48 protein-coding genes (1 of these 48 cut by a window edge) are annotated in these 57,671 nt (G+C 71.8%); 37 read left to right on the top strand and 11 right to left on the bottom strand.

Annotated features, from left to right (window positions below; all coding sequences use genetic code 11):
* Positions 1–52: 52 nt before the first annotated feature.
* Complete coding sequence (locus ACGH7X_RS27325; RefSeq protein WP_399889309.1) at positions 53–679, bottom strand: TetR family transcriptional regulator; 627 nt, start codon at positions 677–679, stop codon at positions 53–55.
* A gap of 115 nt (positions 680–794) precedes the next feature.
* Between ACGH7X_RS27325 and ACGH7X_RS27330 the strand changes: the two genes are divergently transcribed.
* The 3 genes from ACGH7X_RS27330 (at position 795) to ACGH7X_RS27340 (ending at position 2,541) form a co-directional block, all read left to right on the top strand.
* Positions 795–962: a hypothetical protein gene (locus ACGH7X_RS27330; protein WP_399889313.1), complete on the top strand. Its 168-nt coding sequence runs from the start codon at positions 795–797 to the stop codon at positions 960–962.
* Between the two features lie 32 nt (positions 963–994).
* Complete coding sequence (locus ACGH7X_RS27335) at positions 995–1,279, top strand: DUF4190 domain-containing protein (protein WP_399889316.1); 285 nt, start codon at positions 995–997, stop codon at positions 1,277–1,279.
* A gap of 92 nt (positions 1,280–1,371) precedes the next feature.
* Positions 1,372–2,541: a cysteine desulfurase family protein gene (locus ACGH7X_RS27340; RefSeq protein ID WP_399889319.1), complete on the top strand. Its 1,170-nt coding sequence runs from the start codon at positions 1,372–1,374 to the stop codon at positions 2,539–2,541.
* Positions 2,542–2,551: 10 nt separating this feature from the next.
* On the opposite strand, the gene ACGH7X_RS27345 is transcribed toward ACGH7X_RS27340, so the two are convergent.
* Positions 2,552–3,319, bottom strand: a complete 768-nt coding sequence (locus ACGH7X_RS27345) for an N-acetylmuramoyl-L-alanine amidase (RefSeq protein WP_399889321.1) — start codon at positions 3,317–3,319, stop codon at positions 2,552–2,554.
* A gap of 60 nt (positions 3,320–3,379) precedes the next feature.
* On the opposite strand from ACGH7X_RS27345, the gene mnmA reads away from it, so the two are divergent.
* The gene (gene mnmA / locus ACGH7X_RS27350) at positions 3,380–4,510 is read left to right on the top strand and encodes a tRNA 2-thiouridine(34) synthase MnmA (protein WP_399889324.1); all 1,131 of its coding nucleotides are present in this window, start codon (positions 3,380–3,382) and stop codon (positions 4,508–4,510) included.
* Positions 4,511–4,532: 22 nt separating this feature from the next.
* On the opposite strand, the gene ACGH7X_RS27355 is transcribed toward mnmA, so the two are convergent.
* Positions 4,533–5,312: an alpha/beta fold hydrolase gene (locus tag ACGH7X_RS27355; protein ID WP_399889327.1), complete on the bottom strand. Its 780-nt coding sequence runs from the start codon at positions 5,310–5,312 to the stop codon at positions 4,533–4,535.
* Between the two features lie 37 nt (positions 5,313–5,349).
* A complete protein-coding gene (locus ACGH7X_RS27360) occupies positions 5,350–5,682 on the bottom strand; it encodes a DUF427 domain-containing protein (protein ID WP_399889330.1) in 333 nt (110 codons plus the stop codon).
* 92 nt (positions 5,683–5,774) lie between these two features.
* Between ACGH7X_RS27360 and ACGH7X_RS27365 the strand changes: the two genes are divergently transcribed.
* The 15 genes from ACGH7X_RS27365 to ACGH7X_RS27435 all read left to right on the top strand — a co-directional run bounded on the left by ACGH7X_RS27365 (position 5,775) and on the right by ACGH7X_RS27435 (position 24,254).
* Complete coding sequence (locus tag ACGH7X_RS27365; protein ID WP_055421834.1) at positions 5,775–6,314, top strand: TIGR00730 family Rossman fold protein; 540 nt, start codon at positions 5,775–5,777, stop codon at positions 6,312–6,314.
* 27 nt (positions 6,315–6,341) lie between these two features.
* The gene (locus ACGH7X_RS27370; protein ID WP_399889333.1) at positions 6,342–7,031 is read left to right on the top strand and encodes an SDR family oxidoreductase; all 690 of its coding nucleotides are present in this window, start codon (positions 6,342–6,344) and stop codon (positions 7,029–7,031) included.
* 167 nt (positions 7,032–7,198) lie between these two features.
* Complete coding sequence (locus tag ACGH7X_RS27375) at positions 7,199–8,194, top strand: methionine synthase (RefSeq protein WP_399889336.1); 996 nt, start codon at positions 7,199–7,201, stop codon at positions 8,192–8,194.
* Positions 8,195–8,209: 15 nt separating this feature from the next.
* Complete coding sequence (gene ligA, locus ACGH7X_RS27380) at positions 8,210–10,405, top strand: NAD-dependent DNA ligase LigA (protein ID WP_399889339.1); 2,196 nt, start codon at positions 8,210–8,212, stop codon at positions 10,403–10,405.
* Between the two features lie 258 nt (positions 10,406–10,663).
* Positions 10,664–12,886, top strand: a complete 2,223-nt coding sequence (gene rmdB, locus ACGH7X_RS27385) for a cyclic Di-GMP phosphodiesterase RmdB (protein WP_399889342.1) — start codon at positions 10,664–10,666, stop codon at positions 12,884–12,886.
* A 306-nt stretch (positions 12,887–13,192) separates the two neighbouring features.
* On the top strand, positions 13,193–13,489 hold the full coding sequence (gene gatC, locus ACGH7X_RS27390) for an Asp-tRNA(Asn)/Glu-tRNA(Gln) amidotransferase subunit GatC (protein ID WP_003973500.1): 297 nt from the start codon (positions 13,193–13,195) through the stop codon (positions 13,487–13,489).
* A 5-nt stretch (positions 13,490–13,494) separates the two neighbouring features.
* A complete protein-coding gene (gatA, locus tag ACGH7X_RS27395) occupies positions 13,495–14,988 on the top strand; it encodes an Asp-tRNA(Asn)/Glu-tRNA(Gln) amidotransferase subunit GatA (RefSeq protein WP_399889345.1) in 1,494 nt (497 codons plus the stop codon).
* Positions 14,985–15,224, top strand: a complete 240-nt coding sequence (locus tag ACGH7X_RS27400) for a hypothetical protein (protein ID WP_217162355.1) — start codon at positions 14,985–14,987, stop codon at positions 15,222–15,224. Before gatA ends, ACGH7X_RS27400 begins: the two co-directional genes overlap by 4 nt.
* A gap of 15 nt (positions 15,225–15,239) precedes the next feature.
* On the top strand, positions 15,240–16,754 hold the full coding sequence (gene gatB / locus ACGH7X_RS27405; RefSeq protein WP_399889348.1) for an Asp-tRNA(Asn)/Glu-tRNA(Gln) amidotransferase subunit GatB: 1,515 nt from the start codon (positions 15,240–15,242) through the stop codon (positions 16,752–16,754).
* A gap of 223 nt (positions 16,755–16,977) precedes the next feature.
* Complete coding sequence (locus tag ACGH7X_RS27410) at positions 16,978–19,224, top strand: MMPL family transporter (RefSeq protein WP_399889351.1); 2,247 nt, start codon at positions 16,978–16,980, stop codon at positions 19,222–19,224.
* A complete protein-coding gene (locus tag ACGH7X_RS27415) occupies positions 19,202–19,786 on the top strand; it encodes a GNAT family N-acetyltransferase (protein ID WP_399889353.1) in 585 nt (194 codons plus the stop codon). Before ACGH7X_RS27410 ends, ACGH7X_RS27415 begins: the two co-directional genes overlap by 23 nt.
* A gap of 35 nt (positions 19,787–19,821) precedes the next feature.
* Positions 19,822–20,409: a hypothetical protein gene (locus ACGH7X_RS27420; RefSeq protein WP_399889356.1), complete on the top strand. Its 588-nt coding sequence runs from the start codon at positions 19,822–19,824 to the stop codon at positions 20,407–20,409.
* Between the two features lie 193 nt (positions 20,410–20,602).
* Entirely contained in the window at positions 20,603–20,788 is a 186-nt protein-coding gene (locus ACGH7X_RS27425) for a hypothetical protein (RefSeq protein ID WP_399889359.1), read from the top strand.
* A 104-nt stretch (positions 20,789–20,892) separates the two neighbouring features.
* Positions 20,893–24,018 carry an AAA family ATPase gene (locus ACGH7X_RS27430; protein WP_399889361.1) on the top strand — a complete coding sequence of 1,042 codons (3,126 nt, stop codon included), beginning with the start codon at positions 20,893–20,895 and terminating at the stop codon, positions 24,016–24,018.
* Positions 24,019–24,056: 38 nt separating this feature from the next.
* Positions 24,057–24,254, top strand: coding sequence for a DUF6191 domain-containing protein (locus tag ACGH7X_RS27435; protein WP_399889364.1), 198 nt, complete (start codon positions 24,057–24,059; stop codon positions 24,252–24,254).
* Between the two features lie 8 nt (positions 24,255–24,262).
* Here the strand turns inward: ACGH7X_RS27435 and ACGH7X_RS27440 are convergent, their stop codons facing one another.
* On the bottom strand, positions 24,263–25,438 hold the full coding sequence (locus ACGH7X_RS27440; protein ID WP_399889367.1) for a PQQ-dependent sugar dehydrogenase: 1,176 nt from the start codon (positions 25,436–25,438) through the stop codon (positions 24,263–24,265).
* Between the two features lie 384 nt (positions 25,439–25,822).
* A complete protein-coding gene (locus tag ACGH7X_RS27445) occupies positions 25,823–26,821 on the bottom strand; it encodes an aldo/keto reductase (protein ID WP_399889370.1) in 999 nt (332 codons plus the stop codon).
* A gap of 75 nt (positions 26,822–26,896) precedes the next feature.
* Between ACGH7X_RS27445 and ACGH7X_RS27450 the strand changes: the two genes are divergently transcribed.
* The 6 genes from ACGH7X_RS27450 to serA all read left to right on the top strand — a co-directional run bounded on the left by ACGH7X_RS27450 (position 26,897) and on the right by serA (position 36,912).
* Entirely contained in the window at positions 26,897–27,838 is a 942-nt protein-coding gene (locus ACGH7X_RS27450; RefSeq protein WP_399889373.1) for a 2-hydroxyacid dehydrogenase, read from the top strand.
* 299 nt (positions 27,839–28,137) lie between these two features.
* Positions 28,138–31,290 carry a putative bifunctional diguanylate cyclase/phosphodiesterase gene (locus ACGH7X_RS27455; protein WP_399897383.1) on the top strand — a complete coding sequence of 1,051 codons (3,153 nt, stop codon included), beginning with the start codon at positions 28,138–28,140 and terminating at the stop codon, positions 31,288–31,290.
* A 237-nt stretch (positions 31,291–31,527) separates the two neighbouring features.
* Positions 31,528–33,393 carry an acetolactate synthase large subunit gene (locus ACGH7X_RS27460; protein WP_399889375.1) on the top strand — a complete coding sequence of 622 codons (1,866 nt, stop codon included), beginning with the start codon at positions 31,528–31,530 and terminating at the stop codon, positions 33,391–33,393.
* 21 nt (positions 33,394–33,414) lie between these two features.
* Positions 33,415–33,939: an acetolactate synthase small subunit gene (gene ilvN, locus ACGH7X_RS27465; protein ID WP_217162329.1), complete on the top strand. Its 525-nt coding sequence runs from the start codon at positions 33,415–33,417 to the stop codon at positions 33,937–33,939.
* Between the two features lie 118 nt (positions 33,940–34,057).
* On the top strand, positions 34,058–35,056 hold the full coding sequence (gene ilvC / locus ACGH7X_RS27470) for a ketol-acid reductoisomerase (RefSeq protein ID WP_399889378.1): 999 nt from the start codon (positions 34,058–34,060) through the stop codon (positions 35,054–35,056).
* A 266-nt stretch (positions 35,057–35,322) separates the two neighbouring features.
* Positions 35,323–36,912 carry a phosphoglycerate dehydrogenase gene (gene serA / locus ACGH7X_RS27475; protein ID WP_399889381.1) on the top strand — a complete coding sequence of 530 codons (1,590 nt, stop codon included), beginning with the start codon at positions 35,323–35,325 and terminating at the stop codon, positions 36,910–36,912.
* Positions 36,913–36,969: 57 nt separating this feature from the next.
* Here serA and ACGH7X_RS27480 read toward each other — a convergent pair whose 3' ends face one another.
* A complete protein-coding gene (locus ACGH7X_RS27480) occupies positions 36,970–38,526 on the bottom strand; it encodes an MFS transporter (RefSeq protein ID WP_399889384.1) in 1,557 nt (518 codons plus the stop codon).
* A gap of 146 nt (positions 38,527–38,672) precedes the next feature.
* Entirely contained in the window at positions 38,673–39,881 is a 1,209-nt protein-coding gene (locus ACGH7X_RS27485) for a PucR family transcriptional regulator (protein WP_399889387.1), read from the bottom strand.
* A gap of 165 nt (positions 39,882–40,046) precedes the next feature.
* On the opposite strand from ACGH7X_RS27485, the gene ACGH7X_RS27490 reads away from it, so the two are divergent.
* From ACGH7X_RS27490 to ACGH7X_RS27510, 5 genes are all read left to right on the top strand, one after another.
* Positions 40,047–40,973 (top strand): proline dehydrogenase family protein, encoded by a 927-nt coding sequence (locus ACGH7X_RS27490; protein ID WP_399889390.1) that lies wholly within the window; start codon positions 40,047–40,049, stop codon positions 40,971–40,973.
* 182 nt (positions 40,974–41,155) lie between these two features.
* Positions 41,156–42,796 carry an L-glutamate gamma-semialdehyde dehydrogenase gene (gene pruA / locus ACGH7X_RS27495; protein WP_399889393.1) on the top strand — a complete coding sequence of 547 codons (1,641 nt, stop codon included), beginning with the start codon at positions 41,156–41,158 and terminating at the stop codon, positions 42,794–42,796.
* Between the two features lie 306 nt (positions 42,797–43,102).
* A complete protein-coding gene (locus ACGH7X_RS27500) occupies positions 43,103–43,234 on the top strand; it encodes a hypothetical protein (RefSeq protein WP_399889396.1) in 132 nt (43 codons plus the stop codon).
* Between the two features lie 93 nt (positions 43,235–43,327).
* Positions 43,328–44,380: a 3-isopropylmalate dehydrogenase gene (locus tag ACGH7X_RS27505; RefSeq protein WP_399889399.1), complete on the top strand. Its 1,053-nt coding sequence runs from the start codon at positions 43,328–43,330 to the stop codon at positions 44,378–44,380.
* A gap of 256 nt (positions 44,381–44,636) precedes the next feature.
* Complete coding sequence (locus tag ACGH7X_RS27510; RefSeq protein WP_399889402.1) at positions 44,637–45,743, top strand: branched-chain amino acid aminotransferase; 1,107 nt, start codon at positions 44,637–44,639, stop codon at positions 45,741–45,743.
* A gap of 62 nt (positions 45,744–45,805) precedes the next feature.
* Here ACGH7X_RS27510 and ACGH7X_RS27515 read toward each other — a convergent pair whose 3' ends face one another.
* On the bottom strand, positions 45,806–46,954 hold the full coding sequence (locus tag ACGH7X_RS27515; protein ID WP_399889405.1) for a serine hydrolase domain-containing protein: 1,149 nt from the start codon (positions 46,952–46,954) through the stop codon (positions 45,806–45,808).
* A 98-nt stretch (positions 46,955–47,052) separates the two neighbouring features.
* Here ACGH7X_RS27515 and ACGH7X_RS27520 point away from each other — a divergent pair, with 98 nt between their 5' ends.
* From ACGH7X_RS27520 to ACGH7X_RS27530, 3 genes are all read left to right on the top strand, one after another.
* The gene (locus ACGH7X_RS27520; protein ID WP_399889408.1) at positions 47,053–47,550 is read left to right on the top strand and encodes a hypothetical protein; all 498 of its coding nucleotides are present in this window, start codon (positions 47,053–47,055) and stop codon (positions 47,548–47,550) included.
* Between the two features lie 309 nt (positions 47,551–47,859).
* Entirely contained in the window at positions 47,860–49,464 is a 1,605-nt protein-coding gene (gene cimA, locus ACGH7X_RS27525) for a citramalate synthase (protein ID WP_399889411.1), read from the top strand.
* 72 nt (positions 49,465–49,536) lie between these two features.
* Positions 49,537–50,889, top strand: coding sequence for a hypothetical protein (locus tag ACGH7X_RS27530; protein ID WP_399889414.1), 1,353 nt, complete (start codon positions 49,537–49,539; stop codon positions 50,887–50,889).
* Between the two features lie 13 nt (positions 50,890–50,902).
* Here the strand turns inward: ACGH7X_RS27530 and ACGH7X_RS27535 are convergent, their stop codons facing one another.
* The gene (locus ACGH7X_RS27535) at positions 50,903–51,850 is read right to left on the bottom strand and encodes a DMT family transporter (RefSeq protein WP_399889416.1); all 948 of its coding nucleotides are present in this window, start codon (positions 51,848–51,850) and stop codon (positions 50,903–50,905) included.
* A gap of 74 nt (positions 51,851–51,924) precedes the next feature.
* Between ACGH7X_RS27535 and ACGH7X_RS27540 the strand changes: the two genes are divergently transcribed.
* Both ACGH7X_RS27540 and ACGH7X_RS27545 read left to right on the top strand, forming a co-directional pair.
* A complete protein-coding gene (locus tag ACGH7X_RS27540; RefSeq protein WP_399889419.1) occupies positions 51,925–52,578 on the top strand; it encodes a TetR/AcrR family transcriptional regulator in 654 nt (217 codons plus the stop codon).
* 4 nt (positions 52,579–52,582) lie between these two features.
* On the top strand, positions 52,583–53,161 hold the full coding sequence (locus tag ACGH7X_RS27545; protein ID WP_399889422.1) for a cysteine hydrolase family protein: 579 nt from the start codon (positions 52,583–52,585) through the stop codon (positions 53,159–53,161).
* Here the strand turns inward: ACGH7X_RS27545 and ACGH7X_RS27550 are convergent.
* The gene (locus tag ACGH7X_RS27550) at positions 53,148–53,705 is read right to left on the bottom strand and encodes a YceI family protein (protein WP_399889425.1); all 558 of its coding nucleotides are present in this window, start codon (positions 53,703–53,705) and stop codon (positions 53,148–53,150) included. The genes ACGH7X_RS27545 and ACGH7X_RS27550 overlap by 14 nt on opposite strands.
* Positions 53,706–53,855: 150 nt before the next feature.
* Between ACGH7X_RS27550 and ACGH7X_RS27555 the strand changes: the two genes are divergently transcribed.
* Both ACGH7X_RS27555 and ACGH7X_RS27560 read left to right on the top strand, forming a co-directional pair.
* Positions 53,856–56,201 carry a polysaccharide lyase 8 family protein gene (locus ACGH7X_RS27555; protein ID WP_399897386.1) on the top strand — a complete coding sequence of 782 codons (2,346 nt, stop codon included), beginning with the start codon at positions 53,856–53,858 and terminating at the stop codon, positions 56,199–56,201.
* A 154-nt stretch (positions 56,202–56,355) separates the two neighbouring features.
* Positions 56,356–57,671 carry the 5' portion of an acyl-CoA carboxylase subunit beta gene (locus tag ACGH7X_RS27560; RefSeq protein ID WP_399889428.1) on the top strand. 268 nt of this gene lie beyond the right edge of the window, so 1,316 of the gene's 1,584 nt are visible here — the first part of the coding sequence; the start codon lies at positions 56,356–56,358; its stop codon lies off the right edge, out of view.

The following is a 57,671-nucleotide window of genomic DNA, read 5'->3' on the forward strand; positions in this document are numbered from 1 at the left end:
CACGTCCGTCCGGCCGCCGGGACCGAGCCGTACCCCGGCGGCCGACCACGCGTCAGTCCAGCCAGTGCGCGCGGCCGATGCTGATCAGCCGCAGCTGCCGGGCCGCCGTTTCCGCCGCTCGCCGACGCTCCTCCTGCGGAGCCTCCAGCGCCTCCAGGAACAGCGAGGCCGTGATCAGCATCTGGTCGACGTAGAGGCCCGCGACCATCCGCAGGTCGGCATCGCTCCAGCCCGCCGACGCCGCGTCCTTGGCCAGCTCGGCCTTCACCTCCTCGGCGAACCGCGCCAGTTGCTCCCGTATGGCCTCGCGCACCGGCTGCACCCCGCCGTGCCGCTCCCGGGCGATGAAACGCACGTGTGCCGGATGCGCGGCCACATGGCCGGCGATCAACTCCACCGCGCGGGCGATGCGTTCGTCGCTGTCCTCGGCCGGTGACACCGTGGTCCGGATCATCGGGTGCAGGCTGCCCAGCGCCTCCTCGACCAGTGCCACACCGAGGTCGGCCGTGGAGCGGAAGTGCCGGTAGAAGGCGGTCGGGGCGACGCCCACGGCGCGCGTGACCTCGCGCAGTCCCAGGCTGCTCAGGCTCTGCTCCTCCAGCAGGCCGAGCGCTGCGTCCAGGAGCGCCTGCCGGGTCTTCTGCTTCTGCGCCTGCCGAACGCCGGAGGTGTGACTCATGCCATGCAGTTAACAACTGTTCTCTGGAATTGAAAAGCCGTGCGGCGCGCTAGACTGAGGAGTCAGTGAACAACTGTAACCGCAATCGTTCGCCGAAGGCTGGGGGATCCGAACCATGCTGTTTCTCGTCGTCGCACTCCTGCTCCTCGGTGTGGTCCTGGGCACCGTCGCCCACGCACCGCTCACCCTCTCCGTCGCCGCCGGCCTGGTCATCGCCGTCTGGCTCGGCATCTTCGCGATCCGCGAGCGGCACGGCCGCCGACGGAGCACCTCCGCCCACTGACGCACGAACCGTCGCACAGCAGGGAGAACCTCATGCAGCTCACCGCACCGGCCACCCGCAGTGCCGGCACCACCCGCCGGACCGGCATCCGGGACACCGACGGCATGGCCGTCGCCTCCTTCGTCCTCGGCCTGCTCGGCCTGCTCGTCCTCAACGTCTTCCTGGGGCCGATCGCCATCGTCCTCGCGGCCGTCGCCCTGTGGCGCGGCACCGCCCGCCGCGGCCGGGCCCTGCTCGGACTCGGTCTGGGCGTCGCCGACCTGCTGGTCCTGGTGGCGGTCATGTCCGCGGACAGCACGATGTCCTGGAGTCTGTGAGCCGGCCCACCGGCCGCGCGGCCACCCGCGGGCGGACGAGGCCAACCTTGGTCCGATGCCGGGCACAAGCGCCCCGTAGAATCGGCCGCACCATGGCTTACCTCGACCACGCCGCGACCACCCCGATGCTTCCCGAGGCGGTCGAGGCACTCACCGCGCACCTGAGCGTCACCGGCAACGCCTCCTCCCTCCACGCGTCCGGCCGCCGGGCGCGGCGCACCGTCGAGGAGGCCCGTGAGACCCTCGCCGAGGCGCTCGGCGCCCGCCCCAGCGAGGTGGTCCTCACCTCCGGCGGCACCGAGGCCGACAACCTCGCCGTCAAGGGCCTGTACTGGGCCCGCCGGGACGCCGACCCGGCCCGTACCCGCGTCCTGGCCAGCCCCGTCGAGCACCACGCGGTCCTCGACGCCGTCCACTGGCTCGGCGAACACGAGGGCGCCACCGTCGAGTACCTGGCCGTCGACGCCCACGGCCGCGTCCACCCCGAGACACTGCGCGAGGCCGTCGCCCGCAACCCCGGCGACGTCGCCCTCGCCACCGTCATGTGGGCCAACAACGAGATCGGCACGATCATGCCGGTCCGTGAACTCGCCGACGTGGCGGCCGAGTTCGACGTGCCGCTGCACGCCGACGCGGTCCAGGCCTTCGGCCAGCTGCCGGTCGACTTCGCCGCCTCCGGGCTCGCCGCCATGACCGTCTCCGGCCACAAGATCGGCGGCCCCTACGGCATCGGCGCGCTGCTGCTGGGCCGGGAGTACACCCCGGTACCCGTCCTGCACGGCGGCGGCCAGGAACGCCACGTGCGCTCCGGCACCCTCGACGTCCCCGCGGTCGCCTCCTTCGCGGTCGCCGGCCGCGTCGCCGCCGAACAGCACGCGTGGTTCGCCCGCGAGATCGGCGCCCTGCGCGACGACCTGGTCGACGCCGTGCGCACGGCGGTGCCGGACGCGATCCTCGGCGGCGACCCGTCGCCGGGAGGCCGGCTGCCGGCCAACGCCCACTTCACCTTCCCCGGCTGCGAGGGCGACTCCCTGCTGCTCCTGCTCGACGCCCAGGGCATCGAGTGCTCCACCGGCTCCGCCTGCACCGCGGGCGTCGCGCAGCCCAGCCACGTCCTGCTGGCCACCGGCACCGACCCCGACCTGGCCCGCGGCACCCTGCGCTTCTCGCTGGGCCACACCTCCACCCCGGACGACGTGGAGGCGCTCGCCAAGGCGATCGGGCCCGCGGTGGAACGGGCCCGGGCGGCGGGCCTGACCTGACGCGGGATTCCTAGACGCCGGAGCGCGAGGGGCTGCTGGAAGGACTGCTCGACGGACTGCCGGACGGGGCGCTCGTGGCCGCGCGTCGCACCAGCTTCAGGTACCGCTCCCAGTCCCAGTGCGGCCCCGGATCGGTGTGGTCGGTGCCCGGCACCTCCACGTGGCCGATGATGTGCTCGCGGTCCAGGGGTATCTCGTACCGCGCGCAGATCGCCGCCGTCAGCCGCGCGGAGGCGGCGTACATCGCGTCCGTGAAGTCCTGCGGGCGGTCCACGAAGCCCTCGTGCTCGATGCCGACACTGCGCTCGTTGTAGTCGCGGTTGCCCGCGTGGTACGCCACGTCCAGCTCGCGGATCATCTGGGTCACGCGCCCGTCCTGCCCGACGATGTAGTGCGCGGCCGCCTTGTGCCCCGGATCCTGGAAGGCCCGCACGGCGCTGTCGAAGCTGCCCTGCGTGACATGGACGATCACCATGTCGATGCCGAAGTCGTCCGGCCGGTCCGCCCGCCGCCAGTTCGCGTCCGACGCGGACACCCAGCGCGCGCCCGAGTAGTCGACCGCGCCCTCCTCACGGGGCCGCTCTACGCCCGGCACCCGCCACCACAGGCGGGCCAGCTCGTCGCGCGCCAGCACGGCCGTGCCCACCGCCGCCGCCGTACCGCCGACGAGCAGCGCCCGGCGGCCGATGCGCCGGTCGCCGTCCTTGGACCCGCTCGTGGAACCGCCGTTCGCGGACCCTCCGGTGGATCCGCTCGTGGATCCCTGCTTCGCCCCCATACGATCTTCAACGCATATGCGCGCGTTCCGGTTCCCGGCTCCCCGTACTCTGGAGGGGTTATGACTGAGACCCCGCAGCGCACCCGCCCCCTCCGCGTCCTCGCCGCCATGTCGGGCGGAGTCGACTCCGCCGTCGCCGCCGCCCGCGCGGCCGAGGCGGGGCACGACGTGACCGGCGTCCACCTCGCGCTCTCCGCGAACCCGCAGTCCTTCCGCACGGGCGCGCGGGGCTGTTGCACCATCGAGGACTCCCGCGACGCCCGCCGCGCCGCCGACGTCATCGGCATCCCGTTCTACGTGTGGGACCTCGCCGACCGCTTCCGGGAGGACGTGGTCGAGGACTTCGTCGCCGAGTACGAGGCCGGCCGCACCCCGAACCCGTGCCTGCGCTGCAACGAGAAGATCAAGTTCGCCGCGCTGCTCGACAAGGCGCTGGCCCTCGGCTTCGACGCCGTCTGCACCGGCCACTACGCCAAGGTGATCCTGCGCGAGGACGGCGTCCGCGAGCTGCACCGCGCCTCCGACATGGCCAAGGACCAGAGCTACGTCCTCGGGGTGCTGGACGACCGGCAGCTCGCGCACGCCATGTTCCCGCTCGGCGACACCCTCACCACCAAGGACGAGATCCGCGCGGAGGCCGAGCGCAGGGGCCTCGCGGTCGCCAAGAAGCCCGACTCGCACGACATCTGCTTCATCGCCGACGGCGACACCCAGGGCTTCCTGGCGAACCGGCTGGGCAAGGCGGAGGGCGACATCGTCGACGAGGCGGGCAACCGGCTCGGCACCCACGAGGGCGCCTACGGCTACACCATCGGCCAGCGCAAGGGCCTGAGGATCGGCACCCCGGCCCCCGACGGCAAGCCGCGCTACGTCCTGGACATCTCGCCCGTGGACAACACCGTGACGGTGGGCCCGGCGGACGCGCTGGACGTCGGCGCCCTCACCGCGATCAAGCCCCGCTGGTGCGGCGCCGCCCCCACCGGCCCCGGCACCTACACGGCCCAGCTCCGCGCCCACGGCGGCGAGACCGAGGTGCGGGCCGAGCTGGTCGACGGCGCCCTGGACGTGTCCTTCACCGAGCCCGTGCGCGGCGTCGCCCCCGGCCAGGCGATCGTCCTGTACGACGGCACCCGCGTGGTGGGCTCGGCGACGATCGCGTCCACGACCCGCGTGACGGCCGGCGCGGCCTGACCCCGAGCCTCCGGGCGCCGGTTCACCGCGTGAGGAACTCCACCAGCACCGGCGCCAGCACGCCCGGCTCCACCATGTGGGTCTGCCCGTCCACGGTGCCGTAGGCGCCGTCGGGAGCCGCCCCGGCGATCGCGCGGGCCGCCTCGTGCCACCAGGCGTCGCTCGCGCCGCCCGCCAGGGCCAGCAGGGGAGCGGTGACCGACGCCAGCTCGGACTTTGGGACCCGGCTGTCGCCCATCGCGGCGTCGTCGTACGCCAGACTCGGCGCCACCGACTCCATGCCCGCCCACATGGGAGACTGCCGGGCCCCCTGGATCATCTCCTCGCCCAGGCCGGTGTGGCGCAGGAACTCCTCCACCGCGTCCCCGAGCCGGCCCTGCCCGAGCGCCTCGGTCAGCCGTTCCGTGTAGGACGCCGCGGCCCGTACCGCGGCGTCGTCCATGGCGTACGGCACCTCGTACACGGCGACCCGGCGCACCGGCAGCCCGCTCGCCGCGGCCCGCAGCACCAGCGCGCCGCCCGACGACATGCCGTACAGCGACACCTCGCCGCCCAGCGTCTCGATCAGCGCCGCCAGGTCCTCGATCTCGCGCTCGACGGCGTAGGGCGCCGTGTCGCCGCTCTCGCCGCGGCCCCGGCGGTCGTACACGGTCACGTCGAGACGGTCCGACAGCTCCGCGGCCAGCGGCGCGACCGTCGAGCCCGTCGACATGGCGCCGCTGACGAGGACGACGGCCGGGCCCCGCCCGGTGCGTTCGTAGGCGATGGGCGTGCCGTCTCGCGAAAGGGTCTTCTTCTCCATGCCTGTGCAGACTGCCTTACGGCACGCGATTCATCGCTCAGGACACCTCGACGTCGTAGAAGCAGAGGTGGTCCTTGATCTCCGCCACCTCCGGCTTCGGGTCCGGGTACGCCCACACCAGGTCGGCCGCGTCCGGCAGCGACCAGTACGACGCGTCTCCCTTGAAGGGGCAGTGCGTGCGCGTTTCGGAGGCGGTCAGGAGGTCGAGGCGTACGTCCTGGGGCGGGATGTAGTACCGCTCCGGAAGGCCGGTCTCCCGCAGCACCAGCGCCTTGTCGCTCTCCGCCAGCACCTGCTCGCCGCGCACCACGCGCACGTGCCGGTCGCTCGGCTCGACAGTGATGCGGTGTCCCTTGAGTCCCTTGGTCACGATCGTCCTCCTCGGTGTGGTCGGCTCTCCTGGTCTCAGCACGGCGGGAAGCCGGGTTCTTCCCCGCCGGACGGGAACGTACCGTTGCCCCCATGAACATCTGCGTCTTCCTCTCCGCCGCCGACCTCGACGAGCGCTACACGCGCCCCGCGAAGGAGTTCGCCGAACTGCTCGGCAAGGGCGGTCACACCCTGGTCTGGGGCGGCTCGGACGTCGGTCTGATGAAGGTGGTCGCCGACGGCGTGCAGGAGTCCGGAGGGCGGCTGCTGGGGGTCTCGGTGGACTTCCTGGCGGCCAAGGCACGCGAGGGCGCCGACGAGATGGTCATCGCGCGGGACCTGGCCGAGCGCAAGCGGCTGCTGCTGGAGAAGGCCGACGCCGTGGTGATCATGGTGGGCGGCACCGGCACCCTCGACGAGGCCACCGAGATCCTGGAACTGAAGAAGCACGGGCACACCGACAAGCCGGTCGTCCTGCTCAACACCGCGGGCTTCTACGACGGCCTCAAGGAGCAGTTCCGCCGGATGGAGGACGAGGGCTTCCTGCCCCGCCCCCTCACCGAGCTGGTGTTCTTCGCGGAGGAGCCGGTCGGCGCGCTGGCCTACCTGGAGGAGAGCCAGGGCATCGAGTAGAACCGCCGTGATGCGAGCATGACGGGCATGGCTACACATGTGATCACCGGAGCGGGCTCCGGCATCGGCGCGGCCGTCGCCCGCCGCCTGCACGAACGCGGCGACGAGATCGTGCTGCACGCGCGCGACGCCGGCCGCGCGAAGGAACTGGCCGCCGCGTTCCCCGGCGCGAAGACGCTGGTCGGCGACCTTTCCGATCCGGGCAAGCTGTCCTGGGCCCTGTCCCACCAGAGCCTGCCCGACCGGGTGGACTCGCTGCTGCACATCGCCGGGGTCGTCGACCTGGGCCCGGTCGGTGATCTCACCCCGAAGACCTGGCACAACCAGCTGAACGTCAACCTGGTCGCCCCAGCCGAGCTGACCCGCCTCCTCCTGCCCCAACTCCGGGTCGCTCAGGGCCACGTGCTCTTCGTCAACTCCGGCTCGGGCCTCAACGCTCACGCCGGTTGGGCCGCGTACGGCGCGTCCAAGCACGGCCTGAAGGCCCTCGCCGACGCCCTGCGCCAGGAGGAGCACACGAACGGCGTCCGCGTCACCTCGGTCTACCCCGGCCGCACCGCCAGCCCCATGCAGGCCAAGGTCCACCAGCAGGAGGGCAAGGAGTACGACCCGTCGAAGTGGATCGACCCCGAGTCCGTCGCCACGACGATCCTGATGGCCCTGGACCTCCCGAGGGACGCGGAGATCAACGACCTGACGGTGCGCCCAGGACGGTGAGCTCCCTCTCATAACGCCGGCCGGGACAATCCAGCCTGTCCGGCGCTTGCGGACGAGGCCCGTTCAGGGCCGAAAGCGGGGGTCCGGGGGCGGCAGCCCCCGGGGTCGGGACGGGAAGGGGCGGCAGGGGCGAATCCAGGTCCCACACCCCTGCGTACGCTTCTCACGTGAACGACACCTTCGCCCCCGCCACCGGCATCGGCTCCCTCCCCGGGGACGACGCCCGCGAGGCCGCCAAAACCGCCACCGGCACCTTCGAGGACTTCCCCTTCCTCCCCGAACTGCCCGCCCGCGGCCCCGGCGCCGACATGATCGGCCGCACCGCCGGCATGCTCGTCGAGCTGTACGCGCGCGTGGAGCCCAGTGGCTGGCGGCTCGGCGACCGGCCGGGGCGGGACACCAAGCGGGCCCGCGCCTGGCTCGGGGAGGACCTCGACGCGCTGGAGGAGTTCACCCAGGGCTACGAGGGGCCGCTCAAGATCCAGGCCGTCGGCCCCTGGACGCTCGCCGCCGCCCTGGAGCTGAGGAACGGCGAGGCCGTCCTCTCCGACCCCGGCGCGAGCCGCGACCTCGCCGCCTCCCTCGCCGAAGGACTGCGCCTGCACCTGGCGGAGGTCCGGCGCCGCGTGCCCGGCGCCCGGCCCGTGCTCCAGCTCGACGAACCGTCCCTCACCGCCGTCCTGCGCGGCCAGGTGCGCAGCGCCAGCGGCTACCGCACCCACCGCGCCGTCGACCGCCAGGTGGTCGAGGCGGCCCTGCGCGACATCGCGGGGGTGCACGAAGGCGGACCGGTCGTGGTCCACTCCTGCGCACCGGACGTGCCGTTCGCCCTGCTGCGCCGCGCGGGCGTCGCGGGCGTCTCCTTCGACTTCGCGCTCCTCACCGAGCGTGACGACGACGCGATCGGCGAGGCGGTCGAGGGCGGCACCCGGCTGCTCGCCGGTGTCGTGCCCGGCACGGACGCCGCGTTGTCAGACCCTGCGGGTAGCGTCATGGGTGTCAGGACGCTGTGGCGCAGGCTGGGGCTGCGCCCGGAGCTGCTCGCGGAGGCGGTCACCGTCACTCCGGCGTGCGGACTCGCGGGCGCCTCCCCGGAGTATGCCCGCCGCGCGCTCGCCCACTGCGTCCAGGCGGCGAGATCCCTCGCGGACAACCCAGAGTAACGGGAGGACCATACGGTGGCCGGCGACAAGCAAGCGGAGACGACAAGCGTGCCCGCCGAGGCGCGGGAGAAGCACGCGCAGCTCGCTGAGCAGATCGAGGAGCACCGCTTCCGGTACTACGTGAAGGACGCCCCCGTCGTCAGCGACGCGGAGTTCGACCGGCTGCTGCGCACCCTGGAGGAGCTGGAGGAGCGGCATCCGGAGCTGCGCACCCCCGAATCCCCGACCCAGAAGGTCGCCGGCTCCTACGAGACGGAGTTCACGGCCGTAGCGCACCCCTCACGCATGCTCTCCCTCGACAACACCTTCAACGACGACGAACTCGGCGCCTGGACCGAGCGCATCGCCAAGGAGCTGGGCGAGCAGGAGTACCACTTCCTGTGCGAGCTGAAGGTCGACGGCCTCGCTGTCAACCTCACCTACGAGCGCGGCCGTCTCGTCCGCGCGGCCACCCGCGGCGACGGCCGCACCGGCGAGGACATCACGCCCAACGTCCGCACCATCGCCGAGATCCCCGAGCGCCTGGCGGGCGACGAGGTCCCCGACCGCGTGGAGATCCGCGGCGAGGTCTACTTCCCGATGGAGAAGTTCCAGGAACTCAACGCCCGGTTGAACGAGGCGGGGGACAAGCCCTTCGCCAACGCGCGCAACGCGGCGGCCGGTTCGCTGCGCCAGAAGGATCCGCGCGTCACCGCCTCCCGCCCGCTGCACATGGTGGTCCACGGCATCGGCATCCTGGAGGGCTTCTCCGGCCTGACCCGCCTCTCCCAGGCCTACGACCTGCTGAAGACCTGGGGCCTGCCCACCTCCCCGCACAACAGGGTGGTCGACGGCCTGGACGGCGTACGGGACTTCATCGCGTACTACGGCGAGAACCGGCACTCCGTGGCGCACGAGATCGACGGTGTCGTCGTCAAGCTCGACGAGATCCGCCTCCAGGGCCGGCTCGGCTCCACGGCCCGCGCACCCCGCTGGGCCATCGCGTACAAGTACGCGCCCGAAGAGGTCAACACCAAGCTCGTCGACATCAAGGTGGGCGTCGGCCGCACCGGCCGCGTCACGCCGTACGCGCAGGTCGAGCCGGTCACGGTGGCCGGCAGCGAGGTGGAGTTCGCCACCCTGCACAACCAGGAGGTCGTCAAGGCCAAGGGCGTCCTCATCGGCGACACCGTGGTGCTGCGCAAGGCCGGTGACGTCATCCCGGAGATCCTCGGGCCGGTCGCCGACCTCAGGGACGGCAGCGAGCGGGAGTTCGTGATGCCGCAGAAGTGCCCCGAGTGCGGGACGCCGCTGAAGGCGATGAAGGAGGGCGACATCGACCTGAGGTGCCCCAACGCCCGCGCCTGCCCGGCCCAGTTGCGCGAGCGTGTCGCCTACCTCGCCGGCCGGGAGTGCCTGGACATCGAGCACTTCGGCGGGGTCGTGGCGGCCGCGCTGACGGGCCCGCTGGAGCCGTCCGAGCCGCCGCTGGTGGACGAGGGCGACGTCTTCGACCTCACCGTCGAGAAGCTGCTGCCCATCAGGGCCTACGTCCTCGACCCGGACAGCGGGCTGCCCAAGCGCGACCCCAAGACCGGTGAGGAGAAGATCGCCACGGTCTTCGCCAACAAGGAGGGCGAGCCGAAGAAGAACACCCTCGCGCTGCTGAAGCACATCGAGGAGGCCAAGGCCCGCCCGCTCGCCCGCTTCATCAACGGTCTCTCCATCCGGTACGTCGGACCGGTCGCCGCCCAGGCCCTCGCCCGGGAGTTCCGCTCCATCGACCGCATCGAACAGGCCACCGAGGAGGAGCTGGCGAGCACGGACGGGGTGGGCGGCACCATCGCCACCGCCGTCAAGGAATGGTTCGCGGTGGACTGGCACCGCGAGATCGTCCGCAAGTGGAAGGCGGCCGGCGTTCCCCTGGAGGACCGCTCGACGGGGGAGGACGAGGGGCCGCGCCCGCTGGAGGGGCTCACCGTCGTCGTCACCGGCACCCTGGAGAACTTCACCCGGGACGGAGCCAAGGACGCCCTCCAGAGCAGGGGCGCCAAGGTGACCGGATCGGTGTCCAAGAAGACGTCGTTCGTCGTGGTCGGTGACAATCCGGGGTCGAAGTACGACAAGGCGATGCAGCTGAAAGTGCCGGTTCTGAACGAGGACGGTTTCGTCGTCCTGCTCGAACAGGGAGCCGAAGCGGCGGCGGGTGTCGCGCTTTCGGCTGAGGAATAGCGGTTGAAGGCCCCCCGATCGGCGCATATCAGATGCATACGGGTGGCCGGGTCGCATTCGGGCAACCGTCGACGACCAGTGCCCCTGGAAGCCTTCCGCGGCCTACTGTTGAGGTGTGCGCCTGCCGTGCCCAGCCGCGGTCGGGGGCATCCCCCTGTCCCCAGTGACAGGGGAAGGGGTCTCCAACGCGGAGCCGTTGAAGGTGGTCGAGGCGGCGCCCGCGTGGCGTGGGCACCGCCGGCTGTGAGAGGGACGGGAATGGAACCGACCGAGAGCGCCGCCGCGGGCTCACGGCTGCGCCTGCGTCGCATGGTGGGCGCGTGGCACGTGAGCCGGTGGCTCGGGCAACGCGATGGCGGCGTCCCGCGTCCCGCGCCGGTCGTGCGCGGCCCCGTGCAGCAGGCCGCGGGCCACACCCCCGGCCTGCCCGACCCCGACGGCGAACGGCACCTGTCCTGGCCCGCGTTGCCCGCGACGGTCGTCGCGGCCGCCGCCTTCGTCCTGGGCGCGGGCTTCTACCGGGCGTTCACCGACGGTCACGCCCTCTTCCCGTCCGGCACCGTCGGCTGGTCCCTGGCCGTGCTGGCCGGCATCGTCGTCGGCCACCTGGTCATGCTCGGCCGCTCCCGCTGGTGGGGCGGCACCGGCTCCGGCGCCGCCCTCACCCTCGCCGTCCTGCTGCTGTACGGCTGGGTTCCGGCCGGCATGGTCAGCCTCACCGTCGTCGTCCTGGTCGGCATAGCCCGCCGGGGCCGCTGGCGGCAGGGGGTCCTGCACGGCGCGGTGGACATCCTCGGCATCGCCGCGGGCGCCCTGGTGCTGGGCGTCTGCGGCTCCGTACCGTCCGTGGAGCACCCGTGGGACCCCAACACCTGGGGCGTGTACGCGGCGCCCAAGGTGGTGCTCGTCGCCGTCGCCTACCTCGCCGTCACCCGCGCCCTGTTGTGGTACCTGCAGACGCCGCGCCCCGGCCTGCCGACCGTCGCCCGCACCGCCCTGGTCAGACAGGGCCTGGTCGCCGTCGCGCTGCTCGGCATCGCCCCGCTGGTCTGCGTCGTCGCCGTCGCCAAGCCGCTGCTGCTGCCGCTGTTCGCCATCCCGCTCATCGCCCTCGACTCCACCCTGTGGATCGCCCGCGCCCGGGCCGAGGAGCAGCTGCGCGACCCGCTCACCGGGCTGCCCAACCGGCAGTGGCTCCTCGAGCGGACCTGGACCGCGCTGGACGACGCCGAGCGGATCGGTGCCCGCGCCGCCCTGATGCTGATCGACCTCGACCGTTTCCGGTCGGTCAACGACACACTCGGCCACCTCGCCGGCGACCGGCTGCTGCTGCAGACCGCCGACCGGCTGCGGCAGGCCCTGCCGCGCGGGGCGGAGGCCGCGCGGCTCGGCGGCGACGAGTTCGCCGTCTTACTGCCCGTCGCCGACTCCACCACGTCGGCGACCCGGATGGCCCGGGGCCTGGTGGCCGCGCTCAGCTCCCCGATGGACCTGGACGGGCTGACCCTGGTCCTGGAGGCCAGCGCCGGCGTCGCCGTCTTCCCCGACCACGCGCTGGACGCCGAGGGGCTGCTGCGCCGCGCGGACGTGGCGATGTACCAGGCGAAGCGCGACCGTACGGGCGTGGAGGTCTACGAGTCCAAGCGGGACTCCAACACCCCGGACCGGCTCGGTCTGCTGGGCGACCTGCGCCGGGCGCTGGACGCCCACGAGGTCCAGCTGCACTACCAGCCCAAGGTCCGCTTCGACGGACAGGTCGCGGGCCTGGAGGCCCTGGTGCGCTGGGTGCACCCCGAGCGCGGCAAGGTGCCGCCGGACGAGTTCATAGCGATCGCCGAGTCCTCCGGGCTGATGCCCCACCTCACCGAGTACGTGCTGGAGACGGCGCTCGAACAGGTCGCCCGGTGGCGTTCCCAGGGCCTGTTCGTGCCCGTCGCGGTCAACGTCTCCCCGCGCGACGTGCACACCCCCGGGTTCGCGGGCTCGGTGGCCGCCCGGCTCGCCCGGCACGGGGTTCCCGCGGGAGCGCTCCAACTCGAGATCACGGAGCACGTCCTCCTGGAGGACCCGCAGCGCGCGGCCGACACGCTCAACGCGCTGACCGGGCACGGCGTGAAGATGTCCCTGGACGACTTCGGGACCGGCTACTCCTCCCTCGTCCACCTGCGCAGGCTCCCCGTCAGCGAGCTGAAGATCGACCGCTCGTTCGTGGCCCGGCTGGCCATCGACAACGAGGACGCCGAGATCGTGCGCTGCACCGTCGACCTCGCCCACTCGCTCGGACTGCTCGTCGTCGCCGAGGGCGTGGAGGACGACGAGACCTGGGAGCGCCTGCGCGACCTGGGCTGCGACGCCGTACAGGGCTGGCTGGTGGCCGCCGCCATGCCGCCCGACGAGACCACCGCCTGGCTGCTCGCCCGGGGCTCGCGGGGCTGGGTGCGGGCCGCCGCCGCCCTGCCCGCGGTGGCGACCGACGAGTGAGCCGGCCCGCGGTGTTCCGCGGCGCGAAGCACCCGAGCGGCGGGACGAGCCGTCCGTCGCGGGTCTCCTGAGGCTGCCGGCCGCCCCGCACCAGGGGCGCCGGCCCGCTCTTCGCGGGCTGAGCCCGTCCACAGCATCGCCAGGGGGCCGAAGATGTCGCCGTTCGTTCCGTAGCGGAGCGGCCCTCGGGGAAACCGTTTAACGGCCACGCGGCCCGGCGCCATAGGATTGGGCCAAACCGTCCGGGACAAGCGACTGGTACCGGCCGATTTGCCCCGACCACACACTCACCCAGAGGAACGCTGCATGCCTGGCATCACGCGCGAGGAGGTCGCCCACCTCGCCCGGCTGGCGCGTCTGGAGCTGAAGCCCGAAGAGCTCGAGCACTTCGCGGGACAGCTGGACGACATCATCGGCGCGGTCGCCCGCGTCAGCGAGGTCGCCGACCAAGACGTACCGCCGACCTCGCACCCGCTGCCGCTGACGAACGTCATGCGGCCGGACGAGGTCCGTCCGTCGCTCACGCCCGAGCAGGCGCTCTCCGGCGCCCCGGCCCAGGAGCAGCAGCGTTTCAAGGTGCCGCAGATCCTGGGGGAGGAGTAATCGCCATGAGCGACATCATCAAGCTCACCGCGGCCGAGATCGCCGCGAAGATCGCCTCCGGCGAGCTGACCGCCGTCCAGGTCACCGAGGCCCACCTGGCCCGCATCGACGCCGTCGACGAGAAGGTGCACGCCTTCCTGCACGTCGACCGCGAGGGCGCGCTCGCGCAGGCCCGCGAGGTCGACGCCAAGCGCGAGCGCGGCGAGAAGCTCGGCCCGCTGGCCGGCGTCCCCCTCGCGCTCAAGGACATCTTCACCACCGAGGGCATCCCCACCACCGTCGGCTCGAAGATCCTCGAGGGCTGGATCCCGCCCTACGACGCGACCGTCACCCAGCGGCTCAAGGCCGCCGACGTCGTCATCCTCGGCAAGACCAACATGGACGAGTTCGCCATGGGGTCGAGCACCGAGAACAGCGCCTACGGCCCCACCGGCAACCCCTGGGACCTCACCAGGATCCCCGGCGGCTCCGGCGGCGGCTCCTCCGCGGCCCTCGCCGCCTTCCAGGCCCCGCTCGCCATCGGCACCGACACCGGCGGCTCCATCCGCCAGCCCGCGTCCGTCACCGGCACGGTCGGCGTCAAGCCGACGTACGGCGGCGTCTCCCGCTACGGCATGGTGGCGTTCTCCTCCTCCCTCGACCAGGGCGGCCCCTGCGCCCGCACGGTCCTGGACGCGGCGCTGCTGCACGAGGTGATCGCCGGGCACGACCCGATGGACTCCACCTCCATCGACGCCCCGGTCCCCGCCGTCGTCGAGGCCGCCCGCAACGGCAGCGTCGAGGGCATGCGCGTCGGCGTCGTCAAGCAGTTCCGCGGCGAGGGCTACCAGGCCGGTGTCATCCAGCGCTTCGACGAGTCCGTCGAACTGCTGAAGTCGCTGGGCGCCGAGGTCGTCGAGCTGGACTGCCCGTCCTTCGACCTGGCGCTGTCGGCGTACTACCTGATCGCGCCGTCCGAGTGCTCCTCCAACCTCGCCCGCTTCGACGGCCTGCGCTACGGCGCGCGCGTCGGCGACGACGGCACGCACTCCGCCGAGGAGGTCACCTCCCTGACCCGCGAGGCCGGCTTCGGCCCCGAGGTCAAGCGCCGCATCATGCTCGGCACGTACGCCCTGTCGAGCGGGTACTACGACGCGTACTACGGCAGCGCCCAGAAGGTCCGCACCCTCATCAAGCAGGAGTTCGAGCGGGCCTTCGAGCAGGTCGACGTGATCGTCTCCCCGACGACCCCGACCACCGCCTTCGCGATCGGCGAGCGCGCCGACGACCCGATGGCGATGTACCTGGCCGACCTGTGCACCATCCCCACCAACCTGGCGGGCAACGCGGCCATGTCGCTGCCCTGCGGCCTCGCTCCCGAGGACAACCTGCCGGTGGGTCTGCAGATCATCGCCCCCGCCATGAAGGACGACCGGCTCTACAAGGTCGGCGCCGCGGTCGAGGCCGCCTTCGTGGAAAGGTGGGGCCACCCGCTGATCGAGGAGGCACCGTCGCTGTGAGCGCACTGACCAAGGCCAAGGGCTTCAAGAAGTCCCGGTCCGGCCTGTACGTCTCGATGGCCACGTCGGCGTTCGGCGCCGTCGGGGTCTACAAGCAGATCAAGAAGGCGCGTGGCGAGAGCGACACGCTGCGGCTGCTCGACGCCGTCGTGACCGGCGCCGCGGTCGTCACCAACCTCGCCATCCTCTACCGCGAGCTGAAGCGCCTCGGCGACGACGACGTCCTGCTGGGCTGAGAGGGAAGTTTCACCGTGACCACCACGACCGACCTGGTGTCGTACGAGGACGCACTCGCGTCGTACGACCCCGTCATGGGCCTCGAGGTCCATGTCGAACTCGGCACCCACACCAAGATGTTCTGCGGCTGTTCGACCGCACTGGGCGCCGATCCCAACACCCAGACCTGCCCCGTCTGCCTCGGCATGCCCGGCGCGCTCCCGGTCGTCAACGCGATCGGCGTCGAGTCGGCCATCAGGATCGGTCTCGCGCTGAACTGCGAGATCGCCGAGTGGTGCCGCTTCGCCCGGAAGAACTACTTCTATCCGGACATGCCGAAGAACTTCCAGACCTCCCAGTACGACGAGCCGATCGCCTTCGACGGCTACCTCGACGTGCAGCTGGAGGACGGGGAGACCTTCCGTGTCCAGATCGAGCGCGCCCACATGGAGGAGGACACCGGCAAGTCGCTGCACGTCGGTGGCGCGACGGGCCGTATCCACGGCGCCTCGCACTCCCTCCTCGACTACAACCGCGCCGGCATCCCGCTCATCGAGATCGTCACCAAGCCGATCGAGGGAGCGGGCGAGCGCGCCCCCGAGGTCGCCCGCGCCTACGTCCGTGAGCTGCGCGAACTCATCCGTGCCCTCGGCGTGTCCGAGGCCCGCATGGAGATGGGCCAGATGCGCTGCGACGTCAACCTGTCGCTGCGTCCGCACGGCCGGGAGAAGTTCGGCACCCGCAGCGAGACGAAGAACGTCAACTCGCTGCGCTCCGTGGAGCGTGCCGCCCGCTTCGAGATCCAGCGGCACGCCGCCGTACTGAACGACGGCGGCACGATCATCCAGGAGACCCGCCACTTCCACGAGGACACGGGGTCCACCACCTCGGGCCGCGTGAAGGAGGAGGCCGAGGACTACCGGTACTTCCCGGAGCCCGACCTGGTGCCCGTGGCCCCCTCGCGCGAGTGGGTCGAGGAGATCCGGTCCGCCCTGCCCGAGCTGCCGCTGGTGCGCCGCAACCGGCTCCGCGAGGAGTGGGGCATCTCGGGCAACGACATGCAGTCCATCCTCAACGCCGGAGCGCTGGACCCGATCGTCGCCACGATCGACGCCGGCGCCGACGCGACCTCCGCCCGCAAGTGGTGGATGGGCGAGCTGGCCCGCAGCGCCAACGAGTCGGGCAAGGCGCTCGACGAGCTGGCCATCACGCCGGTCCAGGTCGCACGCGTCGCCGAACTGGTCACCAAGGGCGAGCTGAACGACAAGCTGGCCCGCCAGGTCATCCTGGGCGTCCTCGCCGGTGAGGGCACGCCGGACGAGGTCGTCGACAAGCGCGGCCTGAAGGTCGTCTCCGACGAGGGCGCGCTGACCGCCGCCGTCGACGAGGCCATCGCCGGCAACCCGGGCGTCGCGGACAAGATCCGCGGCGGCAAGGTGGCCGCGGCCGGCGCCCTGGTCGGCGCGGTCATGAAGGCGACCCGGGGCCAGGCGGACGCGGCCCGCGTCAAGGAGCTGATCCTGGAAAAGCTGGGCGTCACCGAGGGCTGAGGCCCCGCTACACCGCGAGCCCTGGGGGGACGCGTCGATCTCGACGCGTCCCCCCAGGGCCGTTGTTGTGAAGAAGCCCACTAAGTCCGCAAAGGATCATTTCTGCCTGCAAGAGTGACACCGCATTGCTCATGCGTTCTTTGCGGGTCGTACACGCCATGGACGACTGTTTCCGGTGTTCCCGGTCAAAGATCCACAATCAGACACCCCTGGGAGCACGTTCGTGGCAGCCCTCGCACGCTGGTGTGTACGACGTCGCCTCGTAGCCGTCCTGCTCTGGCTGCTCGCCTTCGGCGTCGTCGCCGCGGCCGCCACGGTCACCGGCTCCGCGTACTCCAACGACTACGGGATCCCCGGCACCGGCTCCGACCGCGCCTCCCAGCTGCTCGACTCCGGCTTCCCCGGCCTCGGCGGTGACAGCGACACCATCGTCTGGCACACCACGACCGACACCGTCCGCGCCGCCGACGTCGAACAGGCCATGAACCGCACCCTGGACCGCATCGCGGAACTGCCCGGGGTGGCCTCGGTGACCAACCCGTACGACGACCCCGACTCGCCCCTGATCACCGAGAACGCCCACACCGCCTACGCCCCGGTCACCCTCGGGGACGCCTCCCGGGACATCGGTGCGGACGAGGCACGGGCCGTCGTCGACACCGCCAAGGCGGCCGAGACCGACGGGCTCCGGGTGGAACTGGGCGGCAGCGCCATAGCGCTCACCGAATCCACCGGCAGTCACCTCGCCGAGGCCGTCGGCGTGGCCGTGGCCGCGGTCGTGCTCTTCCTCGCCTTCGGCACCGTCGCCGCGGCCCTGCTGCCCATCGCCATCGCGCTGGTCTCCGTCGGCACCGCCTACGCCGGCATCACCCTCCTCGGTCACGCCATGACCGTCGCGGACTTCGCGCCCATGCTGGGCACCCTCATCGGACTCGGCGTCGGCATCGACTACGCCCTGTTCATCGTCACCAGACACCGGCGCGGACTGAAACGGGGCCTGCCCGTGGCCCAGGCCGCCGCCGAGGCCGTGGCGACCACCGGACGTGCCGTCGTGTTCGCGGGTGCCACCGTTTGCATCGCCCTGCTGGGCATGCTGATCCTCCGGCTGAGCTTCCTCAACGGTGTCGCCGTCGCCGCCTCGCTGACCGTGATCCTCACCGTCGCGGCCTCCGTGACGCTGCTGCCGGCCCTGCTGTCGTACATCGGCCCACGCGCCCTGAGCCGGCGCGAGCGACGCCGGCTCGCCGAGCACGGGCCCGAACCCGAGGTGCCCACCGGGTTCGCCGCCCGCTGGTCGTCCTTCGTCGAGCGCCACCCCAAGCTGCTCGGCGCCCTCGCCCTCGTCGTCATCACCCTGATCGCGCTGCCCACCCTCGGCCTGCGCCTCGGCACCTCCGACCAGGGCAACGACCCCAGGGGCACGACCACCCGCCAGGCCTACGACCTCCTCGCCGACGGCTTCGGCCCCGGCGTCAACGGCCCGCTCACCCTGGTCACCGAGGTCCGCGGCGCCGAGGACCGCCTCGCCCTCGACAACCTCGACGTCACCCTGCGCACCACCGAGGGCGTCTCGTCGGTGACACCGGTGATGTACAACTCCGGCGGCGACGCCGCGTACCTCACCGTCGTACCCGAGTCGGCACCGCAGTCCCAGCAGACCAGCGACCTGGTCGAGCGGCTGCGCTCCGAGGTGCTGCCCCGCGCCGAGGCCGGTACCGCGCTCGACGTGCACGTGGGCGGCGTGACGGCCGGCTACGACGACTTCGCCGACGTCATCGTCGGCAAGCTGCCCCTCTTCGTCGGTGTCGTCGTCGGCCTGGGCTGCCTGCTGCTCCTGCTGGCCTTCCGCTCCGTCGGCATCCCCCTCAAGGCCGCCGCCATGAACGTCGCCGCCGTGGCCGCCGCCTTCGGAGTCGTCGTCGCGATCTTCCAGTGGGGCTGGGGCAGCGAACTGCTCGGCCTCGGCAGCGCCGGGCCGATCGAGCCCTTCCTGCCCGTGATCATGGTCTCGGTACTCTTCGGGCTCTCCATGGACTACCAGGTCTTCCTCGTCAGCCGGATGTACGAGGAATGGCTGGAGACCGGCGACAACCGCCGCGCCGTCCGGGTCGGACTCGCCGAGACCGGCCGCGTGATCAACTCCGCCGCCGTCATCATGATCTCGGTCTTCCTCGCCTTCGTCCTCAGCGGCGACCGGGTGATCGCCATGTTCGGCATCGCGCTCGCCGCCGCAGTCGCTCTGGACGCCTTCGTGCTGCGCACCCTCCTGGTGCCCGCCCTGATGCACCTGCTCGGCCGCGCCAACTGGTGGCTGCCGCGCCGCCTGGACGCCCTGCTGCCGCGCATCAGCATCGAGCCGCCCGAGTGCCGGGCCGCACATGAGAGGCTGGCCGCCGTGACGGACGCCGGAGTGGCGGACGTCCTCGCGGAGGAGGAACGGCAGCGGGATGTACGCGATATCACTGGGTGACGACGGAGCCGAACTGCGCCCCCTGGAGACCTGGCACGCCGAGGAGTTCCTGGCCCACCTGGACCGCGGCAGGGACTTCATCACCGAGCACATTCCCTTCGGGGCGAAGGCCACCGACGTCGACTCCGCACGTGAGGTGCTCCAGGCCTACGCCGACCGGCACGCGACCGACAGCGGCTTCCTGCACGGGCTGTGGCTGGACGGCAGGCTCGTCGGCGGCCTGCTCTACCGCGTCTTCGACGCCGCCACCGGCGTCTGCGAGATCGGCTGCTGGCTGGAACCCGCCGGCACCGGGCGCGGCCTGGTCACCCGGGGCGCCCGCGTGCTGATCGACTGGGCCTTCGACGAGCGCGGCATGCACCGCGTGGAGTGGCACGCCTCGTCGGCGAACACCCCGAGTGTCAACGCCGCCCGGCGACTCGGCATGATGCGTGAGGGCGTGTTGCGCGAGAGCTTCCCCTACCGGGGTGCCCGCCAGGACATGGAGGTGTGGGCGGTGCTCGCACCCGAGTGGCGTGCGGCACGCGAGGCACGCGCGCGTGCCGTCCAAAAGGATCATTAAGGGACCTCTCAGACAGCGTCCGTACGGTGCGAGGCATGGGAACGAAGACAGTGGACGAGACCGGCGTGAAGACCGACGAGCACAAGACGGACGAGGCGACCGAGGCCACTGAGGCCACTGAGGCCACCGAGGCCGCTACGAAGGACGCGGAGGCCACCGACGCGGACGTCGCGGACGGGGCCGACGAGACCGAGAAGACCGACGGCACCGACGGGGCCGAGGGCGGCCCCACCGGCGTGGGCCAGGGCGCCGGGGCCGTCGTCTCCGCCGGTCTCGGCATCGTCTCGCTGACCGGCAGCTGGGTCGGCACCGTGGCCTCCGCGCGCGAGTCGCTGATCGGCCAGCTGGAGACGTCCTCGACCTCCGACGTCGGCACCCTCATCGAGAAGGGCTACGGCAACGCCTGGCACGCCACCGCGATGTGGGGCGGCATCTTCGCCCTGGTCGCGTTGATCGTCGGCGCCGTCGTACTGGCCCGCCCCGCGTTCGGCGCGCCCGGCCGCCCGCAGGCCCCGTGGATCAAGTCGGTCGCCTGGTCGGGCGTCGCCCTCGGCGTCATCGGCCTGCTGCTGGCCGTCCTGAAGTACACGGACGTTCTGCTCGGGCTGCCCGCCACCGGCTGACCAGGGCTTCTGAGGGGTCTTAGGGCATCCGCGCGCCACCGGCACGCGCCCTAAGACCCCTCACGCACGTCTAAGGCCCCGACCGGCGCCGAAGATGCGGAACTTACCCGATGTGGCCCACCCCCCTGGGAGACGAAGGTTGAGGCATCGCAAAGAGCGAAGCCGAAACCGAACTCTCACCGAGGTGCACACCATGTACGAGTACGAGATCCAGCAGTACCGCACCGCCGAGCTGATCCGCCGCGCCGACGAGGCCCGGCTGGCCCGCGAGGTGGTCCGGGCCCGCCGCGCCGCCCGCCGGGAGGCCCGGCACGGCGGTGCCGCGGCGGAGAGCCATACGCCGCGACAGCGCCGACCCCGGTCCGCCCGGGTCGCGTGAACGGGGGAGCCGGGGAGGGAGGCCGCACGGCCCCCCTCCCCGTCGTCGTTCCGGCGGGCGGCCGCCCGCCGAAAACCGGTGCCCCGTTGTCGGACCCGCGTGCGATGCTCGGGTCCGTGGAGACCAGGTCCGTCAGCCCCGTGTTCGTCGGCCGCACCGGCGAACTGAGTACGTTGAACGAAGCACTCGCCCGCGCCGACGGCGCGGACGCCGGGCCGTCCGCCACGGGGCCGTCCGCCACCGGGGGAGAGCCGCAGGCTCTGCTGCTCGGCGGCGAGGCGGGCGTCGGCAAGACCCGCCTCGTCGAGGAGTTCGCCGCCGCCGCGGCCCGCCGGGGAGCCGTCGTCGCGCTGGGCGGCTGCGTCGAGATCGGCGCCGACGGGCTGCCCTTCGCACCGTTCTCCACCGCACTGCGCGCACTGCGCCGCCTGCTGCCCGCAGAGTTGGCCGACGCGGCCGCCGGGCAGGAGGAGGAGCTGGCCCGGCTGCTGCCCGAACTGGGCGAGAGCGTGCAGGCCACCGGCGGCGGCCGGCACGACGAGGAGAGCATGGCCCGCCTCTTCGAGCTCACCGCCCGCCTGCTGGAGCGCGTCGCCGCCCGGCACACCGTCGTCCTGGTCCTGGAGGACCTGCACTGGGCCGACGCCTCCACCCGCCATCTGATCGCCTACCTCTTCCGCACCCTGCGCACCGGCCGCCTCGTCGTCCTCGCCACGTACCGCTCCGACGACATCCACCGCCGCCACCCGCTGCGCCCCCTGCTCGCCGAACTCGACCGGCTGCGCACCGTCCGCCGCCTCGAACTCGGCCGCTTCACCCGGGACGAGGTGTGCCGCCAGATCGCCGGGATCCTCGCCCACGAGCCCGACCCGCTCCAGGTCGACGAGATCTTCGAACGCTCCGACGGCAACGCCTTCTTCGTCGAGGAACTCGCCGTCGCCGCCCACGAGGGCAGCTGCGCCGGCCTCACCGACTCCCTGCGCGACCTGCTCCTGGTCCGCGTCGAGGCCCTGCCCGAGAGCGCCCAGCGGGTCGCGCGGATCGTCGCCGAGGGCGGCTCCACCGTCGAGTACCCGCTGCTCGCCGCCGTCGCCCGGCTCGCCGAGGACGACCTCATCGAGGCGCTGCGCTCCGCCGTCAACGCCAACATCCTGCTCCCCGCGCCCGACGGCGACGGCTACCGCTTCCGCCACTCCCTGGTCCGCGAGGCCGTCGGCGACGACCTGCTCCCCGGCGAGCGCTCCCGCCTCAACCGCCGCTACGCCGAAGCCCTGGACGCCGATCCCGCCCTGGTGCCCGCCGCCGAGCGAGTGATGCGCCTGGCCAGCTACTGGTACCACGCCCACGACCCCGCCAAGGCCCTGCCCGCCGTCCTGGACGCCTCCGTCGAGGCCCGCCGCAGGCACGCCTACTCCGAGCAGCTCCGGCTGCTGGAGCGCGCGATGGAACTGTGGGACTCCACCCCCGACGACGTACGCGCCACCCTGCGCCCCGTCGACTACACCGAGGTCTACCCTCCCTGCGGCTGCGACCCCGCCACCACGCCCCTGCGCTACCTCGATCTGATGGCCGAGGCCGCCGTCGCCGGACGGCTGTGCGGGGAACGCGAGCGCGCCATGAAGATCACCAAGCGGGCGCTGCGCCTGCTGGAGGACGACCAGGACGCGGGTGCCGGCGCGGGCGACCGGGACCCGCAACGGGCGGCCTGGTTCTGGACGCAGCGCTCGCTGCTGGTCCAGGCGCAGGGCCGCGGCGACGGCTGGCGGGAGCTGGGCATCGCCCAGGAACTGGTCCGCGGCCTGCCACCCTCCCAGGTGCACGCCGAGGTGCTGGCCATGTCCGCGAACTGGTCGATGCTCCACTGCCCCGGCCCCGGCGCGGTGACCGCCGCGGAACGCGCCGTCGAGTACGCGCGCATGGTGGGCGCCGACGACATCGAGCTCAACGCACGGCTCACCCTCGGCGGCCTGATGGTGGACGCGGGGCACATCGACGCGGGACTCGCGGAGATGTTCCAGGTCAGGGACCTGGTCGTGGCACAGGACCGGTCCGCCGTGGTGGCCCGTAGCCACGTCAACCTGCCCTCGACCCTGGAGAGCGTCGGCCGCTCCGAGGAGGCGCTCACCATCCTGCGCGAGGGCGTCGACCTCACCCGGCGGATGGGCCTGCTGGAGTCCGAGGCCTGGGTCTGGGGCAACCTCGCCGATTCGCTCATCTCCCTGGGCCGCTGGGACGAGGCCCTGGAGGCGGCGGACATGGCCGGAGCGCCGGGCCGCAGCCCCGCACCACGCGGCGGCGCCGCACTCAAACGGGCCGTCGTCACCCTCGCCCGCGGCGATCGGTCCGAGGCCGCCCGGCTGCTCGCCGAGGCCCGCGCCGCCTACGGCACGCACGACCCCATGCCGCAGCACCGCCTGCCGCTGGCGGCCCTCACCGTCGGCATCGCCGCCGCCGAGGGCCGCCTCCCGGACGCGCGCGCCGAACTCGGCCGGGTCCTGGACGCGGGCTTCCCGCCCGGCACCCAGCGCTACGGCTGGCCGCTGCTGCTGTCCGCCGCCGAGGCGGAGGCCGACGCGCGCGCCCTCCCTGCCGCCGAAGAGGGCCGCGCCGAGATCCTCGAACGCCTCGCCAAGGCCGCGAAGTCCCTGACGACGGGCGCCCCGATCTGGGTCGCCCACGACAGGTGGGTCCGCGCCGAGCTCCACCGCGCCCGCGACCTGGACACCCCGCAGACCTGGTCGGAGGCGGTCACCGCCTTCGAATGCCTGGAGCGCCCCTACGAACTCGCCCGGGTCCGCCGCCGCCTGGCCGGCGCCCTCCTCGCGACGGGCGGCGAGGACGAACGCGCCCGCGCCACCGAGCTGCTGCGCCTGGCCCGTACCGTCGCCGACCACCTCGGCGCACGCCCGCTGTCCGACGCCGTCGGCCTGCTCGGCCGGCGCGCCCGCCTCACGCTCGGCCACAGCGCCGGGCCGGCCACCGAGCCCACCGACCCGGCCGACGCCCTGGGACTCACCGGCCGGGAGCGCGACGTCCTGCGGCTGGTCTCCGACGGCCGCACCAACCGCCAGATAGCCGAGGAGCTCTTCATCTCGCCCAAGACGGCCAGCGTCCACGTGTCCAACATCCTGGCCAAGCTCGGCGTCTCCGGCCGCGGCGAGGCGGCCGCGGTGGCCCACCGGCTGGCGCTGTTCCCCGCCGAACGGCTCACCTCCCGTCCGACGGAGTGAGGCTTACGCTGTAAGGGACGCCGAGCGACGGAGGCACCGTGTTCAACGCATTCGAGGAACTGTTCTCCCCCGGCCGCAAACACACCCGCGACGAGCAGAACCGCCTGGAACTGACCCGCGAGGACGTCGGCGACGGCGACCCCGGCCACGGCCCGATAGACCTCGGCTCGGGCAAGGTCGTCATCCAGCGGCCGCGCTCCGACGAGGCGGAGGACGCGCCCCCGCGGGACGAGTAGGCCGCCGCCTACGTCACCTTCAGCTCCAGGATCCGGTCGTCGTCGCCCTTCGCGTCGCCCCGGCCGTCCGTGTTGCTGGTCACCAGCCACAGCTTGTCGCCGCCCGCCGGCGCCACCGTGCGCAGCCGGCCGTACCCGCCCTCCAGGAAGGCCTGCGGATCGGCCGAGGCGTCCGTGCCCTTCAGCGGGATCCGCCACAGCCGCTCACCGCCCAGCCCCGCCATCCACACCGAACCCTCGGCGTAGGCGACGCCGCTGGGGGAGGCCTCGTCGGTACTCCACTGGGCGACCGGGTCGTGGAAGCCGGAGCCGCCGCCCTTGCCCTCCGCCTCGGGCCAGCCGTAGTTGTCACCCGGCTTGATCGCGTTCAGCTCGTCCCAGGTGTCCTGACCGAACTCCGAGGCGAACAGCCGCTGCTTGTCGTCCCAGGCCAGCCCCTGCACGTTCCGGTGGCCGTACGAGTAGACGGGGGAGTCGGGGAAGGGGTTGCCGGGCGCCGGTTCGCCGTCCGGCGTCATCCGCAGGATCTTGCCGCCGAGGGACTTCTTGTCCTGCGACAGGCCCGTGTCACCGCTCTCGCCCGTGCCCGCGTAGAGCATCTTGTCGGGGCCGAACGCGATCCGCCCGCCGTTGTGGATGACGCCCTTGGGAATGCCCCGGAAGACCGTGTCCGGCGCGCCCAGCTGCTCTCCGGACGGCTTCTTCTCGTCGTACAGCATGCGCACGATGCGGTTGTCCGAGGCGGAGGTGAAGTACGCGTAGATCATGTGGTCCGAGGCGTAGTCGGGGGAGAGCGCGATGCCGAGCAGGCCGCCCTCGCCGGACGGGGACACCCCGGGCACCTCGCCCAGCTCCGTCTTCTCGCCGGTCTTGTCGTCGACCCGCGTGAGCGTGGCCTCGTCGCGGGAGGAGACCAGCAGGTCACCGCCCGGCAGCGGAGCCAGACCCCAGGGGCTCTTCAACCCCGTGGCGACCGTCCGGAGCACCTTCACGGAGCCCTTCGCGGGCGGTGTCGGCTCGGCGGGAGATCCGGCGGGCGAGGACGGCGCCGCCGTACTGGTCGGGGAGGTGCTGCCGTCCGCGCCCGACGGGTCCGCGCCGTCGGAGGAGTCGGAGGAGCAGCCGGCCGTCAGCAGGAGAGCGGCGGCCAGTACGGCCGGCACGGCTCGACGTTGCACGATCATGGTCCCTTCGACGCGGCGGGTTCTCCTTGTCATACACCGCACGGCCTCTCCAAGTTCCCGATCGCCCAATCCCGAACCCGGCGGCGAACCGCGCGGCGGATCCGCCAGGGGGTCCGGCGGTGGACCAGCGGTAGATCCGGTGGTGGACCGGCAGTGGACTCCGCGGTGGACCGGGTGGCTGACCGGCAGCGGACCCGGCGGTGGATCCGGCAGGGGTTCCGGCAGCGGACTCCGGGGTGGACCGGGTGGCTGACCGGCAACGGAACCCTGCGGGGGACCGGTAGCGAATCCGGCAGCGGACCGGGTGGCTGACCGGCAGTGGAACCCGGCAGCGGACCCGGCGGTGGACCGGGCGGCGGCTCCCGCGGCGGACGGTCGCGTCCGTCACTCCCACGAACCCTGCGCCGGCGGCAGCCCCCGCACCTCCGTCAGGTCCCGCTCGGTCAGCCGCAGCCGGGCCGCTCCCGCGTTCTCCGTCACCCAGCGCTCCTGCTTGGCGCCCGGCACCGGCACCACGTGCCGTCCCTGCGCCAGCACCCAGGCCAGCGCCACCTGCGCCGCGGTGACCCCGTCGCCGTGCCGGGCCGCGATCCGGCGCAGCGCGGCCACGATCGGCTGGTTGGCGGCCATCATCTCGGCGGTGAAGCGGGGATGCCGGGCGCGCAGGTCCTCCGGTTCGAAACCCTGGCCCGGCGTCAGCGTGCCGGTCAGGTAGCCGTTGCCCAGCGGCATCGCGGCGAGGAAGCCGACGCCGCGCGAGACGCACCAGGGCAGCAGCGTCCGCAGCGCCTCCGGCGACCACACCGACAACTCGGCCTCGACCGCGCTCACCGGGAAGACCTGCTGCACCCGCTCCAGCTGCCGGATCGTCGCGTCGTGCAGCCGCGCCCCGGGCCGCCGGGCCGACCGCGCGCCGACCGCGCAGAGTCCGAGCGCCCGCACCTTCCCGGCCCGCACCAGCTCGGCCATCGCGCCCCAGGTCTCCTCGACGGGTATCTCCGGGTCGGCGCGGTGCAGTTGGTAGAGGTCGATGACGTCCGTCTGGAGCCGGCGCAGCGAGGCGTCGCAGGCGCGCTTCACATAGCCGGGGCGGCCGTTGGCCACGATGTGCTGCTCGCCCACCAGCAGACCGACCTTGGTCGACACGAAGGCGTCGGACCGCCGCTCCCTCAACACCCGCCCCAGCAAAAGCTCGTTGGTGAACGGGCCGTACATGTCCGCCGTGTCCAGCAGGGAAGCACCCAGGTCGAGGGCCCGGTGCACCGCCCTGACCGACTCGTCGCCCCGCTGCCGCGAGGCGCTGTACGCCCAGTTCATCGGCATGCACCCCAGTCCGACGGCCCCCACCGCGAGTGCCGTCGCGCCGATCGTCCTGCGCTCCACCTGGTCGTGACCCTCCCTCGTCAGGCCACCCAACCTAACCTCTGCCTTCTCGCCCCCTGACATAGCCTCCTGACCATGACTGCTGACGTGTGGCTGCCCATCCCGCCGGACGAGATCGAGGGCCTCCCCGAGGGCCCCGCTTACCGCTTCTGGAACGGAGAGGAGACCTTCCCCGCCGACCCGGCCGACTGCGCGTACTACGTCGTCCCCTACATGAAGCCCAGCGGGATCGGCGTACGCCCGCTGCCGGAAATGCGCTCCGTCCAGGTCGTCCAGACCCTCTCCGCGGGCATCGACCACGTGGAGCCCGGCCTCAGGCACCTGCCCGCGGGTGTACGCCTGTGCAACGCGCGCGGCGTGCACGAGGCCAGCACCGCGGAGCTGACCCTGGCCCTGATCCTGGCGTCGCTGCGCGGCATCCCCGACTTCGTGCGGGCGCAGGACCGCGGCGAGTGGGTCGGCGGGTTCCGGCCCGCGCTCGCCGACCGGACCGTCCTCATCGTCGGGTACGGGTCGATCGGCGCCGCGATCGAGGACCGGCTCGTGCCGTTCGAGGTCGCGCCGGTGGTGCGCGTCGCGCGCTCCGCCCGCACCACGGAGCGCGGCCCCGTGCACCCGCTCACCGAACTGCCCGCCCTGCTCCCGCGGGCCGACGTCGTCATCCTCTCCACACCGCTCACCGAGGCCACCCGCGGCCTGGCCGACGCGGAGTTCCTGGCCCGGATGAAGGACGGTGCCCTGCTCGTCAACGTCGCGCGCGGACCGGTGGTGGACACGAAAGCGTTGCTCGCCGAACTGGAAAGCGGACGCCTCACCGCGGCCCTCGACGTGACCGACCCCGAACCGCTGCCGCCGGGCCACCCCCTGTGGCATGCTCCCGGCATAGTCGTCAGCCCGCACGCGGGCGGGCCGACCTCCGCCTTCCTGCCGCGCGCCAAGCGGCTGCTGGTGGCCCAGTTGAACCGTTTCGTGAACCAGGAGCCGCTGCGCAACGTGATCCTGACGACGGGCGCGTAATCCGTTTCGGGCACCCTCCGCGACTCCCCGGATGCGGTGGGTACCCGCATATCCGCTGGTCGTCACGGAGCGTAGAGAACCTATGTCCCTGAGTGACGAGACTGGTGTATCGTCCGACAGGGGACGCGCCGCGCACCGTACGGCGCCGGGGATGGACATCTCAGACTGTGAGGGGGGCGACGGGCGATGCACGGCCTATGGACCAACGATCCGACGCGGCGGAGCCGCCGCCGGCGACCCTGGCGCACGACCACGAGCGCGACCACGACCGCGCGCGGGCGGGGCCGGCCGGCCCGCCGATGTCCGCGGGGCGCGGGAGCGGTGCGGACCGGGAGGCCGCGGTGAGTCCGCCCCCCGTGCCCACGCTGGACGGAGTGCTGCGCACCCAGCCCTCGCCCGGACCGCTGCTGTCCCGGCCCTCGGCAGCCGCCGCCGGCGGATCGCCCCTCGTCCGCCAGCTCGTGCTGGCCCTGGTCTGCGCGGCCTACGCCGTCGGTGCCGCGCTCGGCTGGGGTTCGCACTACGTCGCCAAGATCATGGGCGACTTCGGGCTGAGCGCCGCCGCGGGCGCCGCCGCCGTCTCCTGCTTCCTCTACGCCCGCGGGCGCCGCGTCCGCTTTCGACCCGCCTGGCTGCTCTTCGCCCTCTCCTCGGCGATGGCGTCCCTGGGCAATCTGGTCTGGGGGTGGTACGAGGTCGTGCTCCGGGTGCCCGTGCCCAGCCCCAGCTACGCCGACCTGTTCTTCCTGTGCTTCGCGCCGCCCGCCATCGTGGGGCTCCTCGTGCTGGCCAAGCGGCCGGTGACGAAGGCCGGCTGGATCTGCCTGGGCCTGGACGCCTGGCTGATCGGCGGTTCGCTGCTGACCCTGGCCTGGAGCCTCGCGCTCGCCCAGGCGGCGAAGGCCGAGGGCGGGTCCAGCGTGGCGCACTCCGCGCTCTCGGTGGCGTACCCGCTGCTCGACATCGCGCTCGTCAGCATGGTGCTCGCGCTGCACTTCAGGCGGTCACCGGTCTGCAGATCCGCCGTCAACACCGCCATCGGCGCGCTCGCCCTGACGGTGATGTGCGACGCCCTGTTCACCTCGCCGCTGCTGCACAACAGCTACCGCTCCGGACAGCTGCTCGACGCGGGCTGGTTCGCCGGCTCCCTGCTGCTCGCGTACGCCCCATGGGCCGCGTCCCGGCACCGTTGGCCCGTGTCCGAGGGGGAAGGCGCCGACGGGCACACGCGCGTGGTGCGCGAGCACATGCCCGGACAGCGAGGCACCGGTCACCAGCCCATGCCTCCCTCCTCCTCCACGAGCTCCGCCACCTCCACCTCCTTGCCCGGGCCAGGCCCCGGACCGGGCGGCGAGCGGGGCCGCTATCCGGCCGCCCGGCCCATCGCCGGGTCCCTGGCCGCGCTCACCCCGTACCTCGCGGCCGCGGTCTGCACCCTGGGCATCCTCTACAACGTCCTCAACGGCCGCAGCGTCGACCGCGTCGTGCTGCTGACCGGCGGCACCGTGGTCCTCGCGCTCGTCGTGCGGCAGGGCATCATGCTGCTCGACAACATCGTCCTCACCCAGGAACTGGCCCAGAAGGAGAACCACTTCCGCTCCCTGGTGCAGGGCTCGAGCGACGTCATCATGATCGCCGCGCCCAACGGCGTCCTCCGCTACGTCTCCCCGGCCGCCGCCGGGGTCTACGGACGCCCCGCGGAGGACCTGGTGGGCAGCGAACTGGCCGGGCTCATCCACCCCGAGGACCTCGGCTGCGTGGTGCACGAGGTACGCCGGTTCCTCGCCGCCAGCCCCGTCGAGGAACCCACCACGCGCATCGAGTGCCGCTTCCGCTCCGGGGAGGGCGGCTGGCTCAACGTCGAGTCGACCGTCAACCGCCACCACGGCGGCCTCATCTTCAACAGCCGGGACGTGACCGAGAGAGTGCGCCTCCAGGCGCAGCTCCAGCACAACGCCGAACACGACCCGCTCACCGACCTGCCCAACCGCGCCCTGTTCACCCGGCGCGTCCAGCAGGCCCTGTCCGGCCGCCGCGCCTTGGACCGCGGCGCCGCCCTGCGCGGTACGGCCGTCCTCTTCATCGACCTCGACGGCTTCAAGGGCGTCAACGACACCATCGGGCACCAGGCCGGGGACGAGCTGCTCGTCCAGGCCGCCCGCAGACTCCACGAGGCCGTGCGCAAGGGGGACACCGCCTCCAGACTGGGCGGCGACGAGTTCGCGGCCCTCATCGTCGGGGACGGCGCCCGGGACCGGGCCGCCCGCGAGGGCCACATCCGGGAACTGGCCGACCGTCTCAGGCTGACGCTCTCGCAGCCCTACCTCATCGACGGCAATGACGTCCGGGTCAACGCCTCCATCGGCGTCGCCTTCGCCGAACCCGGCCTGGGAGCGGGCGAGTTGCTGCGCAACGCCGACCTGGCGATGTACCGGGCGAAGGCCGGGGGCAAGGGACGCGTCGAGCTGTACCGGCCGCAGATGCAGCAGGACGTCGTACGCAAGGCCGAGCTGGCCACCCGCCTGCGGGCCGCGCTGCACGACGGCGAGTTCGCGCTGCTGCACCAGCCGGTGGTCTCCCTCGCGGACGGCCGGATCACGTCGGTCTGCGCCCAGGCGCGGTGGCGCTCCTCGCAGGGCGTGCTGTTCACCCCGGCCGAGTTCCTGCGGGTGACCGAGGACGGCGACAAGACGGCCGAACTGGACCGCTGGGTGCTCCGGGAGGCAGTCGAACAGGCCGCCGAGCGTGCGGCGACCGGGCTGTCCGTGACCGTGGCCATACGCATCGGCGCCCGCCGCCTGCTGGACCGCTCCATGCCGCTGGGCTCCGTGGAGGCCCTGCTGACCCGGCACGGACTACCACCCGGCTCTCTTGTGATCGAGCTGTCGGACATCGACCCACGGGTCGGCCTCGACGAGCTGGACCGCCGCCTGAACGCCCTGCGAAGGGTGGGCGTCCGGATCGCGCTGGACGGGTTCGGCAACGGCTACGCGGCGATCACCGCCCTGCGGCGGCTGCCCGTGGACGTCCTCAAGCTCGACCGGGGCCTGATCGAGGGCGTCGTGGAGTCGGCGCGACTGCACAAGATCACCAGCGGGCTGCTGCGCATCGCCACCGACCTCGGGCTCAAGTCCGTCGCCGACGGCGTGGACCTGCCCGAGCAGATCGTCGCCCTGCGCGCGATGGGCTGTACGCACGGACAGGGCATGGCGTTCTCCGGCGCGCTGGACGAGTACCGGCTGCGCAGAGCGCTCGGAATCGGCCACTATCCGGTGCCGCACGGACCGGCCGAACCGGCCTTCGCGGGCGGCGGCGCCGGGGTGTACGCCACGGGGGTCGGCAACGCTCCCACCGGCCAGGCCGTCGCCCAGGTCGCCTCCGGGCTGCCAGCCGTCCTGAGTGGTGGCACGGCCCTTCGCTCACATGATGAGACTCCCGTCCCACCCACTTGACAGTGGATGCGCGCCGGGGGGAGGGTCAGTGCCATGCGCACCCGAATTCTCGTACTTGGAAAGCGCGTCGGCTGAAGCTGGTGACGTCCGGACCGACTCGGACTCCCCGCGACCCACACCCGGCGCGCTCCCCTCGCTTGCCTTATGGCACGAGGGGTTTTTTGTTGCACAGGCACCTGCCGAGCAGCAGCCGCAGATCGCACAAACCTCGCAAAAACCCTCAGCATCGAGAAGAGAATGCCGATGACCGAGCAGGCCACCGGGGCCCACCCGCAGCCCCGGCCCCGATCCGGAGGACAGTCCGCCCCCGAGCACGTCACGGGTGCGCAGTCCCTCATTCGCTCTCTCGAGGAGGTCGGCGCCGACACCGTATTCGGCATTCCCGGTGGCACGATCCTTCCGGCCTACGACCCGCTGATGGACTCCACCAGGGTGCGCCACGTCCTGGTCCGCCACGAGCAGGGCGCCGGCCACGCGGCCACCGGCTACGCGCAGGCCACCGGCAAGGTCGGCGTCTGCATGGCGACCTCGGGCCCCGGCGCCACCAACCTGGTCACCCCGATCGCCGACGCCAACCTGGACTCCGTGCCGCTGGTCGCGATCACCGGGCAGGTGGTGTCCGCCGCGATCGGCACGGACGCCTTCCAGGAGGCGGACATCGTCGGCATCACCATGCCGATCACCAAGCACAGCTTCCTGGTCACCAAGGCCGAGGACATCCCCCGGGTGATCGCGCAGGCGTTCCACATCGCCTCCACCGGCCGACCCGGCCCCGTCCTGGTCGACATCCCCAAGGACATCCTCCAGAAGAAGACCACCTTCTCCTGGCCGCCGGTCATGGACCTGCCCGGCTACCGCCCGGTCACCAAGCCGCACGCCAAGCAGATCCGCGAGGCGGCCAAGCTGATCTCCGCCGCGAAGCGCCCCGTGCTCTACGTCGGCGGCGGCGTCCTCAAGGCCGGTGCCACCGCCGAGCTGAAGGTCCTCGCCGAACTCACCGGAGCGCCCGTCACCACCACCCTGATGGCGCTCGGCGCATTTCCCGACAGCCACCCGCTGCACGTGGGAATGCCGGGCATGCACGGTGCGGTCACCGCCGTCACCGCGCTGCAGAAGGCCGACCTGATCGTCGCCCTCGGAGCCCGCTTCGACGACCGCGTCACCGGCAAGCTGGACAGCTTCGCCCCGTACGCCAAGATCGTCCACGCCGACATCGACCCGGCCGAGATCGGCAAGAACCGTGCCGCCGACGTCCCGATCGTCGGCGACGCCCGCGAGGTCATCGCCGACCTCGTGCAGGCCGTCCAGAAGGAGCACGACGAGGGCAACAAGGGCGAGGCCGCCGCGTCGATGTACGCGGCCTGGTGGAAGGACCTCAGCCGCTGGCGCGAGACCTACCCCCTCGGCTACGACCAGCCCGGCGACGGCTCGCTCTCCCCGCAGCAGGTCATCGAGCGCGTCGGACAGCTGGCACCCGAGGGCACGATCTTCGCGGCCGGCGTCGGCCAGCACCAGATGTGGGCCGCGCACTTCGTCCAGTACGAGAAGCCCGCCACCTGGCTGAACTCCGGCGGCGCCGGAACCATGGGCTACGCCGTCCCGGCCGCCATGGGCGCCAAGGCCGGCATGCCCGACCGGGCCGTCTGGGCGATCGACGGCGATGGCTGCTTCCAGATGACCAACCAGGAACTGACCACCTGCGCCCTGAACAACATCCCGATCAAGGTCGCCATCATCAACAACGGCGCCCTCGGCATGGTCCGCCAGTGGCAGACGCTGTTCTACAACCAGCGCTACTCCAACACGGTGCTGCACTCGGGACCGGACGCGGACAACACGCAGATGGGCGCCGGCACCCGGGTCCCCGACTTCGTGAAGCTGTCGGAGGCCATGGGCTGCTACGCGATCCGCTGCGAGGACCCCGCCGACCTCGACAAGGTGATCGAGGAGGCGAACTCCGTCAACGACCGCCCCGTCGTCGTCGACTTCATCGTCCACGAGGACGCGATGGTCTGGCCGATGGTCGCCGCCGGCACCTCCAACGACGAGATCATGGCCGCCCGGGACGTCCGCCCCGACTTCGGCGACAACGAAGACGACTGAGCGAGAGAGACTCAAGAGACCATGTCCAAGCACACGCTCTCCGTCCTGGTGGAGAACACCCCCGGCGTCCTCGCCCGGATCACCGCCCTCTTCTCCCGCCGCGGCTTCAACATCGACTCGCTCGCCGTCGGTGTCACCGAGCACCCCGACATCTCCCGCATCACCATCGTCGTGAGCGTCGAGGACTTCCCGCTCGAGCAGGTGACCAAGCAGCTCAACAAGCTCGTCAACGTGCTCAAGATCGTCGAGCTGGAGCCCAACCAGGCCGTCCAGCGCGAACTCGTTCTGGTGAAGGTGCGCTCCGACAACGAGACGCGCTCCCAGATCGTCGAGATCGTCCAGTTGTTCCGCGCCAAGACCGTCGACGTCTCCCCGGAGGCCGTCACCATCGAGGCCACCGGCAGCAGCGACAAGCTGTCCGCCATGCTCAGGATGCTGGAACCGTACGGCATCAAGGAACTCGTCCAGTCCGGCACGATCGCCATCGGCCGCGGCGCCCGTTCGATCACGGACCGCTCGCTGCGCGCACTCGACCGGTCCGCATAACGACGCAGACGGGCGGCCGGCCGGAAGGCGGGTCGCCCGCATTGCGAGACCCCGAAACTTCCCTTCCCCCCACCGGCATACGGTGGGACGCAACACCTGCACACAAGGAGAGAACCCAGTGGCCGAGCTGTTCTACGACGCCGACGCCGACCTGTCCATCATCCAGGGCCGCAAGGTCGCGGTCATCGGTTACGGCAGCCAGGGCCACGCCCACGCCCTGTCGCTGCGCGACTCGGGCGTCGACGTGCGCGTCGGTCTGCACGAGGGCTCCAAGTCCAAGGCCAAGGCCGAGGAGCAGGGCCTGCGCGTGGTGAGCCCGGCGGAGGCCGCTGCCGAGGCCGACGTCATCATGATCCTCGTCCCGGACCCGATCCAGGCCCAGGTCTACGAGGAGCACATCAAGGACAACCTGAACGACGGCGACGCCCTGTTCTTCGGCCACGGCCTGAACATCCGCTACGGCTTCATCAAGCCCCCGGCCGGCGTCGACGTCTGCATGGTCGCCCCCAAGGGCCCGGGCCACCTGGTGCGCCGCCAGTACGAGGAGGGCCGCGGCGTTCCCTGCATCGCCGCCGTCGAGCAGGACGCCACGGGCAACGGCTTCGAGCTGGCCCTGTCGTACGCGAAGGGCATCGGCGGCACCCGCGCCGGCGTCATCAAGACGACCTTCACCGAGGAGACCGAGACCGACCTCTTCGGCGAGCAGGCCGTCCTCTGCGGTGGCACCGCGGCTCTGGTCAAGGCGGGCTTCGAGACGCTGACCGAGGCCGGTTACCAGCCGGAGATCGCCTACTTCGAGTGCCTGCACGAGCTGAAGCTGATCGTGGACCTCATGTACGAGGGCGGCCTGGAGAAGATGCGCTGGTCGATCTCCGAGACCGCCGAGTGGGGCGACTACGTCAGCGGCCCGCGGATCATCACCGACGCCACCAAGGCCGAGATGAAGCAGATCCTCGCCGAGATCCAGGACGGCACCTTCGCCAAGAACTGGATGGACGAGTACCACGGCGGTCTGAAGAAGTACAACGAGTACAAGAAGCAGGACTCCGAGCACCTGCTCGAGACCACCGGCAAGGAGCTGCGCAAGCTCATGAGCTGGGTCGACGAGGAGGCGTAAGCCTCATCGCGGGGGCCGGGGCGGACATCGCCCCGGCCCCTTCGGCGAACCCCGGGTAACGTCGGACGCACGGCGTTGTCCAGCCCGTCCACCCACGGACGGGTGATCCTTCCGCGGAGGCGCAGGACGGCGTCCGCCACGCCACTACACTGCTGCACAACATACGCGTCAGGCCCACAGCGTCGTGCGTCTTCCACGCGGCCACCAACCCTCCACCGCCTGCGGCCGTCGGGACGGCCGTCCGCATTGGACTTGTGAGGACTCACGTGAGCTCGAAACCTGTCGTACTCATCGCCGAAGAGCTGTCGCCCGCGACCGTGGACGCGCTCGGCCCCGACTTCGAGATCCGCCAGTGCAACGGCGCGGACCGGGCCGAACTGCTCCCCGCCATCGCCGACGTGGACGCGATCCTGGTCCGCTCCGCCACCAAGGTCGACGCCGAGGCCGTCGCCGCCGCCAAGAAGCTCAAGGTCGTCGCGCGCGCCGGTGTGGGCCTGGACAACGTGGACGTCTCCGCCGCCACCAAGGCCGGCGTGATGGTGGTAAACGCCCCGACGTCCAACATCGTGACCGCCGCCGAGCTGGCCTGCGGCCTCATCGTCGCCACCGCCCGCAACATCCCGCAGGCCAACGCCGCGCTGAAGAACGGCGAGTGGAAGCGCAGCAAGTACACCGGCGTCGAGCTGGCCGAGAAGACCCTCGGCGTGGTGGGCCTCGGCCGCATCGGCGCCCTCGTCGCGCAGCGCATGTCCGCCTTCGGCATGAAGGTCGTCGCCTACGACCCCTACGTGCAGCCCGCGCGGGCCGCGCAGATGGGCGTCAAGGTGCTCTCGCTCGACGAGCTGCTCGAGGTCTCCGACTTCATCACCGTGCACCTGCCCAAGACCCCCGAGACCCTCGGTCTGATCGGCGACGAGGCGCTGCGCAAGGTCAAGCCGAGCGTCCGCATCGTCAACGCCGCGCGCGGCGGCATCGTCGACGAGGAGGCGCTGTACTCGGCGCTCAAGGAGGGCCGCGTCGCCGGCGCCGGCCTGGACGTGTACGCCAAGGAGCCCTGCACGGACTCGCCGCTGTTCGAGTTCGACCAGGTCGTCGCCACCCCGCACCTCGGCGCCTCCACCGACGAGGCCCAGGAGAAGGCCGGCATCGCCGTCGCCAAGTCGGTGCGACTCGCCCTCGCCGGTGAGCTGGTCCCCGACGCGGTCAACGTCCAGGGCGGTGTCATCGCCGAGGACGTCAAGCCGGGTCTGCCGCTCGCCGAGCGCCTCGGCCGCATCTTTACCGCGCTGGCCGGCGAGGTCGCCGTCCGCCTCGACGTCGAGGTGTACGGCGAGATCACCCAGCACGACGTGAAGGTGCTGGAACTCTCCGCCCTCAAGGGTGTCTTCGAGGACGTCGTCGACGAGACCGTGTCCTACGTCAACGCCCCGCTGTTCGCCCAGGAGCGCGGCGTCGAGGTCCGGCTGACCACCAGCTCGGAGTCCCCGGAGCACCGCAACGTCGTCACGGTGCGCGGCACCCTCGCGGACGGCGAGGAGGTGTCGGTCTCCGGCACGCTGGCCGGCCCGAAGCACCTCCAGAAGATCGTCGCCGTCGGTGAGTACGACGTCGACCTCGCCCTCGCCGACCACATGGTCGTCCTGCGCTACGAGGACCGTCCCGGCGTGGTCGGCACCGTCGGCCGCGTCATCGGCGAGGCCGGCGTCAACATCGCCGGCATGCAGGTCGCCCGTGCGACGGTGGGCGGCGAGGCGCTGGCCGTCCTGACCGTCGACGACACGGTGCCCGCCGGGGTTCTGGCGGAGGTCTCGGCGGAGATCGGGGCGACGTCCGCCCGGTCCGTCAACCTGGTCTGAGGGACCCGGGGGCGCTGCCCCCGGACCCCCCGCCTCGGCCCCGAACGGGCCTCGTCCTCAAACGCCGGACGGGCTGAGCTGGTCAGCCTGTTCGGCGTTTGCCGTGTCCTGCGGGGCCGCTTCCGGCCGCACCCTGATGTGCCGCAGCCCCGCCGCCGCCAGCACCGCCGCCCCGAGGAGCAGCAGCGCCGCCCCGATCGCGGCGCCCTGCATCCCGTCGGTGAACGCCTCGCGTGCCGCCGTCGCCAGGGCGTCTCCCGCGCGCCCCGGCAGTTCGGCGGAGACGGCCAGTGCGCCGCCCAGGGTCTCCTGGGCCGGAGCGGGCGCGTCCGAGGGGATGCCGTGGCGGTACAGGGCCGTACCGATGGAACCGAGGGCGGCCATGCCCAGGGCGCCGCCGAACTCGGTGCCGGTCTCCAGCAGTGCGGAGGCCGAGCCCGCCTTCTCGACCGGGGCCGAACCCAGGGCCAGGTCGGTGAGCTGGGACATCACGACGACGATGCCGGCGGCGAGGACGCCGCACGCGGCCAGCACCAGCCACAGCGAGTCCGTGCCGGCCAGGGCCAGCAGCCCGTAGCCGCCCGCCGCGACGGCGAAGCCGGCCGTCACGACGTACGCGCGCTCGACGCCGCGCTGGACCAACTGGGCGGCGACCGGGGCGGCGGCGCCGATGAGCACCGAGGGCAGCAGGCTCCACAGCGCGGCCTCCAGCGCGCTCTTGCCCAGGACCGACTGCAGGTACTGGGTGGTGAAGTACGCCGAGCCCATCATCCCGAAGGCCGACACGGTGTTGAGGACGAGCGCCGGGGTGAAGCCGTGGCCACGGAAGAGCGCGGGCGAGATCATCGGTGAGGCCGACGTGCGCTGGCGCTGCACGAAGAGCGCCGCGAACAGCAGGCCGACGGTGATCGAGACGACGTAGCGGACGTTCCAGCCCTCGGAGGGCAGTTCCTTCAGGCCGTAGACCACGGGCAGGACCGCCGCCATCGACAGCGGGACGCTCAGCAGGTCGAAGCGGCCGGGGGAGGCGTTCTTCGACTCGGGGAGCAGCACCGGGCCGAGGACCAGCAGCAGGGCCATCGCCGGCAGGTTGACCAGGAAGACCGAGCCCCACCAGAAGTGCTCGACGAGGACGCCGCTCATCACCGAGCCGAGCGCCATCCCGGCCGTCATCACCCCGGACCACAGTCCGATCGCCTTCGCCCGCTGGGAGGGGTCGGTGAACATCGTGCGGACCAGCGCCATCGTCGACGGCATCAGGGTGGCGCCGCCGATGCCGAGGACCGCGCGGGCCGCGATCAGGGTCTCGGCGGTGTGCGCGTAGGCCGCGAGCAGGGAGGCGGCGCCGAAGGCCACGGCGCCGAGGAGGAGCAGTCTGCGGCGGCCGACGCGGTCGCCGATGGACCCCATCGTCATCAGCAGGCCGGCCAGTACGAAGCCGTAGATGTCGAAGATCCACAGCTGCTGGGTGCCGCTCGGCTCCAGGTCCGCGCTGATCTCGGGGATCGCGAAGTAGAGGACGGAGACGTCCATCGAGACCAGCAGCAGCGGGAGCATCAGCACCACGAGCGCGGTCCACTCGCGGCGGCCGGCCCGGGGCGGGTTCGTTGTCATGCCGGTGACTGTACGCACGTCTTATATGCTTGTCTAGAACGCTTGTATAAGACGTCCGTATGGGCGGCTGGGTGCGTTCGACCCGAGAACCGCGCCCGAGGGCGCACAGCTCACCGCCGGACCGCGCCAGGTGATCGAGGCGGCCTCTAAAGGCGACGCGCCTTGAGCGCCATGTGCAGCAGCAGCCGGTCCTCCCCGTCGTCCAGGTCCAGGCCCGTGAGCTGCTCGACGCGCGAGAGGCGGTAGTACAGCGTCTGGCGGTGGATGCCCAGCTCGGCGGCGGCGCGGCCGGCCTGGCCCGCGCAGTCCAGGTACACCTCGGCGGTGCGCGCGAGTTCGCGGTGGGCGGGGGAGAGCAGCGCCCGCACGGCGGGATCGTGGGCGGCGTGCGCGGGCAGCGCGGTCAGCAGGCGGAACGCGCCGATCGACGTCCACTGCGCGACCGGCCCGAACCGCGACTCGGCACGCGCCGTCCGGGCCGCCGCCGACGCCTCCCGCCAGGCCGTCCCCAGCTCCGCGAGCCCCGTGCGCGGCGCCGAGACACCGGCCGCCACACCGCCCGCCTCGCCCGCGCCGCCGGTCCCCACCCGCTCCAGCAGCCGCCCCGCAGCCGACGTCGCCGGGGTCGGCACGTCCGCCGAGCGCAGCCGCACGAGCAGCGCCAGCGACACACCCGCGGCCTCCCACGGCACCGTGCACAGTGCCGTCGCCCCCGGCACCGTACGGACCGAGGGCGCGTCGTCGGGGTCGGCCGAGGGCCAGGGCGCCACGCAGACCACCGCGTGCGGAGTGTCCGCCCGGGCGCCCAGCGCGCTGCGCAGTTCCGCCACGGCCATGTCCCGCTGCCAGTCCCGCTCGGCGGTCAGCACCGCCCGCAGCTCCCGGCTCAGGTCCGCCCCGTGCTGCGCCTCGTCGGCGAGCAGTGCGCCGATCCGGGCCGTGACCTCCATGGCCGCCGTCAGCTGCCGCTCGGTCGGGCCCGGGTCGGTGTCCAGCAGCCACACGTAACCGAGGACGACACCCCGATGGCGTACCGGCAGACAGGTGCGCCCCCGGTACACCCCCGCCTCGGGGGTGGGCGGGATGCGGACCGGGGTGGTCGCGCGGGTGATGCCGAAGCTCTCGAACCACGCACGGACCGCGGCCGTGGAACGCCGGGTGAGGATCGAGCGGGTGCGCACCGGATCCAGGGCGGAGGGATCGAGGTCGCCCTCGCTGTCGTACGCGCCGAAGGCGATCAGCTCGAAGTCGCGGTTCTCCAGGGTCGCGGGCGCGCCCAGCAGCTCGGAGATCTCGTCGACCAGCTCCTGGTAGTCACCCTTCGAATCCGTCGTCACCCGGGCATTCTGCCGCATTTGAGCGCCGCCTTCATACACATGTCTGAGATCTGCGGCACGGATGCGTGACAGCTGTCGATGGTCGACGATCGGGGGGATCCTTAGATTTCACGGTGGTTCTCCGTGCCGTTCCCCATGTGTCGGGCAGCGGCCCCTGTGTTGGTTGGTAAGTGGAGGTGCCCCGTGCTGGGTCCCGTGATTCTCGCCGCGTCGCGCAGCGACCGGATGCGTCGTCTGGTTTCGGCCGCGCCCGTGACCAAGCCGGTCGTCGACCGGTTCATCCCCGGCGAGACGGTCGACGAGATCGTGCCGATCGTCCGGAGCCTGACCGACCAGGGCCTGGAACTGACGATGGACGTCGTCGGCGAGGACATCACCAACCCCGCGCAGGCCGAGGCCGCCCGCGACGCCTACCTGGAGCTGATCGACCGGCTCAAGCCGCTGGAGCTGGGCACCCGCGCCGAGATGTCGGTCAAGCTGTCGATGTTCGGCCAGGCGCTGGACGGCGGCCACGAGCTGGCCGCCGCGAACGTCCGCCCGGTCGTCGAGGCCGCCGCCGAGATCGGCACCACGGTCACGCTCGACGCCGAGGACCACACCACCCTCGACTCGATGTTCGCCATCCACGAGGAACTGCGGAAGGACTTCCCGCAGACCGGCTGCGTCATCCAGGCCTACCTCTTCCGCACCGAGGCCGACGCGCGCCGCCTCGCCGACAGCGGCTCTCGCGTACGGTTGGTGAAGGGCGCCTACAAGGAGCCCGCAGAGGTCGCGTACCAGCAGCGCCACGAGATCGACAAGGCGTACGTCCGCATCCTGCGCACCCTGATGGAGGGCGAGGGCTACCCGATGATCGGGTCGCACGACCCGCGCCTGATCTCCATCGGCCAGGAGCTGGCCCGCACCGCCGGGCGCAAGCTCGACGAGTACGAGTTCCAGATGCTGTACGGCATCCGCGGCGACGAGCACCTGCGGCTCGCCGCCGAGGGCCACCGCATGCGCGTCTACACCGCCTACGGCACCGACTGGTACGGCTACTTCATGCGCCGTCTGGCGGAGAAGCCGGCGAACCTCCGGTTCTTCGCGCGGAGCGTGATCGGCCATGGCTGATACGACCGGGCTGTGCCGCGGCGACTGCCGGGGGTCCGGGGGTCGCCCCCCGGGAAGGCACAGCATGCGCCGTCTGGCGGAGAAGCCGGCGAACCTCCGGTTCTTCGCCCGCTCGATGGTCACCAAGGGCTGAGCCCGCACCCGCTCGCACGACCCGCTCAGTTAAAGGAGTAACGGAACCCATGGACGCTGTGACCCAGGTCCCCACCCCCGTCAACGAGCCGGTGCACGGCTACGCCCCCGGCTCGCCCGAGCGTGCCCGTCTGGAGGCCAAGCTCAAGGAGCTGGCCGACAATCCGGTCGACCTGCCCTGCACCATCGGCGGTGTCAAGCGGATGGGCGGCGGTGAGCGCTTCGACGTCGTGCAACCGCACAACCACAAGTCCCGCCTGGGCACGTACGCCAACGCCACCCAGCAGGACGCCCAGGACGCGATCGACGCCGCCCTGGCCGCCGCCCCCGCGTGGCGCGCGATGGCCTTCGACGACCGCGCGGCGATCATCCTGCGCGCCGCCGAGCTGCTGTCGGGTCCGTGGCGCGAGACCATCGCCGCCTCCACCATGCTCGGTCAGTCCAAGACCGCCCAGCAGGCCGAGATCGACAGCCCCTGCGAGCTGATCGACTTCTGGCGCTTCAACGTCCACTACGCGCGCAACATCCTGGCCGAGCAGCCCCCGGCCAACTCCCAGGGTGTGTGGAACCGCATGGACCACCGCCCGCTGGAGGGCTTCGTCTACGCGATCACGCCGTTCAACTTCAGCGCGATCGCGGCCAACCTGCCCACCGCCCCCGCCCTCATGGGCAACGTGGTGGTCTGGAAGCCGTCCCCGACCCAGACCCACGCCGCCGTGCTGCTCATGCAGCTCCTCGAGGAGGCCGGGCTGCCCAAGGGCGTCATCAACCTCGTCACCGGCGACGGCATCGAGGTCTCCAAGGTCGCCCTGGAACACCGGGACCTCGCCGGCATCCACTTCACCGGCTCGACCAAGACCTTCCAGCACCTGTGGAAGACGGTCGGCAACAACATCGAGAAGTACCGCACCTACCCGCGCCTGGTCGGCGAGACCGGCGGCAAGGACTTCCTCGTCGCCCACCCGAGCGCCGACCGCGCCGTGCTCAAGACCGCGCTGACCCGCGGCGCCTTCGAGTACCAGGGCCAGAAGTGCAGCGCCACCTCGCGCGCGTACATCCCGGCGTCCATCTGGAACGACGGCTTCAAGGAGGAGTTCGCCGCCGAGGTCGACTACCTCACCATGGGTGACGTCACCGACCTGTCGAACTTCGTCGGCGCCGTCATCGACGAGCGGTCCTTCGCCAAGAACAAGGCCGCCATCGACCGCGCCAAGACGGACGAGACCTGCACGATCGTCGCGGGCGGCTCCTACGACGACTCGGTCGGCTACTTCGTGCGCCCGACGGTCGTCGAGTGCACCGACCCGGAGAACGAGGTCTTCCGCACCGAGTACTTCGGCCCGTTCCTCGCCGTGCACGTGTACGACGACAGCCGGGACGAGGCGTACGACGAGATGCTGACCCAGATGGAGTCGGTCTCCGACTACGCGCTCACCGGTTCGGTCGTCTCGGGCGACCGCGCGGCGGCGGCGTACACGATGGAGAAGCTGCGCTACGCGGCCGGCAACTTCTACATCAACGACAAGTCGACCGGCGCCGTGGTCGGCCAGCAGCCCTTCGGCGGCGGCCGTGCCTCCGGCACCAACGACAAGGCCGGCGCCCCGCAGAACCTGATGCGCTGGACCCTGACCCGCGCCATCAAGGAGACGCTGGTCGCGCCGACCGACTACACGTACCCGCACATGGGCTGACGTCCCGTGGGCAGCGCCCGGCGGGCCAGGTCGACCGACCTGGCCCGCCGGGCGTTTTCGCAGGTCGGGACCGTGTGACCGAAGGCACCGTCTCAGATAGTAGGAAGTCCGAGTAATTGTGGAGACAGACGCTCCACGCTCCCTTAACTTTGTAGGAGCCGAACGTCCCGCTCGATCGAGCGGATGGCGGTCGTGAGCCGGTCCTCGTGCAGGCAACCCCTGCGGCACCGCGCTCCCCGCCCCTTCCGGCGTCTCTCCGTACCGCTCGCTTTCCGCGCTCCCTTTGTGCCGAAGGAGTCGATTCCCATGGCCGAGACGACCGTCCGCCGCCGAGTCCGCCACCACTCCCGTACGACTGACTCCGACCGCAAGAACGCCGCGGCCGCCCTCCAGCGCGCCCTCGACCGCCGGGACAACGGCGGCGCCACCGGTCACTGAGCGCGGGCGCCCGACGAAGCGTGAGTGGCAGCGCGGCGTCCGCATGCCGGACGCCGCATGTCATCCCGTGGGACGAGGGGTAGGGTGCCGCACATGTCGGCAAGTTCTCGCAGCCTCAATCTCGCAGTGATCCCCGGTGACGGCATCGGCCGGGAGGTCGTGGCCGAAGGCCTGAAGGTCCTCTCCGCCGTCCTTCCGCAGGATGTGAAGCTGGAGACCAAGGAGTTCGACTTCGGCGCCCGGCGCTACCACGCCACCGGTGAGACCCTCACCGACGCCGACCTCGACGCCCTCAAGGCGCACGACGCCATCCTGCTCGGCGCGATCGGCGACCCGTCGGTGCCGTCCGGTGTCCTGGAGCGCGGCTTCCTGCTCAAGCTCCGCTTCGCCTTCGACCACCACGTCAACCTGCGGCCGTCCAGGCTGCTGCCGGGTGTCGCCACCCCGCTCGCCGGACAGCCGGAGATCGACTTCGTCGTCGTCCGCGAGGGCACCGAGGGCCCGTACACCGGCAACGGCGGCACCATCCGCAAGGGCACCGAGCACGAGGTCGCCACCGAGGTCTCCGTCAACACCGCCTACGGCGTCGAGCGCGTCGTCCGCGACGCCTTCGCCCGCGCCCAGGCCCGCCCGCGCAAGAAGCTCGCGCTGATCCACAAGAACAACGTGCTGACCTTCGCGGGGCACCTGTGGACCAACGTGTTCAACAAGGTGGCCGCCGAGTACCCCGAGGTCACCACCGAGTACATGCACGTCGACGCGGCGACGATCTACCTCGTCACCCAGCCCGAGCGCTTCGACGTGATCGTCACCGACAACCTCTTCGGCGACATCATCACGGACCTCGCCGCGGCCGTCTCCGGCGGCATCGGCGTCGCCGCCAGCGGGAACATCAACCCGTCCGGCGACTTCCCCTCGATGTTCGAGCCGGTCCACGGTTCCGCGCCCGACATCGCCGGCCAGGGCAAGGCCGACCCCACCGCCACGGTCCTGTCCGTCGCCCTGCTGCTGCGTCACCTCGGCCACGAGGACGAGGCGACCCGCATCGAGGAAGCCGTCTCCGCCGACCTCGGCGAGCGCGCCGACCTGCCCGCGCGGAGCACCTCCGAGATCGGCGACGCCCTCGCCGTACGAGTAGCCGGCTGATCCGGCGCACTCGAAATCCAACCTTTCGACGCCGCCGGGTCCGAGAAACAAGGCACCCGGCGGCTTTTCCCTGCGTCCGCCAGGTGCGACCATCAGACCCTGGGCCGCATTCACCCCGTTTCATCCGTCGCCGGCCGCGCGCGATAATCGAACGCGAAGCCGCGACATGAGGGAATGCTCGGACGTCCTAGCACCGGCCACGGCCGTACGGGCGTGACCGCGGCCCGTCACGACAACCGGTGAAGGACAGCAACCCATGACGACGCCCACGATCGAGCTCAAGCCCTCCGCCAAGCCGCTCTCCGACGCAGAGCGGCAGGCGATCCTGGCCAACCCCGGGTTCGGCCGCCACTTCACCGATCACATGGTGACGATCAAGTGGACCGAGGGCCGCGGCTGGCACGACGGCCAGCTCGTGCCCTACGCCCCGCTCTCCCTCGACCCGGCCACCATGGTCCTGCACTACGCGCAGGAGATCTTCGAGGGGCTGAAGGCCTACCGCCGCCCCGACGGGAGTGTCGCCACCTTCCGGCCGGAGAAGAACGCGCAGCGCTTCCAGGCCTCCTCGCGTCGGCTCGGCATGCCGGAGCTGCCGGTGGAGACGTTCCTCGAGGCGTGCGACGCGCTGGTGCGCCAGGACCAGGCCTGGGTCCCCGCGCACGGCGGTGAGGAGTCCCTCTACCTGCGCCCCTTCATGATCGCGACCGAGGTCGGCCTGGGCGTGAAGCCGGCCAACGAGTACCTCTTCCTGGTCATCGCCTCCCCGGCCGGCGCCTACTTCCCGGGCGGCGTCAAGCCGGTCTCCATCTGGGTCTCCGAGGACCGCGTCCGCGCCGTCCCGGGCGGCATGGGCGACGCCAAGACCGGCGGCAACTACGCGGCCTCCCTGCTCGCGCAGGCCGAGGCCGCCACCAAGGGCTGCGACCAGGTCTGCTACCTCGACGCGATCGAGCGCAAGTGGGTCGAGGAGCTGGGCGGCATGAACCTGTACTTCGTGTACGGCGCCGAGGCCAACGCGAAGCCCGTGATCGTGACCCCCACCCTCACCGGCTCCATCCTGGAGGGCGTCACCCGCGACTCCCTGCTCACCGTCGCCCGCGACCTCGGCTACGAGGCGAAGGAGGGCCGCGTCTCCGTCGACCAGTGGCAGCGCGACTCCGAGAACGGCACCCTCACGGAGGTCTTCGCCTGCGGTACGGCCGCCGTGATCACGCCCGTCGGCACGGTCAAGCGGGCCGGCGCGCAGTGGCAGCAGAGCGGCGGCGAGACGGGTGAGGTGACCCAGCGGCTGCGGGACGCCCTGCTGGACATCCAGCGCGGCACCGCCGAGGACAAGCACGGGTGGATGCACACGCTGGCCTGAGCCGCACGGCCGGCCGGACCGGTGCGGGGCCGCCCACTCCTCGAGCGGGCGGCCCCGCACCGTCACTCACCCTCCGCGCGCACCCGGTCCACGATGCCCTGTGTCAGCGTCTCCGCCCGGTCCTCGAGATTCCACCGGCCGTGCCGGTAGGCGTGATTGCTCACCCAGAACACCAGCACGTCGTCGCGCAGGGTGCGCCCGAGGAGCGCCAGCGACCAGCCGTTGCCGCCGTCGTGCCAGGCGAACGGGCCGCCGGGCAGCTCACGGACGTTCCAGCCGTACGCGTAGGAGTCCTCGGAGTCGGGCTCCGGCACCCGGGCCTCGAACAGCTCGGCGCGTGCCTTGGCGGGCAGGACGGTGTCGTCCATCAGCGCCCGGTGCCAGCGCAGGAGGTCCGGCGCGGTGGAGAGCATCCCGCCGTTGCCCCGCAGGTTCCAGTACGGCCCGTCGGCGGCCCAGTCGTGGTCGTACGGCCTGCCCTGCTCGCGCCCCCGGGCGTCGTACTCCACCGCGACCAGGCGGCGCGGCCACCGGGGCAGCACATAGCCGGTGTGCCGCATCCCGGCGGGAGCGAACAGCTGCCGGGCGAGGAACTGCTCGTAACCCTGCCCGGAGACCTTCTCCACGATCGCGGCGAGCAGGCTGTACCCGGTGTTGGAGTAGTGCCACTCCTCGCCCGGCGCGGAAAGCGGCGTCGAGGCCAGTGCCCGGCGCACCATCTCGTCCCGCGAGACGGGCTCGTAGTCGTCGCCCAGCGCCTCCACCAGGCCCGACGTGTGCGTGAGCAGGTGCTCGATGGTGATGTCGCGCTTGTCCTCGGGCACCCGGGCGAAGAACCTGTCGATCCGGTCGCTCACGCGCAGCCGGCCCATCACCTCCAGTTTCAGGATCGCGGCCGCCGTGAACTGCTTGGTGACGGACATGATGTCGTAGACCGTGCGGCAGCTCGCCGGGGTCCCGGCCGCGCGGTCGGCCGTGCCGAACCCCGCGCAGTACACGAGGTCGTCGCCACGCGCGGCCAGCACGGTTGCGCTGATCCCGGCGGGCAGGGTCCGGTGCACGAAGTCGGCGACCGAGTCCCCGTCGCGCGGGCCCGCGGCGGCGCCGGTGGCCGGGCCGGCACACCCCGCGGGCAACAGCAGCGCCGCGAGGGCCACCGCGGTGACCGCGCCGCGTCGTCGTAAACGTGTCGGGTTCAAGTGGGAGAACATGCGCCGAGGTTGACCGCGGCTCGCCGGGTTCCTCAAGCTGTCAGGGTGTTCGAGCTTGTGCGAACCCGGATCCGGACGGCTCACCAGGGGGAATCATCATGACCACGGCACCACCCGTCCCGCCGGACACCGGCCCGGCCGACTTCGTCGCGGCGCTGCGCCGCCTGAAGGCCTGGTCCGGCTCGAGCTACCGCCTGCTGGAACGCCGGGCGTCGGAGGCGGGCCACGTGCTGCCCTACTCCACGGCGGCGACCATGCTCGGCAGGGACCGGTTGCCGCGCGCGGAGCTGGTCGTCGCGTTCGTCGCCGCGTGCGGACTGCGGGGCGAGGAGGCGGAGGCCTGGCCGGACGCGCGCAGCCGCATCGCCTGCGGGGCGCCCCGGGAGCCGGCGGCGCCCCTGCCCGGCACCCGGCCGATCCCTCTCCTTGCGCCGGCGCCGCGGCACGGGCCGCGCGCCCGGCGGCGCTGGGTGCTGGCCGGAGCCGCCGCCTTCCTCGCCGCGCTGCTCGGCGGCACGGCGGCGCTCGGCGTCCCGAGCACCGAGGAGGTGCGGGAGACGCGGACGCCGGCGGGAGCGGGCGTGGTCGGCGAGTGATCCGAACGCTCACCGCTCGCATCCTGAGACGGACGGTGAGCAGCGGGACGGAATGTGCCAGACTGCCGTCGTGCTCTCGTTCGCCATGATTATTGGCAGCAGGCGCGCCGGTCCGCAGTGACCGCCACGTACGACCAGGTACGGGTGGACACCGTCGTCCTCGACCCGCGCGCAGACCTCTCGCACCCGCGAGGGGTTTTTCGCTTTCCTGGCCCACCCCAAGCCGGGAAATGAGCGCACGGGATCATAGAAGGACGGTGGAGCCGGTCATTCCGGTAGACCGAGATCCCATACAGGAGCCTTCAGATCATGACCGCACCCAGCGAACTCGACGATTCGTTCCACGTCTTCGACACCACCCTGCGCGACGGCGCGCAGCGCGAGGGCATCAACCTCACGGTCGCGGACAAGCTGGCCATCGCACGGCACCTGGACGACTTCGGTGTGGGCTTCATCGAGGGCGGCTGGCCCGGCGCGAACCCGAGGGACACCGAGTTCTTCGCCCGAGCCCAGCAGGAGATCGACTTCAAGCACGCCGAGCTGGTCGCCTTCGGCTCCACCCGCCGCGCGGGTGCGACCGCTGCCGAGGACCACCAGGTCAAGGCACTTCTGGAGTCCGGCGCCCAGGTGATCACCCTGGTGGCCAAGTCGCACGACCGGCACGTCGAGCTGGCCCTTCGGACCACGCTGGACGAGAACCTGGCGATGGTCGCGGACACGGTCTCCCACCTCAAGGCGCAGGGCCGCCGGGTCTTCGTCGACTGCGAGCACTTCTTCGACGGCTACCGCGCCAACCCCGAGTACGCGAAGTCCGTCGTGCGCACCGCCTCCGAGGCGGGCGCCGACGTCGTCATCCTGTGCGACACCAACGGGGGCATGCTCCCGGCGCAGATCCAGGCCGTGGTCGCGACGGTGCTGGCCGACACCGGCGCCCGGCTCGGCATCCACGCCCAGGACGACACCGGCTGCGCCGTCGCCAACACCCTCGCCGCGGTCGACGCCGGCGCCACCCACGTCCAGTGCACGGCGAACGGCTACGGCGAGCGCGTGGGCAACGCCAACCTGTTCCCGGTCGCGGCCGCGCTGGAGCTGAAGTACGGCAAGAAGGTGCTGCCCGAGGGCCGGCTGCGCGAGATGACGCGGATCTCGCACGCCATCGCCGAGGTCGTGAACCTCACCCCCTCCACCCACCAGCCCTACGTGGGCGTCTCCGCCTTCGCCCACAAGGCGGGACTGCACGCCTCCGCGATCAAGGTCGACCCCGACCTGTACCAGCACATCGACCCCGAGCTGGTCGGCAACACCATGCGGATGCTGGTCTCCGACATGGCCGGCCGCGCCTCCATCGAGCTCAAGGGCAAGGAGCTGGGCATCGACCTCGGCGGCGACCGCGAACTGGTCGGCCGGGTCGTGGAGCGGGTCAAGGAGCGCGAGCTGGCGGGCTACACCTACGAGGCCGCCGACGCCAGCTTCGAGCTGCTCCTGCGCGCCGAGGCCGAGGGCAGGCCGCTGAAGTACTTCGAGGTCGAGTCCTGGCGCGCGATCACCGAGGACCGCCCCGACGGCACCCACGCCAACGAGGCCACGGTCAAGCTCTGGGCCAAGGGCGAGCGCATCGTCGCCACCGCCGAGGGCAACGGCCCGGTCAACGCCCTGGACCGGTCCCTGCGCGTGGCCCTGGAGAAGATCTACCCGGAGCTGGCCAAGCTCGACCTGGTCGACTACAAGGTCCGCATCCTGGAGGGCGTGCACGGCACCCAGTCCACGACCAGGGTCCTCATCTCCACCAGCGACGGCACGGGGGAGTGGGCCACGGTGGGCGTCGCGGAGAACGTCATCGCCGCCTCGTGGCAGGCCCTGGAGGACGCGTACACGTACGGGCTGCTGCGGGCCGGGGTCGCACCCGCCGAGTGAGCCCGTCCGCCTCACGGGTTTCCAGGCTCGCACTTATGTCTCATTGAGGAGCATTCGGGTACTTTCGAAGGTATGAAGGGCGTCCGCGTTCAAGTCCTCATACGCCTCCTGGTCGCGCCGGTCGTCGCCGTGCTGGCGGTGCTGATGGCCGGTGCGCCCGGCGCGCAGGCGGCCACCGACGTCTCCGAGATCGGCGCCGCCCTGCGCGAAAGTCCCGTGTACGTGGACCCGGCCGCCTCCGATCTGCTGTCCAAGGCGGACGCGGAGGCGCTCGCCGACAAGATCGAGGACGCGGACGAACCCGTCTTCGTGGCGGTCCTCCCGGCCGGCTATCCGACCGAGAACCTCTTCCAGAACATCCGCACCGAGACCGGCATCACCGGTCTGTACGGCGTCCGGCTCGGCGACGAGTTCGACGCGCGCGCCGACGGCAGCGTGCTGAGCCGCCAGGGTGTGAACAACCTGGTCACCGCCGCACAGGGCGCGGGCGACACCAAGGCGCAGCTGAACGACTTCGTCGACGACGCGCTGCGCAGCGTGCGCGGCTCCGCCCCCTCGTCCTGGGACTCCGGCGGCACCTCCGCGCCCACGGGCGCGCTGATCACGGCAGGCGCGGTCGTGGCGGCGGCCGGCGCGGGCGCCTACGCACTTTCCCGGCGCAACCGCCGGCGCCGCGAGGAGGAGCAGCGGGCGGCGCTCGAGCGGCTGCGGGTGGTGGTCGACGAGGACATCACGGCGTTCGGCGAGGAGCTGGACCGCCTGGACTTCCACCCTGCGGAACCGGGTGCCGACGACGCGATGCGGGCGGACTACGAACACGCCCTCGACGCCTACGAGCAGTCCAAGACGTACATGGCGGACGCCCGCAAGCCGGAGGACGTGCGTGGCGTCACCCAGGCCGTGGAGGACGGCCGGTTCTCGCTCGCGCGGCTCGCCGCCCGCCGCGAGGGCAAACCGCTGCCCGACCGTCGTCCGCCCTGTTTCTTCGACCCGCGCCACGGCCCGTCGGTCGCCGACGCCACCTGGACCCCGCCGGGCGGCGCCACCCGCGAGGTCCCGGTCTGCGCGGCCGACCAGGCCCGGCTGTCCGACGGACGGGACCCGATGATCCGCGAGGTGGACACCGACCAGGGCCGCCGCCCCTACTGGGACGCGGGCCCGGCCTACGGCCCCTGGGCGGGCGGCTACTTCGGCGGCGGCATTCTGCCCGGCCTGCTGGTCGGCACCATGCTGGGCAGCCTGATGGCGGGCCCGGCCTACGGGGCCGGCTACGGCGGCGGTTACGGCGACTTCGGCGGCCACGAGGGCGGCGACGTCTCGGGCGGCGACTTCGACTCCGGCGACTTCGGGGGCGGCTTCGGCGGCGGAGACTTCGGCGGAGGCGGCGGGTTCGGCGGCGGAGGGGACTTCGGCGGCGGCTTCTGAGGCGCGTGCGCCGTCAGCGCCCGCCCGCGGGGGACGACCCGGACGACTCGACCGCCGGACGGTCCGCGCGCGTGCGCACGGTGCGCGTACGGGACGCGCCGCTCCCGCGCCGGACGACGACCACGGCCGCGAGGCCGACGGCCAGCCCGAGGGCGGTCTGCACACCGAACGGCTCGCCGAACATGAGGGCGCCCCACACCGCCGTGACCGGCGCCATGAGGAACATGAGGGTGTTGACCTCGGTGATCCCGGACCGCCGCAGGATCAGCCAGTACAGCCCGTAGCCGCCGAAGGTGGGCAGCACCACCAGCCAGGCGGTCGCCACCCAGAACGACGAGTCGGCGGGCGGGGCCGCCGTACCCGTGCCCAGCGCCAGAGCCGAGAAGAGGACGGCACTGGTCACGCAGTGGATCGTCAGCGACACCCGCGGTGCGACCGGTGCCCGCGAGCGGCCCTCCAGGAAGGTGGCCGCCACCAGCGACAGCATGCCGAGGAACGGTACGAGGTAGGCCCACCAGGCCACCTCCGCGCCTGCCGCCGCCGCGTCGGCGACCGTCACCGTGGCCACGCCCGACAGCCCGAGCCAGAGGCCCAGCCACTGCCCGCGCGAGACGTACTGCCGCAGCAGGGGGCCGGCCAGCGCACCGGCGACGAGTGGCTGGACGCCGTCGATCAGGGCGGTGGTGCCGCTGGAGACGCCCAACTCGATGGCGTAGTAGACGCTGAGCAGGTAGCCGCTCTGCGACAGCGCGCCGACGGCGATCTGCCGGCCGGTGTCCAAGAGCGTCAGGCCCCGCCACTGTGCCCGGGAGGCGGCCGCCGCGGCGATCAGCACCACGGCGAGCGGCAGGAAACGCCACATCAGAAGGGTGGGAGTGGCCGCGGACTCGGCGCCGAGCTTGGCGCCGATGAAGCCGGAACTCCAGCACAGTACGAACGCGGCCGAGAGCAGGGCGTTCATGGCGCCCCCAACAGTAGACAGATCGGTTTACTCGTTCCGAGTGCCCACTATACAGACCGGTATACTTGTGCGGTATGGAAGAGCTGGAGCGAACGGAGCCGGGGACAGTGGAGCCGACGCGGAGGCCGCACCGGGTCCGGCTGACGCCCGGCGCGCGACGCGTGCTGGCGGCGGCGGAGCGGCTGTTCTACGAGCGCGGCATCCATGCCGTGGGCGTGGACCTCATCGCGGCGGAGGCCGGGGTGACCAAGAAGACGCTGTACGACCGGTTCGGCTCGAAGGAGCAGATCGTCGTCGAGTACCTGGCAGGCCGCGACGAGCGCTGGCGGGACGTGCTCGCCCGCCATCTGGACGCGGCCGCGGGGCAGGGGCCGGCTTCCCGGATCCTGGCGGTCTTCGAGGCCTCGCGCGCATGGGCGGCGGAGTACGGCTCCAAGGGGTGCAGCATGATCAACGCGCACGCAGAGATCGGCGACCCCGCGCATCCGGCGTACCCGGTCATCGTGGCGCAGAAGGCGTGGATGCTCGACCTGTTCACCCGTCTCGCCCGGGAGACCGGCACGGGCGACGCGGACCGGCTGGGACGGACCCTGATGCTGCTCCACGAGGGCGCCCTGGTCACGCACGGGCTGGGAGTCTTCCCCGACCCCTTCGGTCAGGCCCGCGACCAGGTGCGCGACCTGCTCGGAAACGGGGCGGCGGCGGGCTGGGACACACCACTACGGTGAGCCCATGCCGTCAGGAACCGCGCTCCTCGTCATCGACATGCAGAACTCCACGGTCGCCATGGCCCACCGGGCAACCGAGACGGTCGCCGCGATCGCCGGGCTGAGCGAGCGGGCCCGGGCGGCCGGAGTGCCGGTGGTGACCGTGCGGCAGCGGGACGAGGGCATGGTGCCCGGGACCGAGGGCTGGCGGATCGTGCCCGAGCTGGCGCCCCGGGAAGGGGAAGCGGTCGTCGACAAGACCACCCCGGACGGCTTCCTGCACACCGACCTCGACGCGACCCTGAAGGCGCTCGGCGTCACCGAGGTGATCGTCACCGGGTTCGCCACGGAGATCTGCGTGGACACCACGGCACGGCAGGCTCTGAGCCGGGGCTACGACCTGCTCGTCGTCGCCGACGGGCACACCACGTCGGTGCGGACCGAGGCGGACGCGGGCGACCTCGTTCCGGCGGACCGCTCGATCGCCCAGTACAACGCGATCTACCGCACGATCGGCTGGCCCGGCCGCCGCATCCGGGTCCGGGCCGCCGCCGACGTGGACTTCGTCGCCCCCGCGGGGGCGCGGGGCGTCATGCCTGCCTGATCGCCGAGATGTCGAAGTTCAGCTTGATCTTGTCGGAGACCAGTACGCCACCCGTCTCCAGTGCGGCGTTCCAGGTGAGGCCCCACTCCGAGCGCTTGATCTCCGACTTGCCCTCGAAGCCGACGCGCTCGTTGCCGAAGGGGTCCTTGGCCGCGCCGTTGAACTCCAGGTCGATGGTGAGCGGCTTGGTCGTGCCGAGGATCGTGAGATCGCCGGTGATGCGGTAGTCGTCGCCGCCCAGGGACTCCGCCTTGGTGGAGCGGAAGGTCATCGTCGGGTGCTCGTCCGTCTTGAAGAAGTCCGAGCTCTTGAGGTGGCCGTCACGGTCGGGGGAGCCCGTGTCGATGCTGTCCATCGTGATGTCGAGCGACGCCGTGGAGCGGGACGGGTCCGTGCCGTCCAGGTGCAGCGTGCCGCTGAAGTCGAGGAACTTGCCCTTGACGTTGGTGACCATCGCGTGGCGTGCCGTGAAGCCGATCGCGGAGTGCGCGGGGTCGACGGTGTACTCGCCGGTCAGGGTCGAGAGTTCGGGGGTGGTGGTCATGGTGTCCTCCGGAGAAGGTCTTGATGTTGAATGTTCAACCAGTCCAACGGTCTCGACTCTAGACCTATTCCATGGCGCCATCAACCACTCCGCGCCACGTGTCGCGGCACCGTTCCCGACCCGCCCTCCGGCGTGATAGACGGCATGAGCATGACCCCACAGCGCCCCACCGCCCCCACCCGCCGCGCCGTCCTGCTCGCGGCGGCCCTGGCCGCCACCCTCACCTCCGCCCCCCGGGCGGCAGCCGCCGCCGACCCCTACGACGCCCTGCGCCTGCGCTGGCTCGACATCGCCCTCGGCACCGGCTACGACCCGGCCGCCGAGCCGTACGCCTCACGCCTCGCCGAGACCGGCGAACGCGCCCGCGACCACCGCGCCACCATGGCCCCCACCCCCACCTCCCTGTGGCCCGACCACCCCTTCGACCCGCCCGCCGGCATCACCTTCGCCTACGGACGCCTGTGGACGATGACCGAGGCGTACGTCCAGGAGGGCACCGGCTCCACCGGCGACCCGGCCCTCCTCACCGACATCCTGCGCGGCCTCGACCACCTCTCGGCCACCGTCTACAACCCCGCCACCACCCGCTACGGCAACTGGTGGGAATGGCAGATCGGCAGCCCCCGGCTCCTGATGGACATCACGGCCGCCCTGTACGACCACCTCGGCTCCGACCGCGTCGCCGCCGCCTGCGCCGCCGTCGACCACTTCGTCCCCGACTCGATGCTCGGCGACTACTCCGGCACCTCCACCGGCGCCAACCGCGTCGACCTGTGCCGCTCCGTCGCCCTGCGCGGCATCCTGGGCCGGGCCCCCGCCAAGCTCGCCCTGGCCCGCGACGCCCTCTCGCCCGTCTTCCCGTACGTCACCAAGGGCGACGGGCTCTACGCCGACGGCTCGTTCGTCCAGCACACCTGGGTCGCCTACTCGGGGACGTACGGCCAGGTCATGCTGGACGGTCTTGGCCGGCTGTTCACCCTGCTCGCCGGCTCGGAATGGGAGGTGACGGACCCCGGCAGGCAGATCATCCTCGACAGCGTCGAGCGCGCCTACGCACCCCTGATCCACGACGGACTCGCCATGGACGTGGTCAACGGGCGCGCCATCAGCCGGGGATACCTCCAGAGCGACGACCTGCACGTCATGCGCAGCGACCACTTCCACGGCCAGCAGCTCGTCGCCGCCGTGGCGGTCCTCGCGGGCGGCGCGAGCGACGCCGAGCGGGAGCGCTGGTACGCCAGGATCAAGGGCTGGATCGAACGGGACACCGTCACCCCCCTGCTCACCGCGCCCCAGTTCCCGGTCGCCGACCTGGCCCGGCTGCACGCGATCGCCGACGCCCCCGGCGAGGCCGCGCCCGAACCCACCGGGCACCACCTCTTCGCGGCCATGGACCGCGCCGTCCACCGCCGCCCCGCCTTCACCGCGGCCCTCGCCATGGCCAGTGACCGCATCGCCCACTACGAGTGCGGCAACGGCGAGAACCCGCGCGGCTGGCACACCGGCGCGGGGATGCTGACCTGGTGGGCGAACGACGCCGCCTCCGACCGGGCCGATCAATACACAGACTGGTTCTGGCCCACCGTCGACTGGTACCGGCTGCCCGGCACCACCGTCTCCACCAAGCGCCTGGCCGACCGGGCGGGCGGCGAGTGGGGCGAGCCCAAACCGGACGTGCGCTGGGTCGGCGGCACGACCGACGGCGAGTACGCGGCCGTCGGGCAGCATCTCAAGGGACTCGGTTCGACCCTCGAAGCCCGCAAGTCCTGGTTCTTCCTCGACGACGCGGTGGTCTGCCTGGGAGCCGGCATCACCTGCGCGGACGGCGTCCCGGTCGAGACGGTCGTGGACAACCGCAACCTGGGGGAGGGGAGCAGGAGCACCCCCGCCCTCGCCCGCGGGCGGCACTGGGCCCACCTGGAGGGCCACGGCGGCTGGATCGTGCCCGGGGGCGACGAGCTGCGGACCCTGCGCGAGGACCGCACCGGCTCCTGGTCCGACATCAACACCACCAGCACGACCGAGCGCCGCACCCGCCGCCGGCAGACCCTCTGGCTGGACCACGGCACCGACCCGGCCGACGCCGGCTACGTGTACGTCGTCATGCCGGGAGCCTCCCGGCGGGCGGTGGGGCGCCGTGCCGCCGACCGCCGCTGGTTCACGGTCCTCGCCAACGACGACCGGTGCCAGGCGGTCGCCGCCCGCCCGCTCGGACTGACGGCCGCCAACTTCTGGCAGGCGGGCACGGCGGGCCCGCTCACCGCGACGGCCGGGGCGAGTGTGCTGGTCCGTCGCCGGGGCCGTACGGCTACGCTCTGCGTGAGCGAACCGCCGCGCACGGGGGAACCCGTGGAGATCATCTGGGACCACCCGGTGGGGGCGGTGCTCCGGGCCGACGAGACGGTCGAGATCCTCGCGACGGGCCGCCGACTGCACCTCCGCGTCACTCCAGGGGTGGTATGTACCACCCATGAATGTGAGGTGACTCTCAGCTGACGGCTTTGTGTGACCCCTACAAGCCTGAGGCCCTCTGAGCAGTCGAAAGGGCTGCATGCGGTGGGGGTTCTGTTCGGTGCTACCAGGAAAACGGGCCGGAGACTGTGAGGAGTCGACGGCTCGCATTCCTTGGTGGGCTTCGTAGAGTCGCTACATGACCGTTTTGGATGAGGCGCCGGGTGAGCCGACGGACGCGCGCGGGCGAGTGGCCGAACTGCACGAGATCCGTGCGCGGGCGCTGGCCGGGCCGGGCGGGAAGGCGACGGCGGCGCAGCACGCCAAGGGCAAGCTGACGGCACGGGAGCGGATCGACCTGCTTTTGGATCCCGGCTCCTTTCGTGAGGTCGAGCAGTTGCGGCGGCACCGGGCGACGGGGTTCGGGCTGGAGGCCAAGAGGCCGTACACCGATGGTGTGATCACCGGTTGGGGCACGGTGGAGGGCCGTACGGTCTTCGTCTATGCGCACGACTTCCGGATCTTCGGGGGTGCGCTGGGCGAGGCCCATGCCACGAAGATCCACAAGATCATGGACATGGCCATTGCGGCCGGGGCGCCGCTGGTGTCGCTGAACGACGGTGCCGGGGCCCGTATCCAGGAGGGCGTCGGCGCGCTGGCCGGCTACGGGGGCATCTTCCAGCGCAACACCAGGGCGTCCGGGGTCATCCCGCAGATCAGTGTGATGCTCGGTCCGTGTGCGGGCGGCGCGGCCTACAGTCCGGCGCTGACCGACTTCGTCTTCATGGTCCGTGACACCTCGCAGATGTTCATCACGGGTCCGGACGTGGTCAAGGCCGTCACGGGTGAGGAGATCACCCAGAACGGGCTGGGCGGCGCCGATGTGCACGCCGAGACGTCCGGCGTGTGCCACTTCGCCTACGACGACGAGGAGACCTGCCTCGCCGAGGTCCGCTACCTCCTCTCCCTCCTGCCGCAGAACAACCGGGAGAACCCGCCCCGCGCGCAGTCCTCGGACCCGGCGGACCGCCGCTCCGACGTGCTCCTCGACCTGGTGCCGGCCGACGGCAACCGCCCCTACGACATGGCCAAGGTCATCGAGGAGATCGTCGACGAGGGCGAGTACCTGGAGGTCCACGAGCGCTGGGCCCGCAACATCATCTGTGCCCTGGCCCGTCTGGACGGGCAGGTCGTCGGCATCGTGGCCAACCAGCCGCAGGCCCTGGCCGGCGTCCTGGACATCGAGGCCAGCGAGAAGGCCGCGCGCTTCGTCCAGATGTGCGATGCCTTCAACATCCCGATCGTCACCCTTCTGGACGTACCCGGCTTCCTGCCCGGCGTCGACCAGGAGCACGGCGGCATCATCCGCCACGGCGCCAAGCTCCTCTACGCGTACTGCAACGCGACCGTGCCCCGGATCTCGCTCATCCTGCGCAAGGCGTACGGAGGTGCTTACATCGTCATGGACAGCCAGTCCATCGGCGCCGACCTCACCTACGCCTGGCCGACCAACGA

Origin of the sequence: Streptomyces sp. BBFR51 (assembly GCF_044591655.1) — a bacterium.
GTDB lineage: Bacteria > Actinomycetota > Actinomycetes > Streptomycetales > Streptomycetaceae > Streptomyces.

Bases quoted from the DNA above. Each gene is read 5' to 3' on its own strand.
- ACGH7X_RS27430 (WP_399889361.1), top strand. From the start codon at position 20,893: ATGCTCGGGTCCGTGGAGACCAGGTCCGTCAGCCCCGTGTTCGTCGGC.
- ACGH7X_RS27455 (WP_399897383.1), top strand. From the start codon at position 28,138: ATGTCCGCGGGGCGCGGGAGCGGTGCGGACCGGGAGGCCGCGGTGAGT.
- ACGH7X_RS27345 (WP_399889321.1), bottom strand. From the start codon at position 3,319: ATGGGGGCGAAGCAGGGATCCACGAGCGGATCCACCGGAGGGTCCGCG.
- ACGH7X_RS27550 (WP_399889425.1), bottom strand. From the start codon at position 53,705: ATGACCACCACCCCCGAACTCTCGACCCTGACCGGCGAGTACACCGTC.
- ACGH7X_RS27540 (WP_399889419.1), top strand. From the start codon at position 51,925: ATGGAAGAGCTGGAGCGAACGGAGCCGGGGACAGTGGAGCCGACGCGG.
- ACGH7X_RS27555 (WP_399897386.1), top strand. From the start codon at position 53,856: ATGACCCCACAGCGCCCCACCGCCCCCACCCGCCGCGCCGTCCTGCTC.
- ACGH7X_RS27480 (WP_399889384.1), bottom strand. From the start codon at position 38,526: ATGACAACGAACCCGCCCCGGGCCGGCCGCCGCGAGTGGACCGCGCTC.
- ACGH7X_RS27485 (WP_399889387.1), bottom strand. From the start codon at position 39,881: ATGCGGCAGAATGCCCGGGTGACGACGGATTCGAAGGGTGACTACCAG.
- ACGH7X_RS27325 (WP_399889309.1), bottom strand. From the start codon at position 679: ATGAGTCACACCTCCGGCGTTCGGCAGGCGCAGAAGCAGAAGACCCGG.
- cimA (WP_399889411.1), top strand. From the start codon at position 47,860: ATGACCGCACCCAGCGAACTCGACGATTCGTTCCACGTCTTCGACACC.
- ACGH7X_RS27530 (WP_399889414.1), top strand. From the start codon at position 49,537: ATGAAGGGCGTCCGCGTTCAAGTCCTCATACGCCTCCTGGTCGCGCCG.
- ACGH7X_RS27420 (WP_399889356.1), top strand. From the start codon at position 19,822: ATGGGAACGAAGACAGTGGACGAGACCGGCGTGAAGACCGACGAGCAC.
- ACGH7X_RS27365 (WP_055421834.1), top strand. From the start codon at position 5,775: ATGAACATCTGCGTCTTCCTCTCCGCCGCCGACCTCGACGAGCGCTAC.
- ACGH7X_RS27515 (WP_399889405.1), bottom strand. From the start codon at position 46,954: ATGTTCTCCCACTTGAACCCGACACGTTTACGACGACGCGGCGCGGTC.
- ilvN (WP_217162329.1), top strand. From the start codon at position 33,415: ATGTCCAAGCACACGCTCTCCGTCCTGGTGGAGAACACCCCCGGCGTC.
- gatA (WP_399889345.1), top strand. From the start codon at position 13,495: ATGAGCGACATCATCAAGCTCACCGCGGCCGAGATCGCCGCGAAGATC.
- ACGH7X_RS27335 (WP_399889316.1), top strand. From the start codon at position 995: ATGCAGCTCACCGCACCGGCCACCCGCAGTGCCGGCACCACCCGCCGG.
- ACGH7X_RS27460 (WP_399889375.1), top strand. From the start codon at position 31,528: ATGCCGATGACCGAGCAGGCCACCGGGGCCCACCCGCAGCCCCGGCCC.
- ACGH7X_RS27355 (WP_399889327.1), bottom strand. From the start codon at position 5,312: ATGGAGAAGAAGACCCTTTCGCGAGACGGCACGCCCATCGCCTACGAA.
- ACGH7X_RS27440 (WP_399889367.1), bottom strand. From the start codon at position 25,438: ATGATCGTGCAACGTCGAGCCGTGCCGGCCGTACTGGCCGCCGCTCTC.
- pruA (WP_399889393.1), top strand. From the start codon at position 41,156: ATGGACGCTGTGACCCAGGTCCCCACCCCCGTCAACGAGCCGGTGCAC.
- ACGH7X_RS27535 (WP_399889416.1), bottom strand. From the start codon at position 51,850: ATGAACGCCCTGCTCTCGGCCGCGTTCGTACTGTGCTGGAGTTCCGGC.
- rmdB (WP_399889342.1), top strand. From the start codon at position 10,664: ATGGAACCGACCGAGAGCGCCGCCGCGGGCTCACGGCTGCGCCTGCGT.
- ACGH7X_RS27545 (WP_399889422.1), top strand. From the start codon at position 52,583: ATGCCGTCAGGAACCGCGCTCCTCGTCATCGACATGCAGAACTCCACG.
- ACGH7X_RS27505 (WP_399889399.1), top strand. From the start codon at position 43,328: ATGTCGGCAAGTTCTCGCAGCCTCAATCTCGCAGTGATCCCCGGTGAC.
- ACGH7X_RS27415 (WP_399889353.1), top strand. From the start codon at position 19,202: ATGTACGCGATATCACTGGGTGACGACGGAGCCGAACTGCGCCCCCTG.
- ACGH7X_RS27520 (WP_399889408.1), top strand. From the start codon at position 47,053: ATGACCACGGCACCACCCGTCCCGCCGGACACCGGCCCGGCCGACTTC.
- gatC (WP_003973500.1), top strand. From the start codon at position 13,193: ATGCCTGGCATCACGCGCGAGGAGGTCGCCCACCTCGCCCGGCTGGCG.
- ACGH7X_RS27330 (WP_399889313.1), top strand. From the start codon at position 795: ATGCTGTTTCTCGTCGTCGCACTCCTGCTCCTCGGTGTGGTCCTGGGC.
- mnmA (WP_399889324.1), top strand. From the start codon at position 3,380: ATGACTGAGACCCCGCAGCGCACCCGCCCCCTCCGCGTCCTCGCCGCC.
- ACGH7X_RS27500 (WP_399889396.1), top strand. From the start codon at position 43,103: ATGGCCGAGACGACCGTCCGCCGCCGAGTCCGCCACCACTCCCGTACG.
- ACGH7X_RS27450 (WP_399889373.1), top strand. From the start codon at position 26,897: ATGACTGCTGACGTGTGGCTGCCCATCCCGCCGGACGAGATCGAGGGC.
- ACGH7X_RS27425 (WP_399889359.1), top strand. From the start codon at position 20,603: ATGTACGAGTACGAGATCCAGCAGTACCGCACCGCCGAGCTGATCCGC.
- ACGH7X_RS27370 (WP_399889333.1), top strand. From the start codon at position 6,342: ATGGCTACACATGTGATCACCGGAGCGGGCTCCGGCATCGGCGCGGCC.
- ACGH7X_RS27340 (WP_399889319.1), top strand. From the start codon at position 1,372: ATGGCTTACCTCGACCACGCCGCGACCACCCCGATGCTTCCCGAGGCG.
- ACGH7X_RS27510 (WP_399889402.1), top strand. From the start codon at position 44,637: ATGACGACGCCCACGATCGAGCTCAAGCCCTCCGCCAAGCCGCTCTCC.